The organism is Streptomyces kebangsaanensis, assembly GCF_001906585.1.
GTDB classification, from domain to species: Bacteria; Actinomycetota; Actinomycetes; order Streptomycetales; family Streptomycetaceae; genus Streptomyces; species Streptomyces kebangsaanensis.
In genome coordinates, this window is the sequence record NZ_JUJA01000146.1 from 152,541 (window position 1) to 197,872 (window position 45,332).

Sequence of the window (45,332 nt, forward strand, 5' to 3'; positions counted from 1 at the left end):
CCCATCGGCAGCCCCGCCTACATGGCCCCCGAACAGGCCATGGGCGGCGCCGTCGGCCCGTACACCGACCTGTACGCGCTCGGCGTGCTGCTGCACGAACTCCTCAGCGGGAGCGTCCCGTTCGCCGGCTCCACCGCGCTCGGCGTGCTGCACCGCCACCTCTACGAACCGCCCCTGCCCCTGCGCCGGCTGCGTCCCGAGATCCCCGACGCCCTCGAATCCCTCGTCCTGCGACTGCTCGTCAAGGATCCCCAGAACCGCCCGGCCAGTGCCCAGGCGGTGTACGAGGAACTGCTGCCGCTGCTGCCCTCGCGCGGCCCGCACACCGGCGGCCCCCTCGACCCCACCCGCCCCTTCCTGCGCCCGCACGCCCCCTGGCCCGACCGCGCCGTCACCCCCGCGCCGCGCCCCGAACCGCCCACCGCCGAGGCCGGCGGCCACCACGATGTCGCCACCGCCGTCGACGAGGTCAAACGACTGCTCGGCGAGGGCCGCATCACCCAGGCCGTCGACATCCTCGGCGCGATCCTCCCGGCCGCCGCCGCCCAGCACGGTGAGCACTCCCCGGTCGTCCGCACGCTGCGCAAGCAGTACGCGGCCACGCTGATGGACGACGGCCAGTACCGGCGGGCCCTGCCCGAACTGCGGCGCCTGGCCGACGAACGGGCCGCCGAGGCCGGCCCCGCCGACCCGCAGTCCCTCCGGTTCCGCTACGACGCCGCGCAGTGCCTCGAACAGCTCGGCGAACCGGCCGCGGCGCTCACCGAGTACCGGGCCCTGCTGCCGTACTTCGAGAACCGGTTCGCGGAGAACCCGTACACGGCCGCCGACCCCGACCTGCCCTTCGAACTCCGCCGCCGTATCGGACACCTGCTGCTCGCCCTCGGCGACCGGGCCGCCGCCCACGACACCCTGCTGCGCCTGCTGCACGACGCGGAGCGCCGCCACGGCCCCGGCCACCCGCTCCCGGGCGAGGTCCGACGGACCCTGCAGTGGCTGGGGCAGGTGCACGGCTGACCGCGGGGATCGACGTCTCCGTGCTCCCGCCCGTGCGGAGCGTATGGCTCAACTCCTCATCGGCCCGCGGGGCGATGTGCCGCAACGGGAGGCGGAGGCGGATCTCCACGCCCATTCACCGGCGCGCCTGTGGAATTCTGAGCACCCGATCGCTGAGCACGGCCCCACGCTACGAGGGGAATGTCAGGTGTCGAAGTCCGCGTGCAGCGAGAGGGTTCCGCCGAGGGCGACCGCGAAGACGGTTTCCTCCACGTGACGATCGGAGGGAGCCCGGGCGAAGCGAATGATCTTCGCGTCCGGGCGTGGTGCGTAGGTAATCTTTTCCGGTCCGTGCGCTTCCTGTGATCGGTCGTCCGGGATGATCATGTAGGTCATCCGTTCGTACGTCGATCCGAAGGTGTCGCAAGCTCATGCCTCCCATGCTTCTGAACATCCTCGGCGTCCTGGGGATCCCCGTCATGATCTGGGCCGTGTGGAGCACCACCCGGCTGGCCCGGGTCAACCGGAGGGGGACGGCCGGGATCGACGTCGCCGCGTACGGGCTCCTGCCGCGTGCGGAGCTGGATCCGGCACGGGGCGGCCCGCCCGCGCCGGAGGTGGCCGAAGCCGTGCGGGCGGCCCGGGAGGGTGACTGGCGCCCGGGTGCGGCTCTCCTCGCCGCGGCGGGCCAGGACTGGGACCTGCGGTGGGACCGACTCTCGGCGCTCGCCTCCGTCGCCTCCCGGGACGAGCGGTGGCTGAGCGCCTGGCGGGCCGAACGGCCCAAGGATCCCGACGCGGCGGCCGTGTACGCACAGGCGCTGCTCCATCGGGCCTGGGACGCCCGCGGTGACGGCTGGGCCAAGGACGTTTCCGCCGAACAGGTGGCCGGGTTCAGCCAGTTGCTGCCGACCTCCCTGTACGCCGCCCAGGAGGCCGCCGCGCTGGCGCCGCACGACCCTTCCCCCTGGGTCACGATGGTCACCGCGGCCCGCGGACTGGTCCTGCCGCACGAGGAGTTCCGCCAGTTGTGGAGCGAGCTGACCGCCCGCGCCCCGCACCACTTCTTCGGGCACCTGAACGCCCTCCAGTACTGGTGCGCCAAGTGGTGCGGCTCGGACCGGCTGGCCCACCGCTTCGCGCGGGAGGCCGCCGCCTCCGCCCCCGCGCACACACTCCTGTCCGTGCTGCCGCTGGAGGCCTCCTTCGAGCAGGCGCTGCAAGGCCCCGGCCCCGTGCCGCTCGCGGGCCGGAACCCGAAATCCGAGATCAACGCCGTCCTGAACGCGGTCGCCGCCGCTCCCGCCGACGACCCGAGGCTGCCGCTGGTCCGGCATGCGCTCGCCGCTTCCCTGGTCCTGGCCGGGCGGGGCCGTGAGGCCCTCGAGCAGTTCCGGCTGCTGGAGCCGTGGGTGGGCGCGCAGCCCTGGACGTGCCACGCGGACCCCGTCGCCGCCTTCGACCGCGCCCGCGCCATCGCCGTCCTCCGCTCCGGCAAGTGGTCCGCGACCGCCGCGACCGCGGCCCGCGGCGCGTAGCGGCTGAGAGGAGCCGGGCGTCCACCGATCGGCCGTGAAGATCGCCGCCCGGCCGCTGTCGCACTTCCCGTCCCCGCGGGGCGCGGTGGTCATGACCGGCGGGTTTCTTTCGAGGAGCGGGACAGCCGAGAGGTGGCGGGAAGCGAGAGTGACTCGTGGTCATCGGTTCGACACCCACAGCGTCCGAGTATATCTATCGGTATACTTGCGTTGTGCTACAGGACGAGTGGGAGATCTACGTCGTCGACGAGGTGCGTGAGTGGATCGACGGTCTTGAGCCGGCGGCGCATGCACGGGTGGTCCAGGCGTTGGATGCCTTGGCCGAAGGTGGCCCTGGGCTGGGTCGTCCGCTCGTTGACACGATCACTGGTTCGGCGTTGAAGAACCTCAAGGAACTGCGCCCGGGGACGACGAGAGTCTTGTTCGCGTTCGACCCCTGGCGTTCGAGCATTCTGCTGGTGGCAGGGGACAAACGGGACCGCTGGAGCGAGTGGTACGAGGAAGCGATTCCCTTGGCCGAGCACCGCTACGCCGACTATCTGAAAATGCGCACGGAAGAGGAGGGCGCACCATGACCGGTTACACACGCTGGAAGGACATCCGCGCCGAGCACGTCGAACGTGCGGGCGGCGAGGAAGCCGTCGCCGAGGGCAAGCGGGAACTGCTGGCCGAGGTGCTCGGGCACCGGCTCGCCGAGATCAGGCGCTCCCGGGGACTCACACAGGAGCAGGTGGCCGAGCGGATGGGGGTCAGCAAGGGGAGGGTCTCCCACATCGAACAGGGCGCGATCTCCGGTCAGGAGGTTCTCATTCGCTACGCCACCGCACTGGGCGGCGAACTGCACCAGGCGATCTATTTCGACAACGGGGACATCGCCGCCATCGCGTGAACCAGCCGACTGGGCTCGTTCCCGGCCGGCTGGTTCCGTCCACTGGCGTGCAAGGGGGGCCCGGCGGCTCAGCCGGGGCAGGAGCACTCCGGGTCGACTCCGCACAACTCGGGACAGATCGGAGTCTCCACTCGAACCGGGGTGGTTCGATTCTTGTGGTAGGCACTTGGGTGCGTCATGACGTTTCCGGCGCTCGCGGAGTCCTGGGTGTGTGCCCGCCTGGTGTCGGCCGCCCCGGACTGGTCAGTCGTCGAATCCGGCGAGGTCGGTCCCCGGTGTGCGGCCCTTGAGGGCTTCGAGGAAGGGGTTGAAGGCGCCGGCCGGGAAGGTGAGGGTGGCCCCGGCCGGGGCCTTGGAGTCGCGGACGGCTGTGTGGGTGGGGAAGTTCGCGATCTCCACACACTCGTTGCCGTCGCCCGGGCCCGAGTAGGACGACTTCCGCCAGGTGTTCATGGGGTTCCTCACAGCTCCTTCGCCAGCCTGTGGACGAATTCACGCGACTGTTCGGGTTCGAGTGACGCGGCCTCCACCTTACGGAAACTTGTTCGGTAGGTGGTGAGCTGAGCCTCGGAATCAATGAAGGCCGAACCGTGCAGCGCGTCGCGGACCACAGTGTCAAGCCTGGGCAGGGGGCCGCCCACGTACGTCATCGTGCTTGAGGCGCGGGCGAAGCCGTCCAGGTCGAAGGGGATGACGCGCACGGTGATGTGGTCCGCTTCGGAGAGCTCGAGGAGTCGGGTGAGCTGGGCCCTTGAGGTGGCACGGTCGCTGACTCTGATCCGGAGCGCCGCCTCATGGATCACCGCTTCGTACGGGATGGTGAACTCCTGGCGCGCCTTTCGGTGCCGGATGCGCAACTCAATTTCGTCATCGGTCAGTTCCGGCAGCCTGGACGAGAAGACGGCACGCGCGTAGTCCTCCGTCTGCAACAGGCCCGGCACGTACAGGATCGCCACGTGGCGCAGGAGCCGGGCGTGGTGCTCCAACTCGGACAAGTCCAGGAACGACGTGGGGAGGAGGCCCCGGTACTCCTCCCACCAGCCGCGTGTCCGATCGGTGGCCATCGCCACCAGGGCGTCGATGAGCTCGTTGTCGGTGCAGGCGTAGTGGGAGGCGAGGCGCCGGAGTCGCTGCTCGCTCACGCCCGCGAGTGCGGACTCGATGTGGGTGATCTGGGCGGGGCTCACGCCGAGCAGCCCGGCTGCCTGGCGGGAGTTGAGACCCGCGGCCTCACGGAGTCTGCGCAGTTCGGTTGCCAGCCGCAACTGGCGTGCCGTTGGTTCGCGCCTCTTCACCATCGACTGGTCTCTCTAACGCGCTTGTGGACGCGACTCGTTCGGCGTCAGATTACGCGACCGGCTTGCCGCGTCCCTAGATTTAGATCTACCGTCGGTGATGCGACGCACACGCTGCGGCATCCCGGGGTGCTGGAAGTGCACCGCTCCGTCCTGCCATGGCGGCTGCGGCAATGCCACCGCCCGAACGCCGCCGTGGACCCGATCCCTCACCCGCCGAACGGAGTTGACCCATGCCTGAAACCGGTATCGCCACAGTCGCCGACCCCTGGGAGTACTGCCTCTACATCCCCAACGACCCCCGCGCCGTCACCGTCAGCCGCCGCACCCTTCGCCTCATCCTCTTCCGCATTGGAGGAGCTTCCTCGGCCGGCAGGCGCCTGTCCGGCAGCCTCTTGCGGATCTCCAGCGCTGCACGGTCGGAGGTTTTGAAGAACCAGTCGACCAAAGAGCCCAGGAACACCAGCGGCATGCAGGGCTCTCCGTGCACCGCCTGGATCTCCAGGTGTCCCTGGCTGTCCAGGCTCAGTAGGAGAGCGAGACCAGCCCCAGAGCCGCCGACGCGCACACGAACAAGTCAGCGGAAATATTGCTTGAAATCCCCTTGCGGATCTTAGCCTCCTCAGAAGGAGCATGCCGCGCCTTACGGACCTGCTTACGGACTTCACGCATGGCCTTCTCCGCAGTCCCGAATCGACGGTCGATCAGGGACCCGGCGAATCCCACCACAAGATGCCCCTCGTCCTCAAGCCCCTGTCCCTTCTCATGAACGATCAGACTTCCTCCGGGACTCAACTCGACCTTGTATATGGCGCTGTAGGGGATCGAGAAGAAGAACAGTGGATTGACAATCGTCAGACACGTCTCCTGCAAGTGAATCCGAGAGCTTGTCATTCGCAGGCAGACTGCACCCGGAAGCAGCATCAAGGCTGCTCCCTCAATCGCCTCTGACTGCTCCTTTATGAATCCCCCAAAAATACTGAGAGAAGACGCCGCAATGAACCCCAAAAGGATCAGGAAATTTAGTATCCGATGGGAAGGGCGCCGAAGAACGCGCCCAGAATTTATTCTGGCATACTTCACACATACCTCCACTCTTTCGATAGATATCGAAGAATCGAGAACTTGCAGAAAGCACCCGAGCCGGCTTGCTCATTCAGCAGGATCCTATCTGCTTCCCCACACTGAGGTCCCCAGCACCACAGAATCCGAAGTTGAACCCAGCATTCGTGGCCATATTACCGCGAGTCGCGGCCCAGCCCATCGTTCTCGGCGCACCTCAACAGTGACTCACTCGAAGGCATTTTTGGTGAAAGCGGCAAGCCAATCTACGGCCGACCGGACGAGCATCTTTAGCGGCTAACAAAAATCGAGGTGATCGCAAGCCCAAAGGCTATTAGCACGGATGCCTCGACGACTACATCCCGAACAACCCCGCGCCGCACGGCCAGGTCGGAATCGCGTTTGTCGCGAACCTTTTTCTTGGCTTTATTGATTTCTTTCGCCGCTCTTTCCGCTGTACGGAAATGCCGATCTACAAGCGATCCGGCAAACCCAATTGAGTAGACCTCGGCGTCTTCCTCGGGAACCCCCTTTACATACATGACCAGACCTCTCCCACGACCCCCTTCTGCCTTATGCAAGAAATCGTAAGGAATCTCACGCCAGGCCATACAGTTGACAACCAGGATCCCCGTGGGCATCAGGTGCACACGAGACCTTGTCAAGCTATACGTGCCGGCGTTCGCAATGAGAACCAAGGCCGCCGCCCGCAACGCATCCACATCCGGCCTCCTGAACCCATCCAAAGCGGCGAAAGCCGCCACACCCCCATACGCAAAGGGTGTGAGCCATGAGATCACCTTGAACGACTTCCTCCATAGAATCACACCAGATTTGATGCTGCGGTAACGTCCCATTCGTCTCACTCTTTCACTAATCGGGTGGTCGGCAGATGAGAATCTGCCGACCACCCGCTATTTCATCATGTCACCTCTGAGGCATCAGCAGGAACCGAATTGGCTGCCAACACTCAGACTTCCGGCGCCACAGAATCCGAAGTTGAACCCCGAATTGGTTCCGATGGTGCCTCGTGTCGCTGCCCAGTCGACGGGCCCGTCCCTCCATATCGCGCCACTGGTCGTGGTGGCAGGCCGCACTCGCACTGGAGTTCGCGCAATGGCGCTGCCCCATAGTGCTTCCTTGCTCGTTGCACCGCCCCAGCGCGCGAACTTGAACGCCGAAACGCCACCAAAAGCGCCCCATGCGAGATTCTTACCGTACGTAGACATCTCCCACTTTCCGGTCGTAACGCGATCACCAAGCAAGGTGGCAGTTGCTACCGCGACCCCCGCACCCACGCAAAGTCCGGCCGACACCACAAGGCAGGCTGCAAAAGCTGCTCCCGGTAGGACTCTGTCCTTCCAGCCATCCCACGTGCCGAAGGTTTTCTTGGTCTCGCGTCCGAGCTTGGACCAGAAGCCCTCGTCCTGCTTGTTCTTCTTGCTGGTCTTCTTTGTGCTCACCGATGTGGTGGCCTTCTTGGCGGACTGGTTCTTCTTCGCGGTGTGGTGTTTCTTCACCGTGTACTGCTTGGTCGACGCTACTGTGCGTTTGAGGACCTTTTTCGCGCTCCGAGCGACCTGCTTGACCTTCTTGACAACCTTCTTTTTGACCTTCTTGGCCACCTTCTGGACGGTCTTGTTCTGCTTGACCTTCTGGACGACCTTCTTGACCGTCTTGGTGGCCTTCTTCACCACGCTCTTCACGCCGCTGACGATCTTTCCGAAGAAGAGTCCGTCAGGGTCGGAGAAGGTGACCGGGTTGTTGTTCGAGTAAGCGTACGCGTTCATCCGCTGCGACGAGCCGACGTCCGTCATCGGGTCGACGCTGATGAACCGACCCAGCGAGGGATCGTAGGCTCGGGCTCCCAATTGGGTGAGACCGGTGCCGTCCACCGTTCCCCCGACAAAGCCCTGGCTCCCGGGCCAGTACGCCGCGGCCGAGACCGCTCCCCGGGACTCGCCGAACGGAGCGAAGGAGCGGCGCTGCACCTCCTGGGTGGTGGCGTCGATCGCCGTGGTCGCCGTCCCGTGGTGGTCGTCGAACAGGAACTGGAGCGCCCCGCCCGTGCGGACCGCGACCGTGTCGCCGTCGAAGTCGTAGTACCGGGTGCCCTCCTTCTTGCCGGCCGGGGTGAGCAGCAGCTCGTTTCCGCCGGGCAGGTAGAGGGTGGTGCCGGTGCCGTCCTTGCGCAGCAGGCGGTTGCCGTCGGCGTCGTAGGTGTACTCGGTGGTGGAGCCGTTCTCCTCCTCCACCTTGGCGAGCTGGTTCTCGGCGTCCCAGGTGAGCTTCTGGTTCCGGCCGCCGGTGTCCCGGGTGGTCATGTTGCCGGTCGCGTCGTACGCGAAGGTGCCCGTGACCGTCTCCGTGCCGTTCTTGGTGGTGCTCACGGAGGTCAGCGCGGTCGGCTTGGCGCCGCCCTGCTTCGCGTAGTGGTAGGTGCGCCGCACGTCCTGGGCGGTGTTGCCGGAGGTGTCGTGCCGCACTTCCTCGGTCCGGTTGCCCATCCCGTCGTAGCGGTACGACAGCCAGTACGGCTCGGGGCCGCCGACGGTTTTCGCGCTGGCAGGGGCGGCGCAGTCGTCCTTCGCCGTCCACGCCTCGCTGATCCGCTGGAGCGCGTCGCTGACGAAGCACTGGGTGTCCGTCAGCTTGGTGTCGTCCTGGCCGGTCACCGTGGTGATCTTGTTGATGTTGCCCGCGAGGTCGAAGGAGTACTGCGTGTCCTCGACGCGGGACGGTGCCATGGTGCGGTCCGTGGTGGTCCGCAGCAGCTCACCGGTGTGCTCGTCGTAGGACCAGGTGCGGTACAGCCTCCGTGCCTGGTCGTTGAACTCGTTGCGCAGCAGACGGCCGAAGGGGTCGTAGGTGGCGGAGTTGACCAGGATCCGGCCGCCCGCGGTCAGGCCCTGCGCCTGGTCGTCGGCGCCGTACCGGGTGGCCACCCGCTCGGCGGGCAGGTTGCCCAGGGCCGGCTGGTTGACCTGGCTGAGCAGACCGGACCGCTCGTTGTAGCCGAACCCGAAGGCGTACGTGCCGGCGAGCGCGCCCTGCGACGACGGGATGGTCACCTCGATGCCGGTGGGCTGGTAGTCGTCGGTGTAGCCGGTGATGCGCTGCACGTAGGCCTCGCCGTTCACGTACCGGCGCGACTCGTCCATCTCACCCTTGGCGACCGAGTCGTACTTCCACTCGGACAGCACGGTCGACCCCTGCTTGAGCGCCGTAGGGCGGCCCAGCTGGTCGTAGACGCTGGTCAGGACCACACCCCGGGAGTCGGTCGTGGTGAGCTGCCGGTCCATCGAGTCGTAGGTGGTGTCGAGACTGCCCAGGTCCGGGTCCTCGGAGTGGGTCTCCCGGCCGCGCGCGTCGTACGTGTACGTGCGCACGTTGCCCGCCGGGTCGGTGATCCGCTCCAGCAGGCCCCGCTTGTCGTAGCCGTACGTGAGGGACTGCGAGGTGGTGCGGGCCTCGTTGGTGTACTCGATGACCTCGACGGTCCTGCCGAGCGCGTCGGTGACCGTGGTGTTGGACGCGCCGCCCTTCGGCGGGACGACCGTGGTCTGGTTGCCGTCGTACACCGTCGTGGTGCGCCGGGTCTCGGTGCCGTACTTCATGGCGACCGACAGGGTCGGGCGGCCGGCGCCGTCGTAGACCATCCGGGCCACCGCCGGCGCCTTGGTGTCGTCGCCGGCGACCAGCTCCGGTTCCGGTGCGCCGGTGGCGTAGTAGTCGTCGAAGACCTTCCAGTTCAGGCCCCGCGAGTCGTACTGCGTCTCGGTCAGTACCCGGCCGGTGCCGGAGCTCGACGGGGACTGGGTCTGGCGCTCGCGCAGCAGACCGTCGTAGATCTCGTAGCTGGTCTCCGTCGAGCCGTCGCCGCGCAGCTGCCGGGTGGTGACCACCGGGGGCTCGGTGCGCGAGATCCGGTACTCGTAGGCCGCGTTGGGCGAGTCGGGGTAGTCCGCCTTGCTCCGGCCGGGCTCCCAGACGCCCGTCAGCCGTCCGAGGGCGTCGTAGCCGAGTTCGGTCCGCTTGCCGTTGGCGTCGGTCTCCGCGACCGGCACACCGCGCACCGGGTCCAACTCGGTGATGAGGGTCTGGCCGAGCGGGTTGGTGTCGACCGTCTTCGTCGGCATGCCGGTGGCCGGGGTGTAGGCCGTCAGGACGCTGTTCTGCTGGGTGTCGGTGACCTTCACCGGGCGGCCGTAGGAGTCGTAGACGGTGGTGGCGGCGTCGATGAAGCCGGTGCCCGCGCCGTCGTTCTCCCGCTGGAGCGTGGCGTTGCCCTTGGTCGGGGCGGCGCCCAGCGTGGTGGAGCCGTCGTAGTAGGTGCGGGTCTCCGAGATCAGCTCACCGGGCGCCGCGCAGGTGCCCGCCGTCGCCTTCTCGGAGGCTTCCAGCTCCAGGATGTTCGCGGCGGTGTTCCGGGCGTACGTGGTGACGGTGCACGACTCGTCGCCGGACTTGGCGGTGTCGCCGTACTCGGTCTCGGTGGCGACCATGCCGTACTCGTCGAAGGTGCGCTCCGTCCTGGTGCGCAGCCAGCCGCCGCCCTTGGCCGGGGCGCGGGTGGTCTGCGCCTGCACCCCGGTGATGTCGGAGGTCAGGTCCGGCAGACCGGGACGGGCCCGGGTCGCCGTGGGGCCCTTGCGCCACGGGGTGGAGGTGTCCTCGGAGATCACCTCGCTGCCGTTGTAGGTGATCTCGGCGCGTTCCTCGCCCGCGAAGGACGGGTGGTCGGCGACCTCGTTGCCCTCGAAGTCGGCGACCTTGGCTCCGGATATGCCGCGGAAGTAGCGGGTGCGGCTGTCCAGCCGGGTGCCGTCGGTGCCGTTGCCGCCCTGGGTGCGGACCTCACCGTAGCCGCGGTAGTCGCTGTAGGTGCGGTGGTCGGCCTGGGTGAACTCGTCCTCGCTCTTGGCCCAGGCGGCACCGCCGATGTAGGTGTAGTCGGTCTGCTGGGTGGGCGAGCCGCCGACCAGGTCGTTCTCCAGGACCCGGGTGACGACGTACTTGTGGAACCAGTCCTTGATCGGCTTGTGGTCGGCCGCGGGGGAGTCGGACGACGACCAGTACACCGGGTAGCAGCGCCGGGTGTTGGAGGTCTCCGAGGGGAGGTCCCCCGGCTTGCAGTCCTTGTCCGAGTAGGTGATGCCGATGCTGGAGCCGGTCTCGGTGTCGATCTCCTGGACCCGGTAGCGCACCAGCGGCGGAATGCCGTCGCCGGTGGAGTCCACGCGGTTCGGGAGCTGGACGCCCTTGAAGGTGATCTCGGGCAGTGCCTTGCTGGAGCCGTCGCTCGCGTAACCGGTGCGGGTGATGCCGGCCAGCCACAGGGCCGGGGTGGATCCGTCACCGGCGTCCGGGAACTGGTGGCGCAGGGTCCAGTTGTCGACGTTCTTGTATCCGGAGCCGACGAGGACCTTGGTGGTCACCTGGGTGAGCCGCTTGGTGGTCCAGAAGGTCGGCGCGATGCGGTCCTTGCAGGTGTCGCCGGCCTTGCACTCCTGGTCGACCGGGACGTCGGGCCAGCGCTTGGCGTTGGCCGTGGTCCGCTTCGCCGGGTCGCAGTCGAAGCCGGAGTCGGGCAGGCACCGCTCGGCGACCGTGAACTCCACCTTGGCCATCGCCGCGTTGGTGGCGTAGACGTTGTCGGAGCGCAGCCCGTACTCGATCCGCAGCGGGTAGCCGCCGCGGACGTACTCGGTGGGCGTGCCCAGCCCGGTGGTGAGGGAGACGTTCCGGCCGTAGCGGTTGGTCTCGGCCGCGTAGTAGTAGGCCTTGGCGTTGCCGCTGGTGTCGACGACGTAGTCGAGGTTCCAGCGCCAGGCCTGGTCGCAGTACGAGTTGGCGAAATCGGTCGCGTGACACGGCTCGCCCGCCTGGTTGCCGTGGACCGGGACCGTCCACGTGGAGCGGGTCTCGGTCTTCCCCGAGGTCCAGCCCGGCAGACGGTTGTAGCCGAAGTAGTACTGGGTGCCCTCGGTGTCCGTGACCCGCCAGTACTCGCCGTCGTTGTCACCGTTGGCGCGGGCGGTGTCCTTGAGGCGCTCGACCTTGGTGCCGTCGTCGTCCTTGAGCTTCCAGACGCCGCTCTTGTCGTCCTTGACCAGCTCGTGGCTCTGGCCGTTCAGCGACAGGACGGCGTTGTCCGTGCCCCAGCACAGGTCGCCGTTCTTGTTCTTGTTGTTGCCGTCCTTCATGTCGTCGTTGCAGGACGTGTAACGACGCTCGATGCTGTTCTCCGTCAGCGACCAGCCGTCGCCGACCCAGTTGGTCTGGTTGTTGGTGGCCGAGGTGCGGCCGTCCAGGGACTGGGAGGAGTAGCTGAGCCCCAGTTCGGGGTCGAGGCCGCCGGGCGTGTCCGGGGTTTCCAGGGGATAGCCCCAGGTGAAGTTGCCGGAGGAGTCGCCCGCCGTCCACTGTCCGGACGGGCTGAGCGGGGTCGCCTTGTAGTCGCCGTTGGCGCCGGACGACGCGGCGGTGGCGGCGAGCAGGGTGACCCCGGGGCCGGCGGCGAAGCCGGTCACCGAGGGCCGGTCGCCGGATGCCGGGGCGACCGGGTCGCCGGAGGCGTCCGGGGCGGCGCCCAGCGGTACGTCCGCGGTCAGCGTCTGTCGCTCGGCGTCGTTGTCCGCGGGGAGCGCGGTGCCTGCGCCACAGTCCTTGGCATCCGCAGACTCCAGTGCGCAGGAAGGAAGTTGGCGCAGAGTGAGACGGGACGCCCAGTCGGCGCCGTAGTGGTCGGCCAGCGCCGAGTAGTCGAGGCTCACTCGGGCCGAGGTCCGCTTCAGCGCGTCATCGGCGCGCACCGCGAACACCAACCCGGTCACGCCGAGCCGACGGGTGGTCCGCTGGTCGAGCACCTGGATCCGGGCGCTCTGCGGCGCGGCCTCGTGCGCGTTGGGCGGAGTGCCGACGCGTACCGGCAGGGTGCCCGCGCGCGTCAGCCGCCCGCGGTCGCCCGGCAGGTCGACGACGGCCGTGCCCGGCTTCGGCAGCGCGGAGCCGGGGCGGACGGCACGGGCGTCACGAGCCGCGTCGTCCGACTTTCCCGCCTTTCGGCTTTTGACCGGAGAAACCGGGACAGGCGGCGTCTTCTCCAGGTCAATAAGGCGCAATCCGCTCGCCGCAAAGGCTGCTTCGGCGCTTATGAGACCACTGACCAGAACTACGGACACGGCGACGGAAACGGCTCTTGTCCATTTTCTTCGCATTGCCGATGATCTTGGCTGGATGTATCCGCCAGGTGTTGGTGGACGGCTCACCGTACCCCCTTGTGAAGAAGTGTTGATGCAGGTGAAGGATATTCGTCACCGATCTTCAGGGAAGGTTCGAAGCCGGCCACAGATGGCTGAAAATCGACTGTCTTTTTGAGTGGGGGCTCATTTATACAACATATTGTCCAATTTGCTCGTTCGGGGATATGGCTATTCTCTGTGCGTTTGGCATCACCGTTTCTACACAGGCTTGTCGCGTTCGCCCCGGTCTTGTGCAGTCGTGCACTCGGAGGGCGAAACGCGGGGGAGGGAAAAGACTTGTCACCCACACCACGCCCCGACCGGGGACGGCGAAGACTGCGTCCCGTGGTCATCGGCACCGTCGCGGCCGGGCTCCTCGGCGTCTGGCTGCCCCTGACCGCCACCGCGGTTCCGGCCGCACCGGCGGAGCCGGAGGACGCGGCCGCTCGGTCCGCGGCCGTCAAGGCCCTGAAGCGTGCCGAGGAGACCGGGAACCCGGTCGAGGTCGTCTCCGAACGCGGCGAGTACTCCAGTACGTTCGCCAACCCGTCCGGCACCTTCACCCAGGAGACGTACGCGGTACCGGTACGGGTCCGCCAGAACGGCCGGCTGGTCGACGCCGATCCGACCCTGGTGCGTGACCCCGACGGCACCGTGCGGCCCAGGGCGACCTCCGCCGCGATGGAGTTCTCCGGCGGCGGCGACGCCGCCATGGCGACCATCCGACGCGACGGCCGCAGCATGTCCCTGGGCTGGGACGGCAAGCTGCCGAAGCCGGTGCTGGACGGCGACACCGCCACGTACCCCGAGGTCCTCCCCGGGGTGGACCTGAAGCTGCGGGCCGGCGTCACCGGATTCCAGCAGCTTCTCGTCGTCAAGACCCGTGAGGCCGCGGCCGATCCGCGCATCGCCCGGCTGAACTTCCCGGTCAGCGCGGACGGCGTGCGCGTGAGCACCGACTCCTCCGGGAACCTCACCGCCGTCAACCCCGCGGGCCAGGAGGTCTTCACCGCTCCCACACCGTTCATGTGGGACAGCTCCGGCGTCCCGAAGGACGTGGAGCCGAGCGGCAAACGCTCGCTCGCCGCCGCCCTCGACGGGGACGCGGAGCCCGGAGAGGAACAGGACGGCTTCACCCGCGCGGACGGTGCCAAGGAGGACGTGGTGTCCGCGACCGTCGAAGGCGGTGTCCTGAAGCTGACGCCAAGTCAAGAGCTGCTCACCGCCGAGGACACGGTCTTCCCGGTCCACATCGACCCGTTCGTCTCCGGCGCCCGCAACAACTGGACCGCGGTCTCCAAGGTGTACCCGACGACCTCCTTCTGGAACCAGTCGGACAACGTTGCCCGGGTCGGCTACGAGTCGGACACCGGAGGCACCTGGCGCTCGCTGTTCACGATGGACACGCGTAACCTGGCCGGCAAGTCGATCGTGGACTCGACCTTCCGCATCAAGGAAACCCACTCCTGGTCCTGCACCAAGAAGCCCGTCGACCTGTACGCCACCGGCGCCATCAGCTCCGCCACCACCTGGAGCAAGCAGCCCACCTGGCCCACCACACCGCTCGCCACCGTGATCGACGCCAAGGGCTGGTCCAGCACCTCCTGCCCGGCGGGCAACCTGGAGTTCAGCGTCAAGAGCAGCGCCGTCAAGGCGGCCGACGGCAAGTTGGCCACCATCACCCTGGGCCTCCAGGCCAACGAGAAGGACACCTTCGGCTGGAAGAAGTTCGACGCCAAGACCGCGGTCCTCTCCACCGAGTACAACTCGCCGCCCGCCGCTCCCTCCGCCCTGGACACCGTCCCCAGCACCAAGAACGCCGCGGGCTGCGGTGACACCGCGCCGTACGGCTACATCGGTGACACGGACATCCAGCTCACCGCCAAGGCCAGCGATCCCGACGGCGGCACGGTCGACGTGAAGTTCCACCTCTGGGCGACCGGCCACCACCCCAACGACGACCCGAACGGCGTGCTGATCGTCAACCAGACCGTCGCCGTCACCTCGGGCTCGGTCGCGCGGCTCACCGTCGCCAAGTCCAAGCTCACGCCCCACCTGTCCGTCGCGAAGGGCAACTTCTCCTGGAAGGCACAGGCCAGCGACGGCAAGCTGACCAGCGACTGGACCCCCACCAAGGGGGCTCCCGGATGCCGCTTCGTCTTCGATCCGGTACGCCCCAGCACTCCGCCGGTCGTGAGTTCGCCGCAGTTCCCGGACGGTTCCGCGGGCTGGCCGGTCAACACCTCTCCGGTCCGCACCAAGGGCGTGTTCACCCTCGGCCCGGGAGCGGCCACGGACATCGCCTCCTACGAGTACTGGTCCACCATGGACGCGAAGGTGGTCACCAAGGCCCCCACCGGGCTGAACGGCTCGGTGACCGTCGAGCTGACGCCGACCAAGGCGGGACCGCAGTACCTCTACGCACGCGGTCTCGACCGGGCGGGCAACCGCTCGGACACACGGGCGTACCTCTTCTACGTCAACGGCGCCCAGGTGGCCGACAAGCTCGGTGACATCAACGGCGACGGTCACCCCGACCTGTGGGCGACCGACAGCGCCGGCACACTCCAGCGCTACTTCGGCGACGGCACCGGCAACGCGGTCAAGGTGAGCGAGCCCGCCTCCGCCGCCGGCCGCTACAAGGACGCCCTGACCACCCGCCGGGGCGACTGGACCGACGACGGGTACGAGGACCTGATCGCGCTCTTCCACGACGCCAAGGAGCGGCGGGACCGGCTCTGGGCCGAGCCCAACGACGGCACCGGCGCGATCGACCCGGCCGAACGCCGGGAGCTCGATGTCTGGTCGCCCGAGAACAACCACTGGCAGGGCGCCGACCAGATCATCGCCATCGGCGACGTCGACGGGCCGCTGGACCTCGACGACGACGGCGTCCTCGGCCCCGACGACCGGCCCGGCTACCCGGACCTGCTGGTGAAGAAGGGCGACCAGCTCTGGCTGTACTACGGCTCACCCTCCGGCTACCTCGACGAGTACGCCGACCAGCCGCCGGTCCTGCTCGGCGCCGGCGGCTGGTCCTCGCTGGACCTGGCGGCCCCGGGTGTGATGAGCGAGGGCGCGGGCGGTACGGCGATCCTCGGCCGTGAGAAGGCCACCGGAGAGCTGTACCTGTTCACCGCCACCGGTCCGAACGGTGCAGGACTCGGGTCCCTGGCGGGCCGTATCCAGGTCGGCAACAACTGGACCGCCGCCAACCGTCCGCTCTACACCGCCGTCCCCGACATGCGCGGTGACGGCAAGCCCGGCCTGTGGGCCACCGGGGGCAACGGTGACCTGTTCACCTACGCCGACATCCGGGGCCGGGGCACGGTCATCGACAACGGATTCCAGGGCTTCCGTTCACTGAACTGACTCCGGAGCCAGCCTGTTTGTCCTGCCCGAGGACCGGGCACCCGCCGCGCCCCGGGGTACGCCCCGGGGCGCGGCGTCGCGTCCGGCGTCGGCTCCGCCCGTCCCGTGTGCGCGCCCGGGGACGGTTCGCTCCGGTCCGCGCGGGCTCGGGACTCCTTGCGCAGTGCGTCGACGATGAGCCGCGTGAGTTTCCGCGCCGTCGCCTGGCTGGGCCGGCGCCGCCTGACCGACAGGTCAGCGCGTCACCGGGAACGCCGCCACGAACCGCGGCCCGTCTCCCAGGTGCTGGACCGGGAACGAGACCTTCAGGCCCTGCTCCTGGCCGGCCACCGACAGGTGGGTGACGTAATGCAGGCCGAAGAAGGCCTTCTTGGAGCCGCCCGCGGTGACATACGCGCGGGGGAGGTTGAGCACCAGCCTGCCCGGCTTCTTGCCGCGGTTGCCGTCGAAGAACAGCACGCGCTGGTTCGTCAGGACGATGTACAGCGGCTGGGGCGCCACCGTGGCCATCACCGTGCCCGCGCTGAGGATGCCGACCGCGGCGGCGGCGAGCGCCTGCCTGCCGATGGAGACCGAGCCGACCCCGGCCAGGCTCGTCAGCTCCACGTGCTCGTCCGCGAGGAGCAAGGGGGCGACGGCCTCGCGCAGTTGACGGGCGCGGCGGGCGTTCAGGGCCATGGGGAACTCCGTTGGGCGGGGCGGTCCCGGCGAGAGGCGCCCGTCGATCTTGACGGGCGGACGTTAGGGAGATCAGGTGAACATCAGGTGTACGGAAGGTGTGTGCACAGTCAAGCGGCAGTTGTTTTCGTGCCGCGTCCTGTGCCGCCCGACCTGCGGGCTTCCCGGTGCCGTCCCCGTCACCGGCCTCGCTTAGGATCCGCCGCATGTCGTTCGCCTCTTCCGCGTCCTCCCCGCCGCCCGACTTCGAGGTCGCCTCCGCCTTTCCCGAGGCCGTCCGGCTGCGGCAGGACGCCGCAGCGGGGGACTGGACCTCGGTGCGTCAGTACGTCGACTCCCTGCCGCAGGGCACCGACCGGGCCTTCGCGGTGCGCGTGCTGGCCGAGGTGCCGGGCGTCGAGCAGTCGCTGCGCGAGCTGGTCGCCACCGCTCCGGACGACGTGTTCGCCCTGACCGTGCTCGGCGCCCGCGAGATCGAGATCGGCTGGGAGATCCGCACCGCGGCGCGCGCCGAGGACGTCGGCCACGAGCAGTTCGCCGCCTTCCACGCGCACCTGCGGGAGGCCGAGAAACGGCTCATCCGGGCCACGGCCCTCGACCCGTCCCACGACGCGGCCTGGGCCGAGCGGCTCAACACCGCACGAGGACTGGAGCTCGGGCAGAACGAGGCGCGGCGCCGGTACGACCGGCTGGCCGCTCATCATCCGCACCACTTCACCGGCCAGGCCCGCCTGCTCCAGCAACTGTGCCCCAAGTGGGGCGGAAGCTGGCAGGCCGCCCACGGCTTCGCCCAGGAGTGCCTGCGGGGCGCTCCGGACGGGGCCCTGAACGGCGGTCTGGTCGCGGAGGCGCACCTGGAGCACTGGCTGGAGCTGCGGGAGGGGCGGGAACGCACCGAGTACCTGCGGCAGCCCCACGTCCACGCCGAACTCGTCGAGGCCGCCGAGCGCTCCGTGGCCCACCCGCACTACCGGCCCACCTACGGATGGGTCACCGTCCAGGGGTGCTTCGCCGCCCTCTTCTCGCTGATCGGGGACCGCGCACGGGCCGCCGCGCACTTCCGTGCACTGGGCAACCTGGCCTCGGAGTACCCGTGGAGCTACCTGGGCAAGCCGGCCGACGCCTACGTCAAGCACCGCGACGCCGCCCTCGCCCCGGGCTGACGGCCCACGGCACCGGGCATCCCGAGCCCGCGGGCCCGTAATCCCGCGGGCCCGTAATCCCGAGGGTCCACTGGGCCCGCCGGGTCCACCGGGTCCACCGGGTCCACCGGGTCCACCGGGTCCACCGGGCCCGCCGGGCAGGCCGGGCCCGCCAAGCAGGCCGGGCCCGCCGGATCCCCCCTCCCCGGGCACGCCCGACTCCCCCGGCACGCCCGAACCCCACCAACGTGACGAACACGCCGAACAGAGGCCGAAGATGAACCCGCAGGCCGCCGTCCACCGCACCGAGACCGACGGCATACCCACCCTCTTCGCACAGGCCGCCGGGCCGATGCGCGCCGGACTCGTCTTCCGCGTCGGCGTCGCCGACGAGACGCTGGCCAGGGCCGGCGTCACCCACCTGGTGGAGCATCTGGCCCTGCACCGCCAGGGTCTGGCCGACTACCACTTCAACGGCGCCACCAAGGCCGCCTTCACCCACTTCCACGTGGAGGGCTCCGAACACGAGGTGGTCGCCTACCTGCAGGGCGTCTGCGCCTCCCTCGCCGCCCTGCCCATGGAGCGCCTGGAGACCGAGAAGGAGATCCTGCGCACCGAGGAGTCACGGCGCGAGACCCCCCAACTGCCGCTGTGGCGCTACGGCGCCCAGGGATACGGTCTGGTCAGCTACCCGGAGTGGGGTGTGCGGAACCTGGGCCCGCAGGACGTGGAGGCCTGGGCGCAGACCTGGTTCACGCAGGGCAACGCCGTGCTGTGGGTCGCCGGTGAGCGTCTGCCGGCCGGGCTCACGCTCAGGCTGCCCGCCGGTCCGCGCCGTTCCCTGCCCGCCGTCACCTCCGCCCTTCCCGCCACCCCCGCCTACTTCTCCGACGGTACGGGCGGCGTGCTGCTGGACGCCGTCGTCACCGACAGCACCGCCGCCCGGCTGTACGCGGGCGTTCTCGAGCGGGAACTGTCCCGCGCCCTGCGCCAGGAGGGCGGCTACTCGTACACGGCGGCCACCGACTACACCGCGCGCCGTGACGGTTTCGCCCTGGTGACGGCCTTCGCGGACGCCCTGCCCGCCAAGCAGGACGCGGTGCTCGGCGGCTTCGTCGACGTCCTCGCCGGGCTCCAGGCGGGCCGGATCGGCCAGGGCGACCTGGACGCGGTCCGCACCCGCGCCGACAGTGCGCTGGCCGCGCCCGACGCGGCCGTACTGCGGCTGCCCGGCGCCGCGGAGGACCTGCTCGCCGGACGGCCCTCGCGCACCCTCGACGAACTGCGCGCCGAGTTGCGGGCGGTGACGCCCGAGGACCTGCACACGGTGGCCGTGGAGGCGGCGGGAACGGCTCTGATGCAGGTGCCCGGTGGGCACAGCGCGGACTGGGCCGGGTACACGGAGGCCCCGACGGGTTCGTCGTACGCCGTGACCGGGCGGCGGTTCGCCTCGAGGAGCCGTGACGGTTCGGCGCTGATCGTGGGCGAGGAGGGGGTCAGCGTGACGGCGGGCGCGCGGGACGGCACGGAGCACGCGGCGACCGTGCCCTACCGCGCCTGCGCGGCCATGCTGAGCTGGCCGGACGGCGGCCGTCGGCTCATCGGCACCGACGGTCTGGTCGTCGACCTGGAACCCGGTCTGTACGGCGTCGACGCGCACACCATGGCGACCGTGGACGCCGCCGTGCCGCCGACCGCGGTGGTGTGGATGCCGCCCCGGCAGCGGACGCCCGCGCCGGAACCGGGACCGGCCCCTGACGGGAGCGGCGCGTCCCGCGCAGGTTCGCCGGGCCGGGCCGCGCCCACCCGGCGGACCGGCGGCCAGACGGCGACCCTGGTCGTCTTCGGGCTGCTCAGCGCCCTGTTCGCCTTCCTGGCTCTCTCGTTCACGGTCTTCGGTGCCGACGATCCGGAGACCAGCACCGGTGAGTGGCTCGCCATCGCGGGCTTCATGTGGGGACTCACCGGCCTGCTGGCCTGGCCGGCTGTCGGCGTCCTGCGCCGTACCCGGCGGATGTGACCGGTGGCGGGGGCCGCCGTTACCACCTGCCGCAGGCGACATACATGTTTTTGCTGTGCCTTGAGTGATTTTTGCGGCCGGTGAGACGAATACTTTGGGGCCCGGAGGGGGTGCGTCGGTTACCGTGCTCCGGTAACGCGCACGGCACGTACACGACAACAGGGGTGGGGATGGCCGAGCACCGGCAGTCGAAGAAGCGCAGGTACATCACGTGGGCGGCGGTCGGGGCCGTCGTCGCCGCCGGTGCCGGGATCGCGGCGCAGACCTCCATGGCGGCCACCACCTGGCCCGCGCAGAAGACCTTCACCGGCCGCGCCTTCGACACCTGCACGGCGCCCTCGCTGAGCGCCATGAAGGCCTGGAACACCGGGTTCTACGGCGCCGCCGCCGTCTACATCGGGGGCAAGAACCGCGGCTGCGCCCAGCCCAACCTCACCGCCTCCTGGGTGAAGTCGGTCAGCTCCATGGGCTGGAAGCTCATCCCGCTGTACGTCGGCGCCCAGCCGCCCTGCCAGAAGAGCGCCAACCCCGAGCGGCTCACCGCCGCCACCGCCGCCTCCCTCGGCACCGCCGACGCCAAGGACGCGGTGGCCAAGTCGGCGGCGCTCGGCCTCAAGGCCGGCAGCCCGGTCTACCTCGACATGGAGCCGTACGACATCACCGACAAGGCGTGCAACGACGCCGTGCTCACCTACGTCCGCGCCTTCAACAAGGAACTGCGCGCCAAGACGTACCGGGCCGGCTACTACGGCTTCACCAGCTCCAGCGCCAAGGCCGTCGCCACCGCGACCGACAGGACCGACATGCCGGGCAACCTCTGGTACGCCCTGTGGGACGGCAAGAACACCACGACCACGGACTGGCCGTTCGGCAAGACCCAGTACACCGATCACAGCCGCGCCCACCAGTACATGGTCAACAGCAAGGAGACGCGCGGCGGGTACACCCTCACCGTCGACCGCGACGCCTGGGACGCGCCGGTGGCGATCACGGGCTGACGGAGAGGCGGCGGTGCCCGAAGTCGCGGTGAATCGTTGGTCCAATGGCTTGGCCGGAGCCCGGCCGCTGCCTACTATCGATCACCGCAAGACTTTGTGCACCGTCGCACAATCTCCAAACGGGAGGTCTCCTTGCACCGCCGCCGTCGCACCGCGCTCGTCCTGTCCGCCGCGATCGTCGCGGCGGCCCCCCTGCTCACCGCCTGTGGAAGCGACGCGCATCCCGGCGCGGCAGCTGTCGTCGGCGGGCAGCGGATCACCGTGGCGCAGCTGCAGAACAGGGTGAACGAGGTGCGCGAGGCGCAGCGGTCCGCGGTCTCCGAAGAGGCGCAGTACCAGCAGGTCGTCGCCCAGACCGGCACCCTCACCCGGGACACCCTGCACCGGATGGTGCTCGACCGGGTGCTCGACCGCGCCGCCGGGAACGCCGGCATCGGCGTCACCCGCCGCGAGGTCCAGCAGCTGCGCACCGAGCTGGAGCAGCAGGCGGGCGGCGCCAAGGCGCTGGAGAACACCTGGCTGCACCAGTACGGAGTGCCGCCGCGGCACCTCGACGAGAACCTGCGCCTGCAGCTGGAGGCGCAGAAGCTCGCGGACCGGCTGCAGACCGACACCGGTCAGCCGGCCTTCTGGAAGGCGCTGTCCGACGCCTCCGCCGAACTGGACGTCGACCTCAACCCGCGCTACGGCGCCTGGGACGCGCAGAAGACCAGCCGGGTGGACGCGAAGGCGTCGTGGCTGCGGGACGTCCCGGCCGCTGAATGACCCGGGGCGGTGCCGGCCCGGTGCGTTACGTTCGGAGCGTGAACACCACCAGCGCGACCACCTCCGAAGCGGCCCCGGGCCGGATCGTCCTGCTCACCACCAGCCACCGGGTCGCCCCCGGGCTGCTGTCCTGGCCCGCCTGGCAGGCGCTGCGCACGGCCGACCGGGTGCTGTGCGCGGACGGGGCGCACCCGCAGCTGCCGTATCTGCGGGAGGCCGGGATATCCGTCGCCGAGGCGTCCCCGACCGCCGAGGAACTGGTCGACGCGTGCACCGGCGGCCGTACGGTCGTGGTCGTGGCCACCGGCGAGGGCGAGCCCGCCCTGACCGACGGCCTGGCCCGCCTGGCCGGCTCCGGCCGTGTGAACATGCCGGAGCTGGAGCTGCTGCCCGCCTCCTACGACCTGCCGGGCGCCCGCCTGCTCGACCTCGTCCAGGTCATGGACCGCATCCGCGCCGAGTGCCCCTGGTCGTCGCGGCAGACCCACGAGGGCCTGGCGAAGTACGGCATCGAGGAGGCGTACGAGCTGGTCGAGGCGATCGAGGACGGCGACCGGGAGGAGCTGCGCGAGGAGTTGGGCGACGTCCTGCTCCAGGTGGTCTTCCACGCCCGTATCGCCGAGGAGGACCCCGAGGAGCCGTTCTCCGTCGACGACGTGGCCGGCACCATCGTCGCCAAGCTGATCCACCGCCACCCGCACGTCTTCGGCGAGGAGACCGCCGAGACCCCGGAGGACGTCAAGGCGCACTGGCTGCGCACCAAGGCCGCCGAGAAGCAGCGCACCTCCGTCACCGAGGGCATCCCGCTCGGCCAGCCGGGCCTCGCGCTCGCGGCGAAGCTGGCGTCCCGGGTCCGCACGGCGGGCCTGGACGTCCCGCTCCCGAAGCGGGAGGGCATCGGCTACGAACTGCTGTCCCTGGCGGTCCGGGCAGAGGCGGAGGGAGCGGACCCGGAGTCGGCGCTGCGGGCGGCGGCACGGGCCTACCGGGACGCGATCCGGACCGCGGAGGGCCACGAGGAGCACAAGGAGCACGAGGAGAAGGACGCCCGGGGCCGGCAGTGAGCTGATGACCAGGGTCCTGTGGACGCTGCGGAAGCGGCGCCGTGCCCGTGCGGCGCCGTCGGCCGGGGCATCGGGGTCGAGCGATGCGACGTGACGGCCCCTGATCCACGGTGCCCTCGCTCCGGCCCCGCGGTGTGCGGGGCCCTCGGCGGCCCGGATACCGTCGGGGAGTGACCAGCCGGCCCCAGCTCCCCAGCACCGCCCCCGTACCCCCCGAACTCTTCACCTGGGAGTTCGCGAGCAACCCCTACCCCGCCTACGCCTGGCTCCGCGAGCACGCCCCCGTGCACAGGACCCGCCTCCCCAGTGGGGTCGATGCCTGGCTGGTCACGCGGTACGCCGATGCCAAGCAGGCTCTCGCCGACAACCGCCTCTCCAAGAACCCGGCCCACCACGACGAGCCCGCGCACGCCAAGGGCAAGACCGGCATCCCCGGTGAGCGCAAGGCCGACCTGATGACGCACCTGCTCAACATCGACCCGCCGGACCACACCCGCCTGCGCCGGCTGGTCAGCAAGGCGTTCACCCCGCGCCGCGTCGCCGAGTTCGCCCCCCGCGTGCAGGAGATCGCCGACGGTCTCATCGACGCCTTCGCCGGCCGCGGCACCGCCGACCTCATCCACGAGTTCGCCTTCCCGCTGCCCATCCACGCCATCTGCGACCTGCTCGGCGTCCCCCGCGAGGACCAGGACGACTTCCGGGACTGGGCCGGGATGATGATCCGGCACGGAAAGGGCCCCCGGGGCGGAGTCGCCCGCTCGGTGAAGAAGATGCGCGGCTACCTCGCCGACCTCATCCACCGCAAACGCCAGGCCCTGCCCGCCGAACCCGCCCCCGGCGAGGACCTCATCTCCGGTCTCATCCGCGCCTCCGACCACGGCGAGCACCTCACCGAGAACGAGGCCGCCGCCATGGCCTTCATCCTCCTCTTCGCCGGCTTCGAGACCACTGTCAACCTCATCGGCAACGGCACCTACGCCCTGCTCGCCCACCCCGAGCAGAGGGACCGGCTGCAGCGGTCCCTCGCGGAGGGGGACAGGGGCCTGCTGGAGACGGGAGTGGAGGAACTCCTGCGCTACGACGGCCCCGTGGAGCTGGCCACCTGGCGCTTCGCCACCCGCCCGCTCACCATCGGCGGGCAGGACATCGCCCCGGGCGATCCGGTCCTCGTCGTCCTCGCCGCCGCGGACCGGGATCCGGAGCGCTTCGCCGACCCCGACGTCCTCGACCTCGGCCGACGTGACAATCAACACCTCGGGTACGGGCACGGCATCCACTACTGCCTCGGCGCCCCGCTCGCCCGCCTGGAGGGCCAGACCGCCCTCGCGACCCTGTTCACCCGCCTTCCTGACCTCCAACTCGACGTGGAGGCAAGCGACTTGCGCTGGCGCGGCGGGCTCATCATGCGCGGTCTGCGGACCCTGCCCGTGCGGTTCGCGCCGCACTCCTAAGTCCGGACAGAGCCGGACAAGGGCCGTGCGCGGGCCCTGCCCCGGCTCTGCGGCCGCCGCCGGCGAGCGCAAAGGTGACACGCGCTCAGTCGCGTGACCTTCACGTGATCTACGCGGCATTAACTTGTGACAAGCGATCGACAGCGGCTACCTTCACCCATCAACGTCGCGGCATCCAGCCGTATCCGCCGCCACGTTGATCACTGCTGTCGGTTGAAAGGTCTCCGCATGCTCTCCGGGAACGGTCGTCACCGTCGCCCCCGTCAGGCTCCGGCTCTCCTCGTCGCTGCCGGAGTGACCGGGTCCGCCATCGCCATCCCGCTGATGGCCGCCTCCGGCGCCAGCGCGGCGGACGGCACCACGTGGGACAAGGTGGCGGGGTGCGAGAGCGGCGGCTCCTGGAGCGCCGACACCGGCAACGGCTACTACGGCGGGCTGCAGTTGACCCAGGAGGACTGGGAGGGGTACGGCGGCCTCGACTACGCGCCGAGCGCCGACCAGGCCAGCCGGTCCCAGCAGATAGCCGTGGCCGAGAAGATACTCGCCGACCGGGGCCCCGGCGCCTGGCCGACCTGCGGACTGATCTCCGGGCTCAGCAAGAAGTCCGGCGCGGCGAACGTCGACACCGGCGTGGGGGGCGGTTCGTCCGATTCCTCCAACCCGTCCGAAACGCCCGCCCCTTCCCTGTCGGGCGGCCTCGGCCTGTCCGGCTCGCCGCAGGGGTCGGGCAGCTCGTCCGGTTCGTCGGACTCGTCCACCGTCGAGTCCGACGCGGCGGGATCGCCGAGCGCGACTCCGGCGAAGCCGTCGCCCTCGACGCCTTCGCCCGGCAAGGGGGGCGACTCGTCCAGGCCCGACACTTCGCCCGAAGTCGACGCGAGTGCCCCCTCGGTGTCCGACACCTCGCCCTCCATTGCGCCCGAATGGGACAACTCGGGCAACTACGGCTATGTCGAAGGCGCTTCGGCGCTGGTCGACACCGGCGCGCTCGGCACCGGCCGCCACCGCGGGGGCAGTGCGGTCGAGGAGCCGGCCGACGGCCGCGCGGACGCTTCCTCCGGCCGGCATGCCTCACGCGGCGGCAACGACGCGCGCACCAACGCGAACAGCTCCTACACCGTCCGCTCCGGCGACTCCCTCGAGTCCATCGCCGACTCCCTCGGCCTCCAGGGCGGATGGAGCGCGCTGTACGACGCGAACAGGCAGGCCATCGGTGCCGACCCGGACCGCGTCGCCGCCGGTCAGACCCTGGACATCCCTGCCGAAACGGCCTGGAAGTAGCGGGAGTTCACGTCACGTTTCATGTGGAATGTCCCTTTCGGGGAAAGTGTGGGATGAGTCTCAGAAGCCCTGATCGTCTTTGATATTCCGCGGATCGCGTGTCTACGGTCGTGACCGCTCGCCATCGCGAGTCCCGGCCGCCGCGAACGCCGAATCCTGCCAGCGGCCGCACGGGAACAGTCGTCGCGTCAAGCGCCGCAGGCAGGAGCGGGGGACCCAAGGTAAGTGCCGCACCGGGCAGTTGACGGAGCGGCTGGGGGTGAAGCCGCGCCTCACGAAGGAGGCGCGGCCGGGCAACCCAACCGGCCCGAACCCGACAGCTCACCTCGCAGGCGTCGGTGAGGGGATCCATCCATGCTGTTCTCCGGCAAGGGCAAGCACCGTCGTCCGTCCAAGGTCACGCGCGTCGTCGCGCTCGCCGGTGTCACCGGCACCGCCGTCGCCGCCCCGCTGATGGCGGCCGGCGGCGCCTCCGCCGCCACCGCGTCCGAGTGGGACGCGGTCGCCCGGTGCGAGTCCGGTGGCAACTGGTCCATCAACACCGGCAACGGCTTCTACGGCGGCCTGCAGTTCACCGGCTCCACCTGGGCCGCGTTCGGCGGCACCGCCTACGCCCCGCGTGCCGACCTGGCCACCAAGTCGCAGCAGATAGCCGTCGCCGAGAAGGTCCTCGCGGGCCAGGGCAAGGGCGCCTGGCCGGTCTGCGGCAAGGGCCTGTCCGGCGCCGCCTACAACGGGGGTGCCCCCTCGTCGTCGGGCGCCGGCGCCAAGAGCGGCGGCTCCGGCGGCTCCGCGAAGAGCGGCGCCACCGAGCGCTCGACCGAGCAGCGGGCCGCCGGCCGCTCCGCGACGCGTCCGGCCCCGCAGAAGACCGTCACCACCCCGACCGGCGAGAAGGTCAAGAAGGGCGACGGCGAGTACAAGGTGGTCTCCGGTGACACCCTCAGCACCATCGCCGAGCGGCACGGCGTCCAGGGCGGCTGGCAGAAGCTGTTCGAGCTGAACAAGGACGTCGTCGACAACGCCGACCTCATCTACCCGGGCCAGCAGCTGCACCTGAAGTAACCGGCCCGCCCCCGTCCCCGCGGACTCCCCGCCCCGGTGCGCGTCCCCCGTGCGCACCGGGGCGGGGCCTCTTCTTTGTTCCGGGAAGAAACAAAGGATACCGTCAGCTTGTCCCGCCCCGTCCACGGGGCGGTCGGTCGGACGGCCGACGGCCCCGGACGGTTAGGCTCTAGACGCAAGGCTCACACGCCCCGCACTTCAAGCGTCACATCCACGAAGGAGATGCTCGTGCCGTCCATCGACGTCGTCGTAGCCCGGGAAATCCTGGACTCCCGAGGCAACCCCACGGTCGAGGTCGAGGTCGGCCTCGACGACGGCAGCACGGGCCGTGCCGCCGTCCCGTCCGGCGCCTCCACCGGCGCCTTCGAGGCCATCGAGCTCCGCGACGGCGACCCCAACCGCTACCAGGGCAAGGGCGTCGAGAAGGCCGTCCTCGCCGTGATCGAGCAGATCGGTCCGGAGCTCGTCGGCTACGACGCCACCGAGCAGCGCCTGATCGACCAGGCCATGTTCGACCTGGACGCCACCGACAACAAGGGCTCGCTGGGCGCCAACGCCATCCTCGGCGTCTCCCTCGCCGTCGCCCACGCCGCCTCCGAGGCGTCCGACCTGCCGCTCTTCCGCTACCTGGGCGGCCCCAACGCGCACCTGCTGCCGGTGCCGATGATGAACATCCTGAACGGCGGCTCGCACGCCGACTCCAACGTGGACATCCAGGAGTTCATGATCGCCCCGATCGGCGCCGAGTCCTTCTCCGAGGCCCTGCGCTGGGGCACCGAGGTCTACCACACCCTGAAGAAGGTCCTGAAGAGCAAGGGCCTGTCCACCGGCCTCGGCGACGAGGGCGGCTTCGCCCCGAACCTCGGCTCCAACCGCGAGGCCCTGGACCTCATCCTCGAAGCGATCAAGGAGGCCGGCTACACCCCCGGCGAGCAGATCGCCCTCGCGCTCGACGTCGCCGCCTCGGAGTTCTACAAGGACGGCACGTACGTCTTCGAGGGCAAGGAGCGCTCGGCGGCGGAGATGACCGAGTACTACGAGGAGCTGGTGGCGGCCTACCCGCTCGTCTCCATCGAGGACCCGCTGTTCGAGGACGACTGGGCCGGCTGGAAGGCCCTCACCGACAAGCTCGGCGACAAGGTCCAGATCGTCGGCGACGACCTGTTCGTCACCAACCCGGAGCGCCTGGCCCGCGGCATCGAGGACGGCGCCGCCAACGCCCTGCTGGTCAAGGTCAACCAGATCGGTTCGCTGACCGAGACCCTGGACGCCGTCGAGCTGGCCCAGCGCAACGGCTTCAAGTGCATGATGTCCCACCGCTCCGGCGAGACCGAGGACGTCACCATCGCCGACCTGGCCGTCGCCACCAACTGCGGCCAGATCAAGACCGGCGCCCCGGCCCGCTCCGAGCGCGTCGCCAAGTACAACCAGCTGCTGCGCATCGAGGAGATCCTCGACGACGCGGCGGTGTACGCGGGCCGCTCGGCCTTCCCCCGGTTCCGCTCCGCGGACCAGTAGGCACAGCGCTCCGCGGACCAGTAGGCACAGCGCTCCGCGGACCAGTGGGCACAGCGCTCCGCGGACCAGTAGGCACAGCAAAGCCTGAGCCGTGAAGAGGCAAGGCTTCGCCCGTCGTACGTACGTCCCCGTACCCGGTCCCGTACCGTGTGCGGGGACGTACGCACGTGTGGGCGGCGTGCACGGCACGAACGGGAGGCGGGGACGATGGCCGTCAAGGACCGGGACCGGTTCTCCACCGCGACCAGGCTCAGACTGCTCGGCGAGCAGACCGCGGCCCGCGTCTACCGCTCCCAGACCCGGCGCCAGGCCCGCCGCTCCCGGCTCACCGGCCGCGCGGCGCTGCTCGCGCTGGTGGTGTGCTCGCTGGTGGTCGCCCTGGCGTACCCGATGCGGCAGTACGTCTCCCAGCGCGCCGACATCGCCGACCTCGAGCGGCAGAAGCGGCAGGCCCAGCAGCGGGTGGAACAACTGCGCGACCTCAAGGCACGCTGGCAGGACGACGCCTACGCCGAGCAGCAGATCCGGCAGCGGCTGCACTACGTGAGGCCCGGGGAGACCGGCTACGTCGTGATCGACCCGGGCCCGGCCAAGCAGTCCCGCGCCGAGCAGGGCACGGCCCGCCGCCCCTGGTACGCCAACGTCTGGGACGGCGTCGACAGGTCCGACGCCTCCGTCCAGTGAACCCACAGAGAGACATACGCAAGGCATGCACACCCCACCGCCGCCCACCCCGCGCACCGAGCCCACCGACGCGGACGTCGAGGCGTTCAAGCAGCAGCTCGGGCGGCCGCCGCGCGGGCTGCGCGCGATCGCGCACCGCTGCCCCTGCGGACAGCCGGACGTCGTGGAGACCGCCCCGCGGCTGCCCGACGGCACACCCTTCCCCACGCTGTACTACCTGACGTGCCCGCGCGCCGCCTCCGCCATCGGCACCCTCGAGGCCGAGGGCGTGATGAAGGAGATGACCGAGCGGCTGGCCGCCGACCCCGAGCTGGCGGCGGCGTACCGGGCCGCGCACGAGGACTACGTCCGGCGCCGGGACGAGATCGAGGAGCTGACCGGCTTCCCGAGCGCGGGCGGCATGCCGGACCGGGTCAAGTGCCTGCACGTCCTGGTCGCCCACTCGCTGGCCGCCGGTCCCGGTGTGAACCCGCTCGGCGACGAGGCCATCGCGATGCTGCCCGAGTGGTGGCGCAAGGGCCCCTGCGTGACGGTGCCCGAGGGCCACGAGGAGGACGAGCAGTGACCCGGGTCGCCGCCGTCGACTGCGGTACGAACTCCATCCGCCTGCTCGTCGCGGACGCGACTGTATCCAACAGCGCCTCCGGCGCGGGCACCACCGGCGAACTCGTCGATCTTGACCGCCGTATGACCATCGTGCGGCTGGGCCAGGGCGTCGACCGCACCGGTCGGCTCGCCCCCGAGGCGCTCGAGCGGACCTTCGCGGCCTGCCGCGAGTACGCCGGGATCATCAAGGAGCACGGCGCCGAGCGGCTGCGTTTCGTGGCCACCTCCGCCTCCCGGGACGCCGAGAACCGTCAGGAGTTCACGCGCGGGGTGATGGACATCCTCGGCGTCGAGCCGGAGGTGATCTCCGGCGACCAGGAGGCGGAGTTCTCCTTCACGGGCGCCACGAAGGAACTGACGGGGCGCGGGGACCTCGCCCGGCCCTTCCTGGTGGTGGACATCGGCGGCGGCTCGACGGAGTTCGTCGTGGGCGACGACCACGTGCGCGCGGCCCGCTCGGTGGACGTGGGCTGCGTCCGTATGACCGAGCGTCACCTGGTGCGGGACGGCGTGGTCACCGACCCGCCCACCGAGGAGCGGATCGCCGCCATGCGGGCCGACATCGAGGCCGCGCTCGACCGCGCCGAGGAGACGGTGCCGCTGCGCGAGGCGCGCACGCTGGTGGGTCTGGCCGGCTCGGTGACGACGGTGTCGGCGATCGCCCAGGACCTGCCCGCGTACGACTCGGCGGCCATCCACCACTCCCGCGTCTCCCGCGACCGCGTCCGCGAGATCACGAGGGCGCTGCTGCACTCCACGCACGCCGAACGCGCCGCGATCCCGTCCCTGCACCCGGGCCGCGTCGACGTCATCGGCGCGGGCGCCCTCGTGCTGCTGACGATCATGGAACGTGTCGGCGCGGAGGAGGTCGTCGTCAGCGAGCACGACATCCTCGACGGCATCGCGTGGTCGGTGGCGTAGGTCTCGTCGGCTACTGGTCAGTAGCGTCCGCGTGAGCGGGTCGGATACCGTGTGAGCGGTGCTCGGGGGGCCTTTTTCGAGGCCCTTCGGAGCGTCCCTCCGAGAAGCTTCGTGAAGTTATTCACAAGGAAACCGCCCAGGTCTGGGGGCAAAGGGGTCTCCGTGGGCCCGTCCGGGGGCTCGGCAGGCACGAAACGGCGCTCGGGGGGAAACTGGGCAGGAGTTCCGCAAGGGCCGTTCGGCCCTCCCTCGCGGGACCTCCGGCAGTGCAGAGGAGCAGCTCACACGGTCTTGACAACGGTCCGAACCGGACGGCGGCCGCCGTCCGGCGACGGGGCCTGCGGAAGAAGGGGCGCGGACTATAACACAGGCCCCGCCCAAGCTTGTGAAGGGGCGCACGAACCACCCCCTCCGGGTGGGGGGATACTCGATGCCATGAGCACCACGGAGCGTCCCAGGATCCTCGTAGTAGGCGGTGGGTACGTAGGCCTGTACGCGGCTCGGCGCATCCTGAAGAAGATGCGCTACGGCGAGGCGACCGTCACGGTCGTCGACCCCCGGTCGTACATGACCTACCAGCCCTTCCTCCCCGAAGCAGCCGCCGGCAACATCTCCCCCCGGCACGTCGTCGTCCCGCTGCGGCGCGTGCTGCCCAAGGCGGAGGTCCTCACCGGCCGGGTCACCACCATCGACCAGGACCGCAAGGTCGCCACGGTCACCCCGCTGGTCGGCGACTCCTACGAACTGCCCTTCGACTACCTGGTCATCGCGATGGGCGCGGTCTCCCGCACCTTCCCGATCCCCGGCCTCGCCGAGCAGGGCATCGGCATGAAGGGCATCGAGGAGGCCATCGGCCTGCGCAACCACGTCCTGGAGCAGCTCGACAAGGCCGACTCCACCACGGACGAGGAGATCCGCCGCAAGGCGCTCACCTTCGTCTTCATCGGTGGTGGCTTCGCCGGCGCCGAGACCATCGGCGAGGTCGAGGACATGGCCCGGGACGCGGCCAAGTACTACCGGAACGTGTCCCGCGAGGACATGCGCTTCATCCTCGTCGACGCCGCCGACAAGATCCTCCCCGAGGTCGGCCCGAAGCTCGGCCAGTACGGCAAGGAGCACCTCGAGAGCCGCGGTGTGGAGGTCTACCTCTCCACCTCCATGGAGTCCTGCGTCGACGGCCACGTGGTGCTGAAGAACGGACTCGAGGTCGACTCCAACACCATCGTGTGGACCGCCGGCGTCAAGCCGAACCCGGTGCTGGCCCGCTTCGGCCTGCCGCTCGGCCCCCGCGGCCACGTCGACACCCAGCCGACCCTCCAGGTCACCGGCACCGACTACGTCTGGGCCGCCGGCGACAACGCCCAGGTGCCCGACCTCGTCGGCCGCGAGGCGGGCAACGAGAACGCCTGGTGCCCGCCGAACGCCCAGCACGCGCTGCGCCAGGCCAAGGCCCTCGGCGACAACGTGATCTCCGGCATGCGGGGCTTCCAGCAGAAGCCGTACAAGCACGCCAACAAGGGCGCGGTCGCGGGCCTCGGCCTCCACAAGGGCGTCGCGATGATCGTCATGGGCAAGATGAAGATCAAGCTCAAGGGCCGTCTCGCCTGGTACATGCACCGCAGCTACCACGGCATGGCCATGCCGACCTGGAACCGCAAGATCCGCGTCTTCGCCGACTGGACCCTCGCCATGTTCCTCAAGCGCGAGGTCGTCTCCCTCGGCGCGATGGAGAACCCCCGCGAGGAGTTCTACGAGGCCGCCAAGCCGGCGCCGGTCGCCGCCGCGAGCAAGACCGAGGAGAAGGCCAAGGCGTCCTGACGCCCGGTCACCGAACGACCCGAAGGGCCTCCCGCCATCCGTGGTGCGGGAGGCCCTTCGGGGTGTTTGCCCATCCGTGACCCCGTTGCGGGACTGCGTCACGGGCGCCCGGGTGTTTACGTGGTGGATGACATTCCGGCGTTCGTCGTCACGGAGGTGTTCACCATGCCCGACGCCGCGCTGCGGCTCACGAGACTGCTCGAACAGTTGCTGGGGACCCCGCTCCCGGTACGGATCCGCGCCTGGGACGGTTCGCAGGCAGGGCCGCCCGGGGCACCGATGCTCGTCGCACGCAACCGCCGCGCCCTGCGACGGCTGCTGTTCAAACCCGGTGAACTGGGCCTGGCCCGCGCCTGGGTGGCCGGCGACCTGACCGTCGAGGGAGACCTCTACACCGCCCTGGACCTGATCGCCGGCCTCGTCTGGGAGCGCGACGAGGACGCCCCCGGACTCACCCGGACCCTGCGCGACCCCGGGGCGCGGGCCGCCGTGCGCGGACTGGTGAGGCTGGCCGGGCCCCCGCTGCCGCCCGCCCCGCCCCGCGAGGAGGTCCGCCGGCGCCGCGGCCGCTTGCACACCAGACACAGCGACAGGCGCGCCATCAGCCACCACTACGACGTCGGCAACGACTTCTACGAACTCGTCCTCGGCCCGTCCATGGTGTACTCCTGCGCCTACTGGCCGGCCCCCGGACCCGGCGCCACCCTCGAACAGGCCCAGCACGACAAGCTCGAACTCATCTGCCGCAAGCTGGACCTGAAACCCGGCCGGCGCCTCCTCGACGTCGGCTGCGGCTGGGGCTCCATGGCCATCCACGCCGCCCGCGAGCACGGCGTGAGCGCCGTCGGCGTCACCCTGTCCCGGGAACAGGCCGCGTACGCCCGTAAACGCGTCGCCGACGAAGGGCTCACCGACCGGGTGGAGATCCGCGTCCAGGACTACCGGGACGTGGACGACGGCCCGTACGACGCCGTCTCCTCCATCGGCATGGCCGAACACGTCGGCGCCGCCCCCTACCTGGAGTACGCGCGCGCCCTGTACGCCCTGCTCGGGCCCGGCGGACGGCTCCTCAACCACCAGATCGCCCGCCGCCCGCAGCGCGACGAGTCGACGTACCGGGTGGACGAGTTCATCGACGCCTACGTCTTCCCCGACGGCGAACTCGCCCCCCTCGGCACCACCGTCACCCAGCTGGAGCGCGCCGGGTTCGAGGTGCGCGACGTGGAGTCGCTCCGCGAGCACTACGCGCTCACCCTGCGCCGCTGGGTCGCCAACCTGGAGGCGCACCGGGACCGCGCGGCACGACTCGCCGGCCCCGGCCGCGCCCGCGTCTGGCAGCTGTACATGGCGGCCTCGGCCGTCGCCTTCGAGCGCAACCGCATCGGCGTCAACCAGGTGCTGGCCGTGAGGCCCCCCGAGTCCGGCGGCTCGGGGATGCCGCTGCGGGCCCGTACGTGGGGCGCGAAGACCGCTTGACGGGTACGACCGATCGGCGGGCACGCGCGAAGGGCCTCCGTTCCACGGCGGAACGGAGGCCCTTCGCGCGCGTGCGGCTACTCCGACTTGATGGCCTGCAGCATGTTCAGACGGGCCGCGCGCCGGGCCGGCCACAGGGCCGCCAGCACACCGACCGTCGCCGCCAGCAGCAGGAAGACGGCCAGCCTCCCCCAGGGCAGGACCAGTTCGTACGTCGCCATCCTCGTGCCGAGCAGTTCACCGGCCGCCCAGCCGAAGAACACGCCGAGCCCGATGCCGAGGACGCCGCCGAACAGGGAGATCACCAGGGACTCCAGCCGGACCATCCGCTTGATGCCCCTGCGGTCCAGGCCGATTGTGTGGAGCATGCCGATCTCCTGGGAGCGCTCGAAGACCGACATCGCCAGGGTGTTGATGACTCCGAGGACCGCCACGACCACCGCCATGGCGAGCAGGCCGTAGAGCATGTTCAGCATCAGCGTGAACATCTGCGCGATGTTGTTGGAGATGTCCTTCTTGTCCATGATCTGGATGGCGGGGTTGGAGCCGAGGGCCTTCACCAGCTTGTCCTTGGCCGCGTCGGACGTGCCGCCGGCGGTCCTGACCATGACCTGCATGTCGGTGGGGTCCGACTGGTGCGGGGAGAGGGTGGCGTTGTCCAGCATGATCCCGCGGATCATCTCGTTGCCCTCGTAGACCCCGGCGACCGTCAGCTTCTGCTTCCCGCCGTCCTCGTAGGCGACGGTGAAGCTCGAACCGGCCTTCCACCGGTAGGACTTGGCGGTCTCGTCGTCGACGACGACCCGGGTGCCGCCGACCGTGAAGGAACCGTCCTTCACCTTCAGGTCCGTCAGCTCGCCGATCGCGGAGCCGTTGACGCCGGTCAGGTACTCGGTCTCGCCCTCGATGCGGGAGGGTGCGTTGCGCAGCGGGCTGGTGGCGGTGACGCCCTCGGTGGCGCGCAGCTTTTCGCCGATGTCCGGGGAGAGGGAGTTGCCGTTCGCCATCGACACCACGTAGTCGGCGCGGAGCGCGGACGAGGCCATCCTGTCGATCGCCTGCTGCAGGCTGCCCGCCATCACCGTCATACCGGTGATCAGGGTCAGGCCGATCATCAGCGCGGCCGCGGTGGCCGCCGTACGGCGCGGGTTGCGCACCGCGTTCTGCCGGGCCAGCCGGCCGGCGACACCGAAGGTGCGCAGGACCGGCGCCGTGGCGGCGATCAGCGGGCGGGACAGCAGCGGGGTCAGGACGAACACGCCGATGATCAGCAGCACCGCGCCGAGACCCATCGGGGCCTGGGCGGAGTCGGCGTCCATCGTCGTGGCCGTCAGGACCACCGCGACACCGGCCCCCGAGAACAGGGCGCCGACGGTGTTGCGCAGCACCAGCGACCTGGTGGTCGCCTTCGCGTGCAGGCCGCTCATCGCCGCCACCGGCGGGATCTTGGCGGCGCGGCGGCCGGGCAGCCACGCGGCCAGCATGGTCACGAGGATGCCGACCGCGAGGGCGCTGACGACCGTGCCGGGCGTGATGACCACCGGTCCCTCGGGGATGGTGGCACCCAGCGCCTCCATCAGGGACTTCAGTCCCGCGTTGATGCCGATGCCGGCGACCAGACCGGTCACGGCGGCCACCGTGCCCACGACGAACGCCTCGATCAGCACCGACCGGGTGACCTGCCGGCGGGAGGCGCCGACCGCGCGCAGCAGTGCCAGCTCCTTGGTGCGCTGGGCGACCAGCATGGAGAAGGTGTTGGCGATGATGAACGTGCCGACGAACAGCGAGATCCCGGCGAAGACCAGCAGGCCCCGCTTCATCCCGCTCATCGAGTCCGCGATCATCCGCGCCTGGTCGTCGGCGAGCTGCTCGCCGGTGGTCGTCCGGGTCCTGTCGCCGGGCAGCGCCCGGTCCAGCTGCGCCTTCAGCGCCGCCTGGCCGACGCCCGCCTTCGCCTTCACGTCGATCTCGTCGTACGTGCCCGGCTTGCCGAACAGCTTCTGCGCGGTGGCCGTGTCGAACAGGGTGAGGCTGCCGCCGGCGGCGACGTTGCCGTCGTCGGTGGTGAAGATGCCCGTGACGGTGGGCGTCAGGACGGGACCGTCGACGGAGACGCGCAGGGTGTCGCCGACCTCGTAGCCGGCGCGGCGGGCGGTCTCGGAGTCGATGAGTACCTGGTCCTCGCCGTGCGGGGCGGTGCCGGACTTCAGCGGGTACCGGGGGTCCTCGCTGCCCCAGTAGTTGCCGCCCTGGGACCGGAAGCCGTCACCGATGAGCTTGCCGTCCTTGTCGGCGATCGCGGTGAAGCCCCGGACGACACCGATGGCGGAGGCGGCCCCCGGCACGCGGGCGCTGTCGTCCAGCAGCTCCTGGGTCAGCTCGGCCCGCTTGCCGACCTGGTCGCCGCTGCCCTCCTGGTACGTGGCCTCCACGGCCACGTCGACATGGGTGAAGCCCTTGGCGGAGCTGTTCTGGAACGCGTTCGAGAGGCTGTTGGTGAAGACCAGGGTCCCCGACACGAAGGCGACGCCGAGCATCACGGCGAGCACGGTCATGAGGAGCCGGGCCTTGTGCGCGAGTACGTTGCGCAAGGCGGTGCGGAACATGGTTCTGTCTCAGTCCATATGTATGTGTACGGGGTGGGCGGGGAGGGGGATCAGCTGGTGCGGCCCTTGCCGTCGAACTGCTTCATGCGGTCCAGAACGGCATCCGCCGTCGGCCCGTACACCTCGTCCACGATCCGCCCGTCCGCGAGGAAGACGACACGGTCCGCGTACGCCGCCGCCACCGGGTCGTGGGTCACCATCACCACCGTCTGGCCGAGTTCGCGCACGGAGTTGCGCAGGAAGCCGAGCACCTCGGCGCCGGAGCGCGAGTCGAGGTTCCCGGTGGGCTCGTCGCCGAAGATGATGTCCGGCCGGGAGGCCAGCGCCCGGGCGACGGCGACGCGCTGCTGCTGACCGCCGGACAGCTGGGAGGGCCGGTGGCCCAGCCGGTCGGCGAGCCCGACCATGCCGATCACGGAGTCCAGCCACTGCTGGTCCGGCCTGCGGCCGGCGATGTCCATCGGGAGGGTGATGTTCTCCAGGGCCGTGAGCGTGGGCAGCAGGTTGAACGCCTGGAAGATGAAACCGATCTTGTCCCGGCGCAACTTGGTGAGCTGCTTGTCCTTCAGCGAGCCGAGCTCGGTGTCACCGATGCGCACCGAACCGGAGGAGAAGGTGTCCAGGCCCGCCACACAGTGCATCAGCGTGGACTTGCCGGATCCGGACGGCCCCATGATCGCCGTGAACTCGCCCTGCGGGAAGTCGACCGAGACCCGGTCGAGCGCGACCACCTGGGTCTCGCCCTGTCCGTAGATCTTCGACAGATCCCTGGCGCGCGCGGCCACGGCGGTGGTCCGGCCGGCGATGGAAGAGGTGGTCACGGGGGTGCTCCTGACGGGACGACGACGTTCTCGGGGGGACGTGAACCATCGTCGCGGCCGATCCGGCCCGTGGAGTCAGCCGCAGTTCCGGTTCCGGGGGCCGACTCAGGTCGGACCGCGGCCGGGCACGTCATACCTGGGGTTGACGACCGTCCCTGAGATGGCCTCTGACCAAGGGGGTTGAGAACAGGTGGAGCGACCTGGTTTGGAGGGTGAAATTCCGTCATTCCGCATACGCAGCCGACCACCGCACGCAAGGCTGTTGGCAAGTGCCGATGGCCACTCCATGTGGCTGATGCTCCATCAGTTACCAATGAAATAAGACAACATGATTCGACCCGCCCGCCGCTCGGGGAGGGCATCCCGATAGGCTCGGAGCCCCAGCGCGGACCCCATGGCCTGCCCGGATGGTGGAAAGCAGACACGGCGAGCTTAAACCTCGCTGCCCCTTCGCGGGCGTGCCGGTTCAAGTCCGGCTCCGGGCACCACGCGTTACCCACGGTCAGCTTTTGCGGACCGTCCGTACGGCTCCGGTGCCGTGTGTGTTCCGGGGCCGTCCGATCGTCAAGTTCCCTGGCTGCGCCGGTGCTCAGCGGCGCATCGGCAGCTCCACCAGGCCGGCCAGCTCCGTGTCGGACGCCGGTCTGAGCGTGGACAGGATGTGGCGGGCCGCGGGCAGGTCGGCGGCCCGGAGGTTGTGCAGGGTCACGGTGTAGACCAGGCCGGCGCGGCGCAGCCGCAGTTCCCGGTACCCGTAGTCGCCCTGGTGGGTCACCAGCAGGCGGCCGCCGCCGTCGTCCGTGCAGACGATCGGGTCCCCGAAGGGGACGGGGCAGCCCCGGGCGTCGGCGCGCCGGGTGTCGTGTCCCTCGCGTGCCACACCGAGGTCCAGTCCCTCCGTGCCGGGCCGCTCGTAGGCGGCGTCGAAGCCGTCCTCGCTCGCGCCCACGGATCCCAGTGTGTAACCGGGAGGCGGATCGCCGACCCGGAGCAGGGCGCGGTCCACGCCGTTGGCGGTGAGCCATGCGTCGAGGGTGGGGGGCTGGACGGCGGCCCACGCGGCGTACACCGTGCCGGCCGCGAGGACGGTCGCCGCGGCGAGGACGGCCGGCCGGGTTCGGGTGCCGGGCAGGAAGAACGCGGCCGCGACCGCGTACCAGATGCCGCCGGCCAGGCAGAGCAGACGGGTGTCCGTCAGGAGGCGGAGGTCGGCCTGCAGGTCCAGCATGACGGTCCCGAGCGCGCCGGCCGTGCCGAGCCCGTACACACCCGACACCCACCCCCACAGGCCGCGCTTCTGCCGGGTGAGCGGCACGATCGGGCGGGCCGTGGTGCCGAGGACCGCGAACACGGCCGCTGCCAGGGAGATGACGAGGGCGAGGGTGAGGGCGACGACCGCCGCGCTTTCGGTGAAGAGGGCCAGCAGCACCGCGTAGAACTGGATGCCGGTCAGGAAGGAGCCGACGAACCAGGCGGCTGCCAGGTGGGAGACGACGGGCCCCGCCGTGTTCTTCGGTGTCATGTTCAAGACCACGCCAGGCAGGCGCACACGGTTCCTTGATCGAACCGCGGCGCGCGGCCGCTCGGGTGCGGGGACACCATTGACATCGGGTGAGTCCGGACGGAAACTCAGTGGACGCTTTAGTGAAGAATTTTTCACTATGCGAACGAATGCGCCATCCACCTCACCTCCAGGCGACGACGCCAACCCGAAGGGAACGACCGATGCGCACCACCGTCGGCATCATCGGAGCCGGACCGGCCGGCCTGCTCCTCGCCCGGCTGCTCCACAACGCCGGGATCGACTCGGTCGTCCTGGAGAGCCGCGACCGCGCCTACGTCGAGCACCGCCAGCGGGCCGGAATCCTGGAGCAGGGCACCATCGACGTGCTGCGCGCCGCCGGGGCCGGGGAGCGGATGGACCGCGAGGGGCTCGAGCACGACGGGATCGAGCTGCGCTTCGACCGGCGCCGGCACCGCGTCGACTTCCCCGCGCTCACCGGCGGGCGGTCCGTGATGGTCTACGCCCAGACCGAGGTGTGCAAGGACCTCATCGCCCTGCAGCTCAAGGAGGGCGGCCCGCTGCTGTTCGAGGCGGAGGCGCTGGCCGTGGAGGGGGCCGAGACCGACCGCCCCTCCATCCGGTTCCGCCACGAGGGGTGCGAGGACGTCCTCGAGTGCGACTACGTCGTCGGGTGCGACGGCTTCTGGGGCGTGGCCCGCAAGGCGATCCCCGCCTCGCTCTCCCAGGTGTTCGAGCGGACGTACCCCTTCGGCTGGCTCGGCATCCTCGCCGACGTGCCCCCCTCGCACGACGAGCTGATCTACGCCCGCCACGACCGCGGGTTCGCCCTGCTGTCCATGCGCTCCCCGTCCGTCTCCCGGCTCTACCTCCAGGTGTCCGCGGACACCGACGCCGGGACGTGGAGCGACGAGCAGATCTGGGACGAGCTCGAGCGGCGGCTGGAGACGGACGACGACTGGACCCTGCGGCGCGGGCCGATCACCCAGAAGTCGGTGACCCCGATGCGCTCCTACGTCCACGAGCCCATGCGCCACGGCCGGCTGTTCCTCGCCGGGGACGCCGCCCACATCGTGCCGCCGACCGGGGCCAAGGGGCTGAACCTCGCCGTCGGGGACGTCGTCACCTTCGCGCGGGCGCTCGTGCACCAGAAGGAGACCGGGTCCGCCGAGCTCCTCGACGCCTACTCGGCGAACTGCCTGCGGCGCGTCTGGCAGGCCGAGCGGTTCAGCTACGACATGACGACGATGCTGCACCGCGACCCCGACGCCACCCCGTTCGACCTGCGCCTGCAGCTGGCCCGTCTGGACCGCATCAGCTCCTGCCGGGCGGCCGAGACCGACCTCGCCCTGGGCTACACCGGCTTCCCGCTCGACTGACGGACGGTGACCGGGAACCGGCCGGTTGTCTCCGGCCGGTTCCGGACGGGTCGCGGCTTGGTGATGAATGACACCGTCCGCTGCCGGGAATCACCTGGTCGCGTAGCGTGTTCGGCAGCACGGGGAGGGAAAGATCCTTCCAAGGCACTAGGGCCCATCTTTTGCCTTTCCATTACTCTTGGGCCAAGGCCGCGCCGTGCGGCCATGGAGGAGTGAGATGAGGAGCAGAAACCCGGTCTTCTCGCGACGGGGGTTCAGCCGCGACAACGGCTACGCGGGCTTCAACACCGCGCCGCAGGCCGGGGGACCCGCTGTCGGCACACAGGGCAATCCGTACGCGCAGGGCAACCCGTACGCCCAGCCGAGCGGCAACCCCTATGCGCAGAACCCTTACGCGCAGCAGGACCTGCAGTACGGCGCACCGCCGCAGGCCCCGGCCACCACCGGCCGGATGACGCTGGACGACGTCGTCCTGCGCACGGCGTCCACGCTCGGCACGCTGGTCGTGACGGCCGCGCTCGCCTGGACGCTGCTGCCGGTCGACACCGCCAACATCGGCCGTTCCTACGCCATCGGGATCGGCGCCGCGCTGGTCGGCATGGTGCTGGCCCTGGTGCAGTCCTTCAAGCGCAAGGCCTCGCCCGCGCTGATCCTGGCCTACGCCGCCGTCGAGGGTGTGTTCCTCGGCGTCGTCTCCAACGTCGTCGACACCCACATCGCCAGCGGCGCGGCCATGCAGGCCGTGCTCGGCACGATGGCGGTCTTCGTCGGCGTCCTGCTGGCGTACAAGGCGGGCTGGATCCGCGTCAACCGCCGGTTCTACGGCTTCGTGATGGCGGCGGCGCTCGGCTTCGTGCTGCTGATGATGGTGAACATGCTGTTCGCCGTGTTCGGCGGCGGTGACGGCCTCGGCTTCCGCAGCGGTCCGCTCGGCGTCTTCTTCGGTGTCGTCGGCATCATCCTCGGCGCCTGCTTCCTCGCCCTGGACTTCAAGCAGGTCGAGGACGGCATCGCCTACGGCGCCCCGCGCGAGGAGGCCTGGCTCGCGGCCTTCGGCCTCACGCTGACGCTGGTGTGGATCTACATGGAGTTCCTGCGGATCATCGCGATCCTCAATCAGAGCGACTAGTCCACCGGCGGCACGCCGAGCGAACGGTGGAACGAAAGGGCCCCGGGTCTCCCCGGGGCCCTTCGTCGTGCCGGCGGCGCGTGCCTGGAGCACCTAGAGCAGCTTGCGCGCGGCCCTCCTCAGGTCGTACTCGTGGATGAGCGCCTTGGCGTGGCCGTACGCGAGGTCGTGTTCGTGGCGGAGCCAGCTGACCTTCTCCTCGAAGCGGAGCGCGGGGCCTTCTTCGACGGTGCGCAGCCAGTCGGAGATCTCACGACCGGTGCAGTGGGGGATGCGGGCGAGCAGGTTGCGATGGGTCTCTTCGGAGAAGACTTGGGACATCGGCGCCTCCGGACGCGTTCGATGAAGCCGGTCCTTCACGTCACCGTGCCTGAGGGTTCGCGCGTTGGCAACAGTCGTGGTGCGACGCGTAGTCTCGCGGCGTGGTGGACACGACTTCTCTGACCCGGGCAGTGGATCACTTCGCCGATCGCCTCCGGGCGGCGCCGCAGAGCCGGTTGCAGCGGGCCGGCGCCGCCGAGGCACTGGCGCTGGCCAGGGAGTTCGCCCGGCGGGCCCAGCTCGCCGAGTGCCCCGGGGCCGAGCCGCGGGAGATGCCGGACGCGGGGATGTTCGCGGCCGCGGACCAGGTCACCGTCGCCGGACACGACCTGGCGCTCGTACTGAAGACCGAGGACGAGGTGGCGGAGGCCGTACGTCTGGTGCAGGAGGCGCAGCGGCGGGCGGGGGTCTGACTCCCGGTCACGGGCCTCGGGTACGGGCCCCGGTCGCGGGCCCGGCTGCCGAACACCTGCCCAGCGCTCCACTCTTCGGAGTGGAGGTGAAGGGCATCCTGCCTCTTGCGGCCCGGAGGGCCGCAGCCGCACGGCTACGATTGCCCCGTCCGGTGACGGAGTTGTCGGATCCACCGCCGGGCGGGCGGGAAGTGACGCCTGTGGAGGCCTCCGTAGGACCGACCTTCCCGGAGAGCGGCAAGGGCCGGTGAAGCAGGAATCCGAGGTGGCATCGCGCAGCGGTGCGGACCGGACCCTCCTGCCCTCGGGCAGGAGAGGGCGTCAAAGGGAGGCGATGACGCGGTCCGCCAGGATGTACACGTTCTCCTCGCCACAGGCGAAGGTGAGGGCATAGGCGCCGGAGACGCCCGAACCGCCCAGCAGGACCGGGGACTCGCCCGCGCGCAGGGCGGCGGCCAGGCGCTCGGCGGTCTCCTGGTGGCCCGGGGTCATGCACAGGGTCGTGCCGTCGGCGAAGACGTAGACGTCGAGGGTGCCCAGCGGGCCCGGGCGGACGTCGGTCAGCTCCACACGGGTCTCGGCCAGTTCCTCCAGCGTGGCCACCGTGCGCTCGTGGTCGCCCACGGCCGGGGACGGGTGGGGCGTGAAGTCCGGGTGCGAGGGGTGCCGGCGGCGGGCCGCGGCCAGCTCCGGGGACTCGCCGGAGGCGGCCTGCTCGTCGGCCTCCGGGCCGGTCTCGGCCACCGGCTCCAGGTGCTCCAGCCCCGAGAGGTCGACCTGCCGGGGCAGGAACAGCTCGCTGTCGGGCAGCCCGAGCAGGGAGGGCGCGTCGGCGGCGTCCCTGGCCTCCTGGGCGGCCCAGAACGCCCGCGCCTCGGCCAGCTCCCGCTCCCGCTCCTCGGCGAGTGCCTGGACCACGGCGGCACGTATCTGCTCCGCGTCCGCGTGGCCGCGGGCGGCGGGCAGCAGGGCGCGCGCGGTGGCGGCGTGGTTCTCCGCCAGCTGCTTCTGCAGGGCCGCCACCTGACGCCGCAGGGCGAAAAGGGTGCGCAGGACGGCGACGCCCACGGCGCCGGTGGCGGCCGTGGTGAGCAGCAAGGCGATCGGCATGGCGCTCACTGACGTACTCCCGGGTTCAAGGTCGATCCCCGACTTCCTACATCAGCTTGAAGGGCGGACTATCCAGTTGTCAGTGCGAAACGTCACGAAACGGACAGGTGCATACCCTGCGAGCTCCCTGAGGAAACGCGCTGACCTGCGAAGACCCTCTGTCGAGGGAGAAAGGTCACATCCTGAGGGAGATTGGATCACAAAACGGCCCGGAATCCAGGCGTTTCCTGGATTCCGGGCCGTTCGGTCACAGTGGGTGGTAAAGCGTACACCGACGGTCTCTCGGGCGGCCGTGTGTCCCGCCGGTCGGAGAGCCGGCCGGCGGGTCAGCTGAGACGTTCGATGATCATCGCCATGCCCTGGCCGCCGCCGACGCACATCGTCTCCAGGCCGAACTGCTTGTCGTGGAACTGCAGCGAGTTGATCAGCGTGCCGGTGATGCGGGCGCCGGTCATGCCGAAGGGGTGGCCGACGGCGATCGCGCCGCCGTTGACGTTCAGCTTCTCCAGCGGGATGCCCAGATCCCGGTAGGAGGGGATCACCTGGGCGGCGAAGGCCTCGTTGATCTCGACCAGGTCGATGTCGTCGATGGTCAGCCCGGCCCGCTTCAGGGCCCGCTGGGACGCCTCGACCGGGCCGAGGCCCATGATCTCCGGGGACAGGGCGGAGACGCCGGTGGAGACGATCCGGGCGAGCGGGGTCAGGCCCAGTTCGCGCGCCTTGGTGTCGGACATGATGACGAGCGCGGCGGCGCCGTCGTTGAGCGGGCAGCAGTTGCCGGCCGTGACCAGTCCGTCGGGACGGAAGACCGGCTTGAGGCCGGCCACGCCCTCCATGGTCACGCCCGGGCGCGGCCCGTCGTCCTTGCTGACGACGGTCCCGTCGGGCAGCGTCACCGGGGTGATCTCCCGCTGCCAGAAGCCGTTCTTGAGGGCCTCCTCGGCGAGATTCTGCGAGCGGACGCCGAACTCGTCCATCTCCTGGCGGGTGACGCCCTTCCAGCGCGCGAGGTTCTCGGCGGTCTGGCCCATCGCGATGTAGGCGTCGGGGGCCAGGCCGTCCTCGCGCGGGTCGTGCCAGGTGGTGCCCTCCTGCTCGGCCCTGGCCGCGGTGCGGGCCTCCGCCTCGGCGAACAGCGGGTTGTGCGTGTCCGGCAGGCTGTCGGAGTTGCCCTTGGTGAACCGGGAGACCATCTCGACACCGGCCGAGACGAACACGTCGCCCTCGCCGGCCTTGATGGCGTGCAGGGCCATGCGGGAGGTCTGGAGGGAGGAGGAGCAGTAGCGGGTGATCGTGCAGCCGGGCAGGTGGTCCATGCCCATCTGCACGGCGACGATCCGGCCGAGGTTGTTGCCCTGCTCGCCGCCGGGCAGGCCGCAGCCGAGCATCAGGTCGTCGATGTCCCTCGGATCCAGCTCGGGGACCTTCGCGAGGGCGGCCCGGACGATCGTGGCGGTGAGGTCGTCGGGGCGCAGGTCCTTGAGGGAGCCCTTGAAGGCGCGGCCGATGGGGGAGCGGGCGGTCGAGACGATGACGGCTTCGGGCATCACGGCTCCAGTGGCGGTGCGTACGTTTGGTCATGCGCGGCTGTCTGGAAGTTACCCGCCCGTATGGTGAAGGTCACGGGTGCCGGGGTGTGACCCTGGCCGCACTTGTCTAAGCGCTTGCTTGGCTGCCGCGCGGCCGCCCACACCCTCAGACCGAGGGAGTCACCGGCGCGGGCTGCGGCTCCGGGACCCGCCTCCGCCGACGCCGCTTGAGCAGGGCCCACGGCCCCCGCGGCCCGGTGGGCATGGCGGCCGTGACCTCCGTACCCGCCTCCGACGCCGCCTCCACCGCCGCACGGGCCACCGGCAGGAAGGCCTCGCGCCGCGACACGTCCGGACGGTCCTCCTCCGCCGGCCACAGCCCCAGCGCCGCGCACACCGTGGGCAGCACCGCCATCGCCGCCGTGGCGTACCCCTCGGCGGAAGGGTGGTAGTTGTCCGGCCCGAACAGCTCCCGCGGATTGGCCTCGAACTCGGGTCCGAGCAGATCACCCAGCGACACGGTCCGGCCCCCCTGTTCCACCGCCCCGATCGTCTGCGCCGCCGCCAGCTGCCGCGAGGCGCGCCGGGCCAGCCACCGCAGCGGCTGCTGGACCGGCTC

Annotated in this window: 35 protein-coding genes, 1 tRNA gene, 2 pseudogenes and 1 riboswitch; of the genes and pseudogenes, 24 read left to right on the plus strand and 14 right to left on the minus strand. The window is 70.2% G+C overall.

Annotated features, from left to right (window positions below; translation table 11 throughout):
* Positions 1-1,017 (plus strand): annotated as a pseudogene (locus RH94_RS23055) (serine/threonine protein kinase); the annotation flags it as partial.
* Between the two features lie 183 nt (positions 1,018-1,200).
* On the opposite strand, the gene RH94_RS23060 reads toward RH94_RS23055, so the two are convergent.
* Positions 1,201-1,383: a hypothetical protein gene (locus RH94_RS23060; protein WP_143204056.1), complete on the minus strand. Its 183-nt coding sequence runs from the start codon at positions 1,381-1,383 to the stop codon at positions 1,201-1,203.
* 44 nt (positions 1,384-1,427) lie between these two features.
* Here RH94_RS23060 and RH94_RS23065 point away from each other — a divergent pair, with 44 nt between their 5' ends.
* The 3 genes from RH94_RS23065 to RH94_RS23075 all read left to right on the plus strand — a co-directional run bounded on the left by RH94_RS23065 (position 1,428) and on the right by RH94_RS23075 (position 3,423).
* Positions 1,428-2,534: a DUF4034 domain-containing protein gene (locus tag RH94_RS23065; RefSeq protein ID WP_143204057.1), complete on the plus strand. Its 1,107-nt coding sequence runs from the start codon at positions 1,428-1,430 to the stop codon at positions 2,532-2,534.
* Between the two features lie 212 nt (positions 2,535-2,746).
* Positions 2,747-3,109 carry a type II toxin-antitoxin system RelE/ParE family toxin gene (locus RH94_RS23070; RefSeq protein ID WP_073949679.1) on the plus strand — a complete coding sequence of 121 codons (363 nt, stop codon included), beginning with the start codon at positions 2,747-2,749 and terminating at the stop codon, positions 3,107-3,109.
* On the plus strand, positions 3,106-3,423 hold the full coding sequence (locus RH94_RS23075; RefSeq protein WP_073949524.1) for a helix-turn-helix domain-containing protein: 318 nt from the start codon (positions 3,106-3,108) through the stop codon (positions 3,421-3,423). Before RH94_RS23070 ends, RH94_RS23075 begins: the two co-directional genes overlap by 4 nt.
* A gap of 243 nt (positions 3,424-3,666) precedes the next feature.
* Here RH94_RS23075 and RH94_RS23080 read toward each other — a convergent pair whose 3' ends face one another.
* Positions 3,667-3,876 carry a DUF397 domain-containing protein gene (locus RH94_RS23080; RefSeq protein ID WP_073949526.1) on the minus strand — a complete coding sequence of 70 codons (210 nt, stop codon included), beginning with the start codon at positions 3,874-3,876 and terminating at the stop codon, positions 3,667-3,669.
* Positions 3,877-3,884: 8 nt separating this feature from the next.
* Positions 3,885-4,721: a helix-turn-helix domain-containing protein gene (locus RH94_RS23085; protein WP_073949528.1), complete on the minus strand. Its 837-nt coding sequence runs from the start codon at positions 4,719-4,721 to the stop codon at positions 3,885-3,887.
* Positions 4,722-4,951: 230 nt separating this feature from the next.
* Between RH94_RS23085 and RH94_RS44280 the strand changes: the two are divergent.
* Positions 4,952-5,062, plus strand: a pseudogene (locus RH94_RS44280) (ATP-binding protein); the annotation flags it as partial.
* A gap of 181 nt (positions 5,063-5,243) precedes the next feature.
* On the opposite strand, the gene RH94_RS41520 reads toward RH94_RS44280, so the two are convergent.
* From RH94_RS41520 to RH94_RS23095, 3 genes are all read right to left on the minus strand, one after another.
* The gene (locus RH94_RS41520) at positions 5,244-5,801 is read right to left on the minus strand and encodes a hypothetical protein (RefSeq protein ID WP_199881038.1); all 558 of its coding nucleotides are present in this window, start codon (positions 5,799-5,801) and stop codon (positions 5,244-5,246) included.
* Positions 5,802-6,070: 269 nt separating this feature from the next.
* On the minus strand, positions 6,071-6,637 hold the full coding sequence (locus RH94_RS40400) for a hypothetical protein (protein ID WP_143204058.1): 567 nt from the start codon (positions 6,635-6,637) through the stop codon (positions 6,071-6,073).
* 84 nt (positions 6,638-6,721) lie between these two features.
* Positions 6,722-12,904: an RHS repeat domain-containing protein gene (locus RH94_RS23095; protein ID WP_234425976.1), complete on the minus strand. Its 6,183-nt coding sequence runs from the start codon at positions 12,902-12,904 to the stop codon at positions 6,722-6,724.
* Between the two features lie 465 nt (positions 12,905-13,369).
* On the opposite strand from RH94_RS23095, the gene RH94_RS23100 reads away from it, so the two are divergent.
* Positions 13,370-16,396: an FG-GAP-like repeat-containing protein gene (locus RH94_RS23100; protein WP_073949532.1), complete on the plus strand. Its 3,027-nt coding sequence runs from the start codon at positions 13,370-13,372 to the stop codon at positions 16,394-16,396.
* 234 nt (positions 16,397-16,630) lie between these two features.
* Here the strand turns inward: RH94_RS23100 and RH94_RS23105 are convergent, their stop codons facing one another.
* On the minus strand, positions 16,631-17,074 hold the full coding sequence (locus tag RH94_RS23105) for a hypothetical protein (RefSeq protein WP_073949534.1): 444 nt from the start codon (positions 17,072-17,074) through the stop codon (positions 16,631-16,633).
* 206 nt (positions 17,075-17,280) lie between these two features.
* Here RH94_RS23105 and RH94_RS23110 point away from each other — a divergent pair, with 206 nt between their 5' ends.
* From RH94_RS23110 to RH94_RS23180, 14 genes are all read left to right on the plus strand, one after another.
* Positions 17,281-18,237 carry a hypothetical protein gene (locus tag RH94_RS23110; protein WP_073949536.1) on the plus strand — a complete coding sequence of 319 codons (957 nt, stop codon included), beginning with the start codon at positions 17,281-17,283 and terminating at the stop codon, positions 18,235-18,237.
* Positions 18,238-18,493: 256 nt separating this feature from the next.
* On the plus strand, positions 18,494-20,236 hold the full coding sequence (locus RH94_RS23120) for a M16 family metallopeptidase (RefSeq protein WP_073949539.1): 1,743 nt from the start codon (positions 18,494-18,496) through the stop codon (positions 20,234-20,236).
* 170 nt (positions 20,237-20,406) lie between these two features.
* Positions 20,407-21,234 carry a glycoside hydrolase domain-containing protein gene (locus RH94_RS23125; RefSeq protein WP_073949541.1) on the plus strand — a complete coding sequence of 276 codons (828 nt, stop codon included), beginning with the start codon at positions 20,407-20,409 and terminating at the stop codon, positions 21,232-21,234.
* Between the two features lie 132 nt (positions 21,235-21,366).
* On the plus strand, positions 21,367-21,999 hold the full coding sequence (locus tag RH94_RS23130; protein ID WP_073949543.1) for a SurA N-terminal domain-containing protein: 633 nt from the start codon (positions 21,367-21,369) through the stop codon (positions 21,997-21,999).
* Positions 21,996-23,063 carry a nucleoside triphosphate pyrophosphohydrolase gene (locus tag RH94_RS23135; RefSeq protein WP_073949545.1) on the plus strand — a complete coding sequence of 356 codons (1,068 nt, stop codon included), beginning with the start codon at positions 21,996-21,998 and terminating at the stop codon, positions 23,061-23,063. The genes RH94_RS23130 and RH94_RS23135 overlap by 4 nt, the downstream gene beginning before the upstream one ends.
* Before the next feature lie 170 nt (positions 23,064-23,233).
* A complete protein-coding gene (locus tag RH94_RS23140) occupies positions 23,234-24,514 on the plus strand; it encodes a cytochrome P450 family protein (protein WP_073949547.1) in 1,281 nt (426 codons plus the stop codon).
* A gap of 228 nt (positions 24,515-24,742) precedes the next feature.
* Complete coding sequence (locus RH94_RS23145) at positions 24,743-25,795, plus strand: LysM peptidoglycan-binding domain-containing protein (protein WP_073949549.1); 1,053 nt, start codon at positions 24,743-24,745, stop codon at positions 25,793-25,795.
* Between the two features lie 183 nt (positions 25,796-25,978).
* Positions 25,979-26,145: riboswitch (cyclic di-AMP (ydaO/yuaA leader) on the plus strand.
* Positions 26,146-26,149: 4 nt separating this feature from the next.
* Positions 26,150-26,860 (plus strand): LysM peptidoglycan-binding domain-containing protein, encoded by a 711-nt coding sequence (locus tag RH94_RS23150; RefSeq protein ID WP_073949551.1) that lies wholly within the window; start codon positions 26,150-26,152, stop codon positions 26,858-26,860.
* Positions 26,861-27,088: 228 nt separating this feature from the next.
* The gene (gene eno / locus RH94_RS23155) at positions 27,089-28,378 is read left to right on the plus strand and encodes a phosphopyruvate hydratase (RefSeq protein WP_073949681.1); all 1,290 of its coding nucleotides are present in this window, start codon (positions 27,089-27,091) and stop codon (positions 28,376-28,378) included.
* Between the two features lie 207 nt (positions 28,379-28,585).
* On the plus strand, positions 28,586-29,062 hold the full coding sequence (locus tag RH94_RS23160; RefSeq protein WP_073949553.1) for an FtsB family cell division protein: 477 nt from the start codon (positions 28,586-28,588) through the stop codon (positions 29,060-29,062).
* Between the two features lie 25 nt (positions 29,063-29,087).
* Positions 29,088-29,627 (plus strand): DUF501 domain-containing protein, encoded by a 540-nt coding sequence (locus RH94_RS23165; protein WP_073949555.1) that lies wholly within the window; start codon positions 29,088-29,090, stop codon positions 29,625-29,627.
* The gene (locus RH94_RS23170; protein ID WP_073949557.1) at positions 29,624-30,589 is read left to right on the plus strand and encodes a Ppx/GppA phosphatase family protein; all 966 of its coding nucleotides are present in this window, start codon (positions 29,624-29,626) and stop codon (positions 30,587-30,589) included. The genes RH94_RS23165 and RH94_RS23170 overlap by 4 nt, the downstream gene beginning before the upstream one ends.
* 435 nt (positions 30,590-31,024) lie before the next feature.
* The gene (locus tag RH94_RS23175) at positions 31,025-32,407 is read left to right on the plus strand and encodes an NAD(P)/FAD-dependent oxidoreductase (RefSeq protein ID WP_073949559.1); all 1,383 of its coding nucleotides are present in this window, start codon (positions 31,025-31,027) and stop codon (positions 32,405-32,407) included.
* Positions 32,408-32,572: 165 nt separating this feature from the next.
* Positions 32,573-33,883, plus strand: coding sequence for an SAM-dependent methyltransferase (locus RH94_RS23180; RefSeq protein ID WP_073949683.1), 1,311 nt, complete (start codon positions 32,573-32,575; stop codon positions 33,881-33,883).
* A 77-nt stretch (positions 33,884-33,960) separates the two neighbouring features.
* Here RH94_RS23180 and RH94_RS23185 read toward each other — a convergent pair whose 3' ends face one another.
* Together RH94_RS23185 and RH94_RS23190 are read right to left on the minus strand one after the other, a co-directional pair.
* Positions 33,961-36,489: an ABC transporter permease gene (locus tag RH94_RS23185; protein ID WP_073949561.1), complete on the minus strand. Its 2,529-nt coding sequence runs from the start codon at positions 36,487-36,489 to the stop codon at positions 33,961-33,963.
* 50 nt (positions 36,490-36,539) lie between these two features.
* Entirely contained in the window at positions 36,540-37,310 is a 771-nt protein-coding gene (locus RH94_RS23190; RefSeq protein WP_073949563.1) for an ABC transporter ATP-binding protein, read from the minus strand.
* Positions 37,311-37,711: 401 nt separating this feature from the next.
* Between RH94_RS23190 and RH94_RS23195 the strand changes: the two genes are divergently transcribed.
* Positions 37,712-37,798: transfer RNA gene (locus RH94_RS23195), tRNA-Leu, on the plus strand.
* 101 nt (positions 37,799-37,899) lie between these two features.
* On the opposite strand, the gene RH94_RS23200 is transcribed toward RH94_RS23195, so the two are convergent.
* Positions 37,900-38,832, minus strand: coding sequence for a hypothetical protein (locus RH94_RS23200; protein ID WP_073949564.1), 933 nt, complete (start codon positions 38,830-38,832; stop codon positions 37,900-37,902).
* A 203-nt stretch (positions 38,833-39,035) separates the two neighbouring features.
* Here RH94_RS23200 and RH94_RS23205 point away from each other — a divergent pair, with 203 nt between their 5' ends.
* Positions 39,036-40,211, plus strand: coding sequence for a 4-hydroxybenzoate 3-monooxygenase (locus RH94_RS23205; RefSeq protein ID WP_073949566.1), 1,176 nt, complete (start codon positions 39,036-39,038; stop codon positions 40,209-40,211).
* Between the two features lie 217 nt (positions 40,212-40,428).
* A complete protein-coding gene (locus RH94_RS23210; RefSeq protein WP_073949568.1) occupies positions 40,429-41,340 on the plus strand; it encodes a Bax inhibitor-1/YccA family protein in 912 nt (303 codons plus the stop codon).
* A gap of 93 nt (positions 41,341-41,433) precedes the next feature.
* Here the strand turns inward: RH94_RS23210 and RH94_RS23215 are convergent, their stop codons facing one another.
* Positions 41,434-41,661 (minus strand): DUF4287 domain-containing protein, encoded by a 228-nt coding sequence (locus tag RH94_RS23215; RefSeq protein ID WP_073949570.1) that lies wholly within the window; start codon positions 41,659-41,661, stop codon positions 41,434-41,436.
* A gap of 101 nt (positions 41,662-41,762) precedes the next feature.
* Here RH94_RS23215 and RH94_RS23220 point away from each other — a divergent pair, with 101 nt between their 5' ends.
* Positions 41,763-42,074: a hypothetical protein gene (locus tag RH94_RS23220; RefSeq protein WP_073949572.1), complete on the plus strand. Its 312-nt coding sequence runs from the start codon at positions 41,763-41,765 to the stop codon at positions 42,072-42,074.
* Positions 42,075-42,395: 321 nt separating this feature from the next.
* On the opposite strand, the gene RH94_RS23225 is transcribed toward RH94_RS23220, so the two are convergent.
* From RH94_RS23225 to RH94_RS44285, 3 genes are all read right to left on the minus strand, one after another.
* Entirely contained in the window at positions 42,396-43,193 is a 798-nt protein-coding gene (locus RH94_RS23225; RefSeq protein ID WP_073949574.1) for a hypothetical protein, read from the minus strand.
* A 317-nt stretch (positions 43,194-43,510) separates the two neighbouring features.
* The gene (locus tag RH94_RS23230) at positions 43,511-44,731 is read right to left on the minus strand and encodes an acetyl-CoA C-acetyltransferase (protein ID WP_073949576.1); all 1,221 of its coding nucleotides are present in this window, start codon (positions 44,729-44,731) and stop codon (positions 43,511-43,513) included.
* 148 nt (positions 44,732-44,879) lie between these two features.
* Positions 44,880-45,332: SGNH/GDSL hydrolase family protein (locus RH94_RS44285; protein ID WP_324614302.1), on the minus strand; the 453-nt coding region annotated here is incomplete at its 5' end.

Excerpts from the sequence above, each read along its gene's own strand:
- RH94_RS23060 (WP_143204056.1), bottom strand. The coding sequence starts at position 1,383 with ATGATCATCCCGGACGACCGATCACAGGAAGCGCACGGACCGGAAAAG.
- RH94_RS23065 (WP_143204057.1), top strand. The coding sequence starts at position 1,428 with ATGCCTCCCATGCTTCTGAACATCCTCGGCGTCCTGGGGATCCCCGTC.
- RH94_RS23075 (WP_073949524.1), top strand. The coding sequence starts at position 3,106 with ATGACCGGTTACACACGCTGGAAGGACATCCGCGCCGAGCACGTCGAA.
- RH94_RS23080 (WP_073949526.1), bottom strand. The coding sequence starts at position 3,876 with ATGAACACCTGGCGGAAGTCGTCCTACTCGGGCCCGGGCGACGGCAAC.
- RH94_RS23085 (WP_073949528.1), bottom strand. The coding sequence starts at position 4,721 with ATGGTGAAGAGGCGCGAACCAACGGCACGCCAGTTGCGGCTGGCAACC.
- RH94_RS40400 (WP_143204058.1), bottom strand. The coding sequence starts at position 6,637 with ATGGGACGTTACCGCAGCATCAAATCTGGTGTGATTCTATGGAGGAAG.
- RH94_RS23105 (WP_073949534.1), bottom strand. The coding sequence starts at position 17,074 with ATGGCCCTGAACGCCCGCCGCGCCCGTCAACTGCGCGAGGCCGTCGCC.
- RH94_RS23110 (WP_073949536.1), top strand. The coding sequence starts at position 17,281 with ATGTCGTTCGCCTCTTCCGCGTCCTCCCCGCCGCCCGACTTCGAGGTC.
- RH94_RS23120 (WP_073949539.1), top strand. The coding sequence starts at position 18,494 with ATGAACCCGCAGGCCGCCGTCCACCGCACCGAGACCGACGGCATACCC.
- RH94_RS23125 (WP_073949541.1), top strand. The coding sequence starts at position 20,407 with ATGGCCGAGCACCGGCAGTCGAAGAAGCGCAGGTACATCACGTGGGCG.
- RH94_RS23135 (WP_073949545.1), top strand. The coding sequence starts at position 21,996 with ATGACCCGGGGCGGTGCCGGCCCGGTGCGTTACGTTCGGAGCGTGAAC.
- RH94_RS23145 (WP_073949549.1), top strand. The coding sequence starts at position 24,743 with ATGCTCTCCGGGAACGGTCGTCACCGTCGCCCCCGTCAGGCTCCGGCT.
- RH94_RS23150 (WP_073949551.1), top strand. The coding sequence starts at position 26,150 with ATGCTGTTCTCCGGCAAGGGCAAGCACCGTCGTCCGTCCAAGGTCACG.
- RH94_RS23160 (WP_073949553.1), top strand. The coding sequence starts at position 28,586 with ATGGCCGTCAAGGACCGGGACCGGTTCTCCACCGCGACCAGGCTCAGA.
- RH94_RS23165 (WP_073949555.1), top strand. The coding sequence starts at position 29,088 with ATGCACACCCCACCGCCGCCCACCCCGCGCACCGAGCCCACCGACGCG.
- RH94_RS23175 (WP_073949559.1), top strand. The coding sequence starts at position 31,025 with ATGAGCACCACGGAGCGTCCCAGGATCCTCGTAGTAGGCGGTGGGTAC.
- RH94_RS23180 (WP_073949683.1), top strand. The coding sequence starts at position 32,573 with ATGCCCGACGCCGCGCTGCGGCTCACGAGACTGCTCGAACAGTTGCTG.
- RH94_RS23185 (WP_073949561.1), bottom strand. The coding sequence starts at position 36,489 with ATGTTCCGCACCGCCTTGCGCAACGTACTCGCGCACAAGGCCCGGCTC.
- RH94_RS23200 (WP_073949564.1), bottom strand. The coding sequence starts at position 38,832 with ATGACACCGAAGAACACGGCGGGGCCCGTCGTCTCCCACCTGGCAGCC.
- RH94_RS23205 (WP_073949566.1), top strand. The coding sequence starts at position 39,036 with ATGCGCACCACCGTCGGCATCATCGGAGCCGGACCGGCCGGCCTGCTC.
- RH94_RS23210 (WP_073949568.1), top strand. The coding sequence starts at position 40,429 with ATGAGGAGCAGAAACCCGGTCTTCTCGCGACGGGGGTTCAGCCGCGAC.
- RH94_RS23215 (WP_073949570.1), bottom strand. The coding sequence starts at position 41,661 with ATGTCCCAAGTCTTCTCCGAAGAGACCCATCGCAACCTGCTCGCCCGC.
- RH94_RS23230 (WP_073949576.1), bottom strand. The coding sequence starts at position 44,731 with ATGCCCGAAGCCGTCATCGTCTCGACCGCCCGCTCCCCCATCGGCCGC.